Below are 57,671 nucleotides of genomic sequence, written 5' to 3'. Positions count from 1 at the left end.
GGAACCGACCAACCGCAGGCGCCGCTGATCGGGGATCTCCGAGAACCAGGGCGCGCCGGGCGAGACCACCGGGTAGACGAAGAAATAGAACTCGTCGACGAGACCCGCCGCCACGACCGAGCGTGCCAGGGAAGATCCGCCGGACAGATGAATGTCTTTGCCCGGCTCCGCCTTCAGCTTCTCGAGGTAGGTCACCAGGTCGCTGTCCGCGGCCACGACGACCTGTTCGGTGTTGGCCCATTCGGTCAGCGGAGTGTTGCCGGAACGCGAGAACACCAGTTTCCGGTAGGTGTTCATTCGCTCGGCCATGACCTGATTGGTCTCGGTCCCTTCGTGTTCGGCCAGTGCGCGGGGCCAGTACGCGGCCATCTCCTCGTAGGTGGTGCGCCCGACCAGCACCGTGTCGTAGGTCGAGTAGATTCGATCGATCTCGCGGTACTGGTCGTCGACGACGTCGTGGACCCACGCTGCGGGGTCGTCGAGGCGGCCGTTGAGGGTCGTCATCATCTGCAGGACGATCTTGCGCATGTCCGGCCCTCCTCGGTTACGCCTGTCGCTCGGCGAGTTCGGCGAGTTGCTCCGTGACGGTGCCCCAGCCGTCGTAGAAGCCCATTTCTTCGTGGGTATTCCGGTCGGCGTTGTTCTTGTGCATCACGTGGGCGACGTATTCGGTGCCCGTCGGATGGTCGGTCAACGTGATGATCGCGGTCATGAACGGCTGTTCGGCGGGTCGCCAGCCACCGACGAGGGAGTTGGTGAACACGATGCGTTCGAGTTCGTCGACGGCGAGGAAGCAGCCATTCATGTGGGGCACGAATTCGCCGCCGTCTTCGCTGATCTGGGTGGTGAGCGCGCCGCCCGGGCGTAATTCCATGTCGACGACCCGGCACCGGGAAGGCGCGGGAACCCACCATTGTTCGAAGCTGGCAGGGTCGGTCCAGGCGCGCCACACGACGGCCCGGGGCGCCCGGATGATGCGCGAAATCGTGAGGTCGAGATCGGGTCTCGCAGTGTCGGTCATTGCGGTGTGTCCTTCGCGTGAGTGGTGACTGTGTGTTCGGTGACGAATTGTTCGAGCCTGTCGGTGCGGCCCTCCCAGAGTTCCTGTTGCTCCGCGAGCCAAACTCCGACCGCCGTGAACGGCGCCTTCTCGATCGCGCACGTCCGTACCCGGCCTTCCTTGCGTGTCCGGATCCACCCGCTGTCCTCCAGGAAGTGGATGTGCTTCATGAAGGAGGGCAGGGCCATGTCGAACGGTTTCGCCAGTTCGCTGACCGTCGCCGGGCCGCGGCTCAGGCGGCCCAGCACGGCCCGCCGGGTGGGGTCGGCGAGCGCTTGGAAGATACCGTTGAGCTGCTCCGGATACTGAGCCACAAGGCAAAGTATTTACCGCAACGATGGTTAGCGCAAGGGCTAACTGTTTGGCTGGTGTCAGCCGAGCTTGCCGTGACCGGGGACGAGCGGGACATCCAGGGCGTCGTAGAGCCCCGGCGCGGCCGTCCGCAGCCACGGAATCGCGTTGACCAGGCGCCCCACCGCGGTGGCATTGCCACCGGCCGCTCGATTGCCGCCCTCGTCGGTGGCCTCCACATTGACCTCGATCCGCGGACGGCCCTCGATGATCACCTTGTGGGCGCCGTCCCCGCCGTCCGGTGGCACGGGCCAGTCCGGGGCGCACGACGGGTGGATCCGCGTGACGTGCTCGATGACGATGCGGGGTTCGCCGCCCACGATGCCCTGAACTTCGAAACGCAGTGCCCCCTGGGTTCCCGCCTCGAACTCGCCCATGAGTTCGGTGGCGATCGTCTCCTCGAGCGGCCGGCGTAGCAGCGTCTCCCGGATCTCGTCGAGTTCCACCCCGAGAGCGCGGGCGATGAGCCGGATCTGGCCGCCCCACACCATCGTCGGCACCGTCGCCGCGACCATCGGCGGTTCGTAGTCCATCGGCTGGCCCATGCCGACGAGGTACCGCACCGAATCGTGTTGGTCGTACGTGGTGTAGTCGAAGATCTCCTGGCACCGGATCCGGTCGATCGTGCCCGCCAGGCCCGTCATCAGGATCGGCAGGATGTCGTTGCCCCATCCCGGATCGACACCCGACACGAACAGCGCGCCGCCACCGGACTTCGCGGCCGCCTCGATCGGGTCGCGCAATTCGGCCGGCGCATTACGGTGGTCGTAGAGCGCATAGATCGACGGGGTCACGACGACCGCCCCGGCATTCAACGCGCGGGTGATGTCGGCCGCGGCATCGTCCGGGCGGATGTCACCCGACGCGGCGTAGACGACGGCGCCGGGAGAGTTCGCGAGCACTGCGTCGGCATCGTCGGTTGCCGCCACCCCGAGCGAGCGGCCGAGGCGCGCGAGGTTGCCGGCGTCGCGTCCGACCTTCTCCGGGTTCGCCACGAGCACCGCGGACAGCTCGAGTCCGGGGTGGGCGTCGACGGCGCGGATCGCGGCCCGCCCCACATTCCCGGTTCCCCATACCACGGTCCGGATCTTCCCCTGGTCAGCCATGGAATCGGACCCTACCCAGTTTGCGGGCCGGTCATAGCCCGAATCGGGCAACACCGGTCCCATTCGTCGACTGTTCCCGGCAGCGCTAGACCGTGTCCAGGTGGACCGTGTTCAGGTGGACCGTGTTCAGGTGGACAATGGGTAGATGCACCCGCACGGGACGCTGCCCGGCTCGGAAAAGGGACTGAGCAGAGCCGAACTGCTGGCCTCGGTATCGCTGGCGATCGACCTCGGTCTGGGTCAACCGATGGAACACATGCTTCGATCGTCGTTGATCGCGACACGGATCGCCGAGCGGATGGGGCTCGACCCCCGGCAGCGAGAGACCGTCTACTACGCCAATCTGATCGGGTGGATCGGTTGTCACGCCGACTCCCACGAACTCTCGGCGCTCTTCGGCGACGACATCGCCTTCCGCGCCGACACCTACGCGGTGGACATGACAGGCCTGCCGTTTCTGCGGCTGACGATGAGTCATGTGGGACGCGGATTGCCGGGCTGGGAGCGCGGTATCCGTGCGGCAGCATTCCTGGTCGCCGCGCGCGGTCAGGTCGCGACGCTGATCCATTCGCATTGCAGTTCCGCCGGGGTTCTTTCCGATCGGATGGGTTTGGACGGGCAGGTCGGAAAGGCGCTGGCCTACGCCTTCGAACGCTGGGACGGCCGCGGATTGCCGAACGGTTTTCGCGGGGAGGGTATCCCGGTCGAGATCCACATCGCTCACGTAGCAGACGTCGTCGAGGTGCACCTGCGGACGGGTGGGCTCGCGCACGCGAAGGACGTTCTGCGTTCCCGGCGCGGCAGCCAGTTCAGCCCGGCCGTGGCGGAGGTGTTCGAACGTGACGCGGCGGCGATCGTCGACGGGGTGCTGGAAACAGACGTGTGGATCGCGGCGTTGGCCCAAGCGCCGGATCGTGACCGAACCCTGACGGCCGACGAGAGCGACGAGTTGCTCAGGGCCATGGCTGATTTCGTCGATCTCAAATCGCCGTTCACCCTGGGGCATTCGCGTGGCGTCGCGAATCTGGTCGCCGGGGCGGCCCGACACCTGGGCATGTCACCACCGGACGTCACGAATCTCTACCGTGCCGGTCTCGTGCACAGTCTCGGCAAAATGGGGGTGTCCAACCAGATCTGGGAGAAGAAGAGGCCTCTCACCACGGCCGAATGGGAACGGGTACGGATGTATCCGGATCTGACCGGCCGGATACTGAGCCGCGTCAATGGCTTGGAATCGGTGGTGTCCGTCGCGATGAAGCACCGGGAACGGATCGACGGGTCCGGCTTTCCCCGGGGGATCGCCGGCGCGGAGTTGACCGCGCAGGACCGGCTGCTTGCCACGGCGGACGCATATCAGCGACTGCTCGAACCGCGTCCACACCGGCCGGCGCTCGATCCTCGCGGCGCTGCGGATCGGCTGCGCGAGGAGGCGCGTGCCGGACGCCTCGACGCCGAGTCGGTGGCGGCCGTGCTGGCGGCGGCCGGGCAACGGCTGTCGAGGCGCACGCCCTGGCCGGCCGGGCTGACCGACCGCGAAGTCGAGATCCTGCGACTCGTCGCGCAGGGCCGGTCCAACCGGGAAATCGCCGCCGAACTGTTCATTGCAGAGAAGACGGCACGCAACCACGTCGAACGTGTCTACGCCAAGCTCGGTGTCAACAACCGCACGCAGGCCAGTCTCGCCGCGATCGACCGGGGTCTGGTGGGATTCCCGGTCAATGCAGTCGTGGGGAAGTGACGCGTCCGCCGTCCGGCGGGACCGACCGTGCCGGGCCGTCATCGCCGGGATGCGCCGGGCCGGGACCGCCGGTCCAGTACCCACACCGTGGCGAGTGTGAGGCCCACGGCAAACGAGGCGAGCGCGAGGAGACTGCCGCCGGTGCCACCCCGGAAGGTGTCGCCGTAGGCGGACATGGCCGGCACCGTGGCGCTGTACCGGTCGAGATCCAGGTCGCGACCCAATGCTTCGAATGCGTGGCGGTTGGACAGGCCGAGGCTCATCAGGCGTCCCGGGACGGCCATCTCGTCAACGGGAACTATGGCGCCACCGAACAGAACCTGAGGGAAGCAGAGCATCGGCAGGGCGAGGGCGGCCTGCGCGGCGTTCGAGACCGCGGCCGAGGCGAGCAAACCGAGGACCAGCGCGGACGTCGCTTCGATCACAATCGTCACGAACAGGAAGGCGTACACGTGCCATCCGACCGCGGGGAGCCGACCGAGCGCCCGCAGAACACCGAGCAGCAGCCCGCTCACTCCCGCCAGCACCGGAAGCAGCGCTGTCACCTTGGATGCCACGTAGGCGCTCACGCTGAGCCCGGCCAGGCGCTCCTGCCGGAAGACGGCCATCTCCCCGACGATCTGGAGCAGTCCGTACGTGAGGCCGAAGAAGAAGCCCGCGAAGGCGATCCAGAACACGATCTGGGCGGGGCCGAGGTCGGCCGCACTGCGCGGATCGAACGCGCCGCGCTGGAACAGCGTCGCCATCATCGCCGTGACCAGCACCGGTGAGCCGAGCAAGACCGCCAGGGTCAGCCGGTTGCGAAGGAGAACGTCGACATTGCGTCGTGTGAGGAGCCACCATTGCTGCACCATGCCCGTGCGTTTTACGTCCGAACGGGTGGCCGGGAGGGGCGGTGGTGCCGAGCCGGGCCGGGCGTCCGAATTCTCACTGCTGTCCGCGAATCGCTCCGCCCAGATCTGAGGGGTGTGCTCGCGTGCCAGCCGGTCGTACACCTCGGCCAGATCCTCCACACCGAAGTAGCGTCGAGCCTCGGTCGGGCTGCCGGTGAAGGCCAGGTGGCCGTCGCGAGCCAGGAACACCACCCGGTCGCACCGGTCGATGCCGGCCGGCTCATGTGTCGTGAGGACGACTGTGACCCCGCGCCGGCTGAGTCGGTGCAGCAGGCGCATCACGTCGGCTGCGGTCGACGGATCGAGCCCGGAGGTGGGTTCGTCGAGGAAGAAGAGGCGTGGCCGGGTGAGTAGCTCCACGGCGATACTGGCCCGCTTGCGTTGGCCGCCGGACAGCGCACGGACCGGCACCTCGGCCCGATCGGCCAGGTCGAGGTCCTGCATGGTCTCGTCGACGATCCGGTCCGCTTCGGCCGCCGACGTGCCCGCGGGCAGCCGGAGCCGCGCCGCGTACCGCAGCGTGCGGCGCAGGGGCATCTCGAGGTGGATGATGTCGTCCTGGGGTACGTAGCCGATACGCGAATCGGCGACGACCCGGGCCCCGCGAACGACGCCGTCGTGCCGAACCTCCCCGGCCGACGGTGGTTGCAGTCCGGCGAGGATCTCCAGCAACGTGCTCTTTCCTGCTCCACTGCCGCCGGCAATGGCGACCAACTCGCCCGGTTCGACCGATAGCGACAGCTCCTGGAGGATCTGCCGCCCCCCGACACTCCTGCTCACGTCGACCGCATCGACCCGCCCGTCCGCCGCTTCAGGTGCGTGATCCGACAGGCAAATACCGACCCGCCCGACGGTCGGTGGTTCGAATGCCGATTCGGTCGTGACCGGTGATTTCCGTGATTCCTGAACTCGCTTTGTCATGCCCTGATCATCGGTCCGCCGGTTCCGTCGTCGCATGAGGCGTTTGCCTCAAATCGCGAGGTCCGTCCGGGGCGCGGGTGCTGGGAACCGAGTGGACGGCGCTCACCGCCGCGGAGTCGCTTGGTGTGCCTTCGCCGGTCCGTTTCCGTCATACCACCCCACACGCCATAGGGTTCACCCACCGTGAGCGCGTGATCGCGGCACTGTTCGAGCACGGGGCAGGGCAGGCAAATCTGCCGGGCCTGCGCTTCGCGCCGGGCGCGGGCGTTTCCGCGTTCGGCATCGGGGGCGAAGAACACTGCCAGATCGTTACCGCGGCACGCGGCACGCGCCTGCCAGTCACCGGGATCGTGTGTGACGTTGCCGCTGGGCGTGAAGGGGTCCGCGGTGGACAGTAGCTGTGCACGTGCTTCCTCCGGAGGGTTCCGTCCGGCTGCAGCGGAGGTGTCAGGTGGCACGGAGAGTCCTTTCGCTGTGTCGGCGGTCCAGGCGACCTGGGCGACCACTTCAGGGTCGTCGGCGAGACGAGCAGAGAACACCGACATTCACCTAGTCGTTCCCAGGCGTGCGGGCGGCGAGATTCGAGAATCGCGACGCCCGAATCGGTAGCAGTAGTTGGTGTGATGGTCTGCGGCGACGGACGTTCCATCGATATGGTCGACGAGGTGGATTGTGGGACGTTTGTGGGTTGACAGGCCTGTGGGTCACGGCGAGCGGCATGAAGTGCGCACGCCGGACCCACACTTCGACGGAGGTGGGTATGACGGTCGCTGACACGGTGGCTCCGCTGGTTCGCGCGGTGCTCGGTACACAGGTCCCGGTGGGGATCAGGTGCTGGGACGGTAGTCGCAGTGGGCCTCCGGACGCGCCGTGGCAGGTGCACCTCGTCAATCGGCGGGGTCTGCGGCGGTTGCTGTGGGCGCCGAACGATCTCGGTTTCGCCCGGGCCTACGTGTCCGGCGACATCGACATCGAGGGTGACCTGCTCGCCGGACTGGACGCGCTGGAGGAGGTGGCGGACCCGAGCCGGGGCCCCGGTGTGCGGATCGACGGGCAGACGAAGAAGGCACTGGTGACGGCGGCGCTGCGCCTGGGGATCGTCGGGCTGCCACCGAAGCCGCCGGCGGAGGAGATGAAATTGGCGCGCGGGCGCCGGCACGACAAGGCCCGGGACGCCGCCGCGATCAGCCACCACTACGACGTCGGCAACGATTTCTATCGACTCGTGCTCGGTGAGTCGATGACCTACTCGTGTGCGTACTGGGCGGAGCCGGGCGGGGATCTGGACGCGGCCCAGTACGCCAAATGCGATCTGGTGGCCCGCAAGCTCGGACTGACCGCGGGGATGCGGGTACTCGACGTCGGCTGCGGGTGGGGGACTTTCGCGCTGCACGCGGCACGTCATTACGGTGTGCACGTCGTCGGTGTCACCCTGTCCCACGAGCAGGCGGACTACGCCGCCAAACGGATGGTCGACGCCGGGGTGGGGGAGTTGGTGCAGATCAGGGTCCAGGACTACCGCGACGTCGCGGACGGCCCCTACGACGCGATCTCGAGCATCGGCATGGCCGAACACGTCGGCGAAACGATGCTGGCGACCTACGCTGCGGACCTGTTCGCACTGTTACGTCCGGAGGGCCGGTTGCTCAACCACGCGATCTCGCGGCGACCACGCAAGACCGCGGACAGTTTCTCCACGACGTCGTTCATCGATCGCTATGTGTTCCCCGACGGTGAAATCGAACCGATGGCACCGATGATCGACGCGCTCGAAGGTGCCGGCTTCGAGGTGCGCGACGTCGAGTCGCTGCGCGAGCACTACGCGCTGACCCTGCGGGCCTGGGTGGCGAACCTGGAGGCGAACTGGGACGAGGCGGTGGCCTCCAGCAGCGCCGGGCGGGCACGGGTGTGGCGGCTGTACATGGCCGGAGCGGCCTTGGCCTTCTCGGCGAACCGGCTCGGGATCAACCAGATTCTGGCAGTCAAAAGCACCGATCGGGGCAGCAGCGGCATGCCCGGCACCCGCGACGAACTGTTGCGGGCGCACACCTGAGGGGCGGCGTGCCGAACCCGGGTGGCGCTGAACCGCACAGGGGTGGAGGCCCGCTCAGGTCGTCGCGGGCCTCCACACCACCCGGTCAGCGGGCGTAGCGCGGGTCGATCGGAGGCAGGGCGGTGGGGCCGAAGTTGTTCGCGATCGGCATCATCGCCGTGAACCAGGTGCGGGCCGGCTCGGTGCCGCCGAACAGGTTTCCGTCCCCGCACGCGCGCAGCGGGCTGGTACAGATCTGGCCGGGGGTCGGAGTGTCCCCGAACACGTAGACGCTGCCGGCCAGGTTGTTCGTGTACCCGACGAAAGCCGACGACATGTGCGATTCGGTGGTCCCGGTCTTGCCGGACATCGGCAGTTTCCACCCGGCGGCGCCGGCCGCGGCCGACGCCGTGCCACCGGGCAGGTCGTCCTTGCTGAGCGCGTTGGACAGGGTGTCGGCCAGGCCGGGATCGATGACCTGCTCACACGCCTGCTGGGTGAGCGGGACCGGCCGGCCCTGCCGGTCGACGATGGAGTCGATCGGGCTCGGCGGGCACCACTTGCCGTGTGAGGCCAGGGTCGCGGCGACATTCGACAGCTCCAGCGGATTGATCCACACCGGGCCGAGGGTGAACGACCCCAGATTCTGGTCTTTCTGCATGTCGGCCAGGCTCTGGTCCCCGAACCCGGACGTGCCCGGTTCGTTGTAGGACCGCATGCCGAGGCGTACCGCCATGTCCACCGTCGCATCGACCCCGGTGGCCTGGAGAAGTTTCACGAACGCGGTGTTCGGTGACTGGGCGAGGGCGTCGGTGAGCGACAGTGCCCGCGGATACGGGGCGGCGTTCTGCACGCAGTAGGCGCCGCCGGGACACCCGGGCGCGCCGCCGTCGCCCATGCCGTAGGCATCGAACCGGCCCGGTACGTCGAGGATCGCGTTCAGACGCAGCCCCTTCTCCATGGCCGCTGCCGTGGTGAAGATCTTGAACACCGATCCGGCGCCGTGCCCGGACAGGGAATAGGGCAGCTCCTGCACCGTCTCGGCGGCGGCTGCGTCCAGGCCGTAGTTGCGGCTGCCCGCCATCGCCAGGACCCGGTGTTGGTCCTGCCCGGGTTGCACGACGTTCATCACGCTCGCGATGTCCGGGAGTTTCGGGTCGGCGTAGGTGGACACCGCCGACTTCACCGATCCCTGTACGGCCGGATCGAGGGTGGTGCGGATCAGGTAGCCGCCCCTTTCGAGTTGCTCTTGCGACAGTCCGGCGTTCTGGAGGTACTGCAACGCGTAGTCGCAGAAGAACCCGCGGTCGCCGGCGGCGATGCATCCGCGGGGCAGGTTGTTCGGTTTCGGGAGCACCCCGAGCGGCGTCTCCTTCAGGGCGCGGATCTCGGCGGCCCGGTCCGGAACATTCACGACCAGGGTGTCCAGGACGACGTTGCGGCGCTCGAACACCCCCTCCGGGTTGGTGTAGGGGTTGAGTGCGGAGCTGGACTGCACCATGCCCGCGAGCATCGCCGACTGCTCCAGGTTCAGGTCCTTGGCGTCGATGCCGAAGTACGTGCGGGCGGCGTCCTGCACACCGAAGGAACCGTTGCCGAACGGCACCAGATTCAGATACCGGGTGAGAATTTCCTCTTTGGAGAGTTCCTGGTCGAGGGTCATCGCCATCCGGATCTCGCGGATCTTGCGGACCGGCGTGGTCTCGATCGCGGCCCGGCGTTCGCCGTCGGTCTTGGCGACCACGTGGAGCAGGTAGTTCTTCACGTACTGCTGATTGATCGTCGAGGCACCCTGTTCGATCTGACCGCTGGTGGTGTTGGTGAAGAACGCCCGCATCGTGCCCTGCCAGTCCACCCCCTGGTGTTCGCCGAACCGTCGGTCCTCGATGGAGAGAATCGCCAGTTTCATGTCGTTGGAGATCTGGTCGCTCGGGACCTCGAATCGGCGCTGGTCGTACAGCCAGGCGATCGGGTTGCCGGTGACGTCGGTCATGGTCGTCACCGCAGGCACCACCCCGTCGGCCAGTTCGGCCGAGGAGTTACCGACGCTGTCGGCGGCGCGGTTGGATGCGTACCCCAGCCCGGCGGCGATCGGGAACATCACCCCGGCCAGCAGCACTCCCGCGGCCACCGTGGCGCCGGTGAGTTTGAGAACGGTCCTGGATTGCAATTCGGCACCTCCTGCGACGATGCACCGGCAACGACGCAACCGGTGCTCGCCCGATTATCGGGCCACTCGGCGCGGTTGGGGCGCGAATGACACGCATCCGCCACAACGTGACGGGTGACCAACCGGCCGCGCGGCCTCTCATGGGCGATGCCTCACCCCGCGCATTCATCGCATGTGTGTCCTCCTCCGGCCAACCCGGATGGTCAGGACGGTGACGCCGGAGAAGGGCGGGGCGGAGGCCGTCGACCTCGATCGGAATCTGTCGATCCGCGGCCGCGACCGAGTTCGTCGAGTCCGGATCGTTGGGAAACCTGATGAAGCCGAGGTTGTTTCGGCAGAGAACACAGGGAGGTGACCCCTCGAGAGCCGCCCACATCGGTTCGGTGTGAGCCCTCGGGTAGGCCGGTGATCAACCCGCGCAGGGAGTTACGGGTTGACGTGGTGGCGTGCCGCATCGAGTTCGTCGGGGGTTCCGAGAGCGATGAGGATCGTTTCGGGTTCGAGTTGGATAGTGGGCGCCGGATTGGCGACGAACTGACCGGAGACGGTGCGAATCGCAAGCAGCAGTGCGCCGCTTACGTGAAGTCCCATCTGCGCGAGCGTGTATCCCACCCAGGGTGAAGCGGAACCGACGGTGATCTCTTCCATTCGGTAGTCGAGGGTTTCGTCGTGCATCACCACATCGAAGAATTCGGCCACGTGGGGTTGCAGTGCAAAGGAACCCATTCGGCGGCCGCCGATCAGTTGCGGGTTTACAACCCGGTTGGCGCCGGCGCGTACCAGTTTGGACATCGACCCCTCGTTCCGGGCGCGGGCGATGATGATGAGATCCGGGCGCAATGCCCGGCTCGACAGCGTGACGTACACGTTGTCGGCGTCGGTGTCGAGCGCGGAGATCAAGGCGTGTGCATGCGCGATCCCGGCTGCTTCGAGGGTCCGGTCGTCGGTGACGTCGCCGATGACGGTGGGATGCTCGATATCCCGGAGTCTGTCCGGTTCGCGGTCGATGACGACGATCTCGCGGCCGAGTGAGGTGAGGTATTGCGCGCTCGCAGTACCCACCCGGCCCCATCCGCAGATGATGATGTGGCCGGTCATCCGGCTGATGCGTCGATCCATTCGCCGTCTCTCCATGTGGTGGCGTAGGTGGCCCTCGATGAGCGCCTCGAGGAGGACGCCGAACATGTACAGCGCGGTGCCCACCCCCGCAAGGATGAGTATGATCGTGAATATTTCTCCGACGCGGCTGAGCGGATGTACTTCGCGGAATCCGACGGTCGTGATCGTGGTGACGGTCTGGTAGAGCGCGTCCAGGAGCCCGAAGCCGAGGACGATGTATCCGACCGTGCCGATGACAACGACCAGCGCGAACGCGAGGAGCGCTCGACCGATTCGTCCCAGGGGGCTCACCGCGACAATTGTTCACCCAATGTCGTCGAAGAGTGGGTACTTCCGGTGGACCACCGGTAGGCGGGGAGGCGGACGTGGGCTCGTCGGCGTGGTGCCGCCTCCCCGGACGGTCAGTCGCCGATGACGGCGTCGGCCTCGATCTCGATGAGCAGGCCGGGGGCGATCAGCGCGCTGACCTCGAGGATTGTCGTGGCGGGACGGATCTCGCCGAAGACCTCGCCGTGTGCGATGCCCGCTTCTTCCCACCGGCTCATGTCGGTGAGGTACATGCGGGTGCGGATCACGTCGGTCGTGCTCGCGCCGGCCTCCGCGAGCGCCGCCTCGATTCGGCGCAGCGCCTCGCGGGTCTGCTCTGCGAGATCATCTCCGCCGACGGGGCCGTCGGGACCCGACGCGGTGGTGCCCGACACGGACACGAGCTGCCCGATACGCACGGCACGGGAATAGCCGATCTTGCCTTCCCACTCGGAACCGGACGAGACGTTGTTTCTGTTCGACATGAGCGACATTGTCGCAAGCCCCGATCCGGCGCTCACCAGCGCGGTCGACGGTGACGATCTCGTGTCCACCCGGTGCGAAGTCTTGACACCGGTTAGAACAAATGTTCGCATGTACTCATGAGGTGGGATGGGCAAGCGGTCGACGCCGACGACGGTGCATTGCCGGGGCTGGAACGCGCCGGACTCGTGCGCAGCGTGCAGACACCCGAGTTCGACGGCATCACCTTTCACGAAGTGCTCTGCAAGAGCGCGCTGAACAAGATGCCCGAGGAGTCGCAACTACCATTCCGGTTCACCGTCAATGCCTTTCGCGGGTGCTCGCACTCGTGCCGCTACTGTTTCGCCCGGCCCACCCACGAATACCTCGACCTCGACGCGGGCCGCGACTTCGACAGCCAGATCGTCGTGAAGACCAACGTCGCGGCGGTGCTGCGCAAGGAGTTGGGGCGCAGGTCGTGGAAGCGTGAACACGTGGCGCTCGGCACCAACACCGATCCGTATCAGCGCGCCGAGGGCCGGTACCGTCTGATGCCCGGCATCATTCGCGCGCTTGCCGAATCCGCGACCCCGTTCTCGATTCTGACCAAGGGGACGCTGCTGCGGCGCGACCTCCCGCTACTGACTCTCGCCGCCCGGCAGGTCCCGGTGAGCATCGGCGTCTCGCTGGCGATCCACGATCCCGACCTCCAGAAGTCGATCGAGCCGGGAACACCCACCCCGAAGGCGCGCCTCGATCTGATCCGGGCGATCACCGACGCCGGGCTGCCGTGCAATGTGATGGTGGCCCCCGTCATTCCGTTCCTCACCGATTCGGTGCGGCACCTGGACGGCCTGCTCGAATCGATCGCCGATGCCGGCGCCTCGGGCGTGACCGTCTTTCCGATGCATCTACGCGGCAGCACGAAGGGCTGGTTCATGAACTGGCTGTCGACGGAGCATCCCGCGCTGGTCCGTCAGTACCGGCAGTTGTACGGGCGGGCGGCCTACGTTCCGCCCGAATACAAGTCGTGGCTGAGGCAGCGAGTCGACCCACTCGTCGACCGATACGGTCTCGGCGGCGGTGCGAAACACCGGGAGGCCGGACAACCCGAACCGGATCGCCGTGAACTGGTCGGGGCGGGTCGTCCCGGACCGGCGCTCACCCTCTTCTGAGGCCCGTTCCACCGGCTGATCGGCCGCGCCGTAGGCCCGGATGGATCGCGCGACGAACGATACGTCGACCCCGGCGGTGCGGACGCGTAACGCGCCCCGCATTCCCGGGAGACACACGGGGGAGGGGTTCGCCCGCCGCACACGACCGAGGAGCGCCATGACCTTGGGAAATCTGGTAGGCCGTTCGGCGGTGGTGGCGTCGCTCGCCGCTGCCGCGCTGATCGGCGCACCCACTGCTGCCGTTGCGGATACGGCGACGCTGACACCCACGTTCACGATCGGGCACGGTCTGAACCCCGGCGACATCAGCGTGTGCGGTGGCCGAATCGACGCCCAGGCGTCGTCCGGCTACCCGGGACCGTACGGGCCGAACTACGTCATGCTGAGGACGCATTTCGTGGGCAGTTCCCGGGTCTGCATGGTCGACGGAACGTTGCGTTGGCGCAACCTCGACACCGGCGCCTCCGGAACGAAGCAATGGGCGTTGAGCGGATGGGACGGTCTGGAGGCTCCGACAGCCGTCTACTTCGATCCGGGGGCGGGTCGCGTCCGTGTCGAGATCACCCCGAGCACGCCGAACATTCCGGGGACAGGCGAATTCACGGCCTCCTGAACTCGGGCACCACGGAGAGTCACGCGAAGACGTCGTCCAGCCACGACGTCCACGCGTCCTGCGACTTCTCCTGGTCGGCGCCCGCGGCGAACAGGTGGTGCGCCGCGTCGACCGTTCCGCCGAATGCGTTGCGACCGTAGAACCGGTACAGCGCGTCGGCGGTCCGGATGCCGATGAAGTGCGGCGTCAGGTAGTCGACGACGCCGTCCACCGTGCCGAATCCGGGGACGTCGACGGTGACGGTGTCGCCGGCGGTCGACGTGTCGGACAAGCCGAGCGCGCCGCGGAGCGTGATCATCGCGCCGGGATCGGCGGAGGCCGCCGGGCCCCCGGTCGCGATGTAGGTGGCTGCGCGGCCCGCGAAGTACCGGACGTACTGGCCGAGGCTGTGCAGGTAGAACGTGGTGTGCTTGTCGGCGCCGTCGTACTGGGCGTCCCAGTCGTCGGTGAAGATGCCGCTGTGCACGTAGCGCAGCACCGCGGTGCCGCCGTCCCGCGCCTCGATGAGGTACTCGAGAGCGTTGAACCAGCCGTCAGGGCCCTCCTGGCGGACCGCGAACTTCTGCGGCGGCTCCCAGGCGATGACGGCGGGGTCGTCCGGTCCCTCGCTGCCGACCCCGGGATCGAGTTCGGTGGGGAACATCCAGCCGCCGGTGCCGGTGGTGACGGCGGCGAACACGTCCTCGGGGGTGGCGTTCAGGACGACTTCGCGACGGATCTCGAAATTCTTCGACATGGCTAGCTCTCCTCGTGGCGGTTGTCGGATGACTTCGCTTGCGCGGGCGGTGTTTTCAGGCTCGGATGCAGTGCGACGACGAGGCGGTGCCTGCGCCCGTTCGGGGCGTTCTCGTCGTGGTAACGGGACACCAGGTTCTTCACGGACTCGCCGAGTTCGTCGGCGAACGCGGCCCGGTCGGCCGCCGACGAGAACCGGATCTCGCTGTCGATCGCAAAGGTGGCCAGCGGCTGACGCGCCGCGGTGGCGCCGGCGATCAACTCGCCGACCTCACGCACCAGTCGCGCGGCCAGTGCCACCAGCCAGCGGGCCGACAGTTGGTCCGGTGCCCGGTCGGGATCGGGCGCGAGGGCGGCGAACGCGGCGGGGGAGATGACGTACGACGCCGCGGTGGCCTGGAACAGCCGCTCGGTGACGTTGCCCTTCTTGCGTTCCTCGACGAGTTCGACGAGGCCGTGCTCCTCGAGCGCCCGGAGGTGGTAGTTGGCCTTCTGCCGTGTCAATCCCACCTGCACGGCGACGGAACTCGCCGAACCGGGTTCGGCGAGCGCCGCCAGCAACCGCGCCCGGACCGGGTCCAGGGAGATCTCGGCGGCGGCCGCTTGATCGATCACTGCTAGGTCCAACATGCGTCCACTGTCGCACCGACAGTAAATTCTGTCAAGACAAAAAAATTTGTCGGTGGATTCCGGTCAGCGGAGCGCGGGCGGGTTGTTCAGATCGCGTGCCGAGTAGGTGTCGCAGGCCTGTACCTGGCCGGTCCGGTATCCGGTGGCGAACCATTTCTGGCGCTGCTGCGAGGAGCCGTGTGTCCAGCCCTCCGGATTCACCCGGGCGCCCGCGGACTGCTGGATCCGGTCGTCGCCGACCGAGGATGCGGCGGAGAGGGCGTCGTCGATGTCGGTGTTGGTGAGGGTGTTCAGGAACGGTGGTCCGCCGTCGGGGCCGGGGAGGGTGTCGGCGTAGTGGGCCCACACGCCCGCGTAGCAGTCGGCCTGCAGTTCGGTTCGCACCGCGGCCGAGTCGGCGCCCCGCGGGTCGGCCTGTGCCCGTCCGATGTCGCCGAGCTGGTTCTGGATGTGGTGGCCGAACTCGTGGGCCACGACGTACTCCTGCGCGAGCGGGCCGCCGCTGGACCCGAAGCGGTCGACGAGGAGCTGGAAGAAGCTGGTGTCGAAGTACGCCGTCGAGTCGGCCGGGCAGTAGAACGGCCCGACCTCGCTGGTGGCGTTGCCACAGCCGGTGCTGACGGAACCGGAGAACAGCACGACTTCCGGCGGCACGTACGCGGTGCCGGTCTGTTGCGCGAGTTCCTGTCCCCACACCGAGTCGAGACTGCCCGCGGTGAACACCACCCGGCAGTTCACGTCGCGGTTGGCGTCCGCGCCGGTCTCGCACCCTTCGAGGCCCGCGCCGGAATTCTGGCCGGACTCGGTGGCACCGCTGAGACCGCCGAGCAGCGAACCGGGATCGCCACCGAGGAGCAGCGCCAGAACCAGCACGATCAGCCCGCCGGCGCCGCCGCCCAACGCGAACTTGCCGCCGAGGCCACCGCCGCCCCCACCTCCGGTCGACACCCGGCCGGAGTCCATTCGGGCGCCCTCGTTGAAGGTCATGTGTCTTCGCTTTCTCGTCAGTTTTCCGGTGCGTGCCGATCGAGCCTCGCACGTGAAGCGGGTATGCGTTTCCGCTCACGCACGGTGTCTCCGTAGGATCTCAGCCAACGAAGTAGCTTGCCCCATGTTTCGAAAGGAATCCCGTGCTGCGCACACATCTCGCCGGTTCATTGCGAGCCGAGCAGGCCCAGCAGACCGTAACCCTCACCGGTTGGGTTGCCAGGCGTCGTGATCACGGCGGGGTGATCTTCATCGATCTACGTGACGCGTCGGGCGTGTCCCAGGTGGTGTTCCGGGAGGGTGCCGCCGCCGAGCAGGCTCACCGTCTGCGCGCGGAGTACTGCGTCAAGGTCACCGGTGTGGTCGAGGTGCGTCCCGAGGGCAACCAGAACTTCGAGATCCCGACCGGGGCCATCGAGGTCAACGTCACCGACCTCGAGGTCCTCAACGAGAGCGCGCCGCTGCCGTTCCAGCTGGACGACCAGGCCGGTGAGGAAGCGCGCCTGAAGTACCGCTACCTGGACCTGCGCCGTGAGGGCCCCGGCCATGCCATCCGGTTGCGGTCCAAGGTCAACGCCGCGGCCCGCGCCGTGCTCGCACACCACGAGTTCGTCGAGGTCGAGACGCCCACGTTGACGCGGTCGACGCCGGAGGGCGCCCGCGACTTCCTGGTTCCCGCGCGTCTGCAGCCGGGCAGCTTCTACGCGTTGCCGCAGAGCCCGCAGCTGTTCAAGCAGCTGCTCATGGTCGGTGGCATCGAACGCTACTACCAGATCGCGCGCTGCTACCGCGACGAGGACTTCCGCGCGGACCGCCAGCCCGAGTTCACTCAGCTCGACATCGAGATGAGCTTCGTCAACCAGGACGACGTCATCCTCCTCGCCGAGGAGGTGCTGGCCTCGCTGTGGAAGCTGGTCGGGCACGAGATCAAGACGCCGATCGCGCGGATGACGTACGCCGAGGCGATGCGCCGCTACGGTTCCGACAAGCCGGACCTGCGCTTCGGTGTCGAACTGGTCGAGTGCGCCGAATTCTTCACCGACACCACGTTCCGGGTCTTCCAGCAGGAATACGTCGGGGCGGTGGTCATGCCCGGCGGTGCGAGCCAGCCGCGGAAGCAGCTCGACGCCTGGCAGGAGTGGGCGAAGCAGCGCGGGGCGAAGGGCCTGGCCTACGTGCTCGTCGGCGAGGACGGCACCCTCGGTGGACCGGTGGCCAAAAACCTCACCGACGCCGAACGTGAGGGCCTCGCCGCGCACGTCGGCGCGAAGCCGGGCGACTGCATCTTCTTCGCCGCCGGCACCACCAAGTCGTCCCGGGCGCTGCTCGGTGCCGCGCGCGGCGAGATCGCCCGCAAGCAGAACCTCATCGACCCGGACGCCTGGGCTTTCGTGTGGGTCGTCGACGCACCGCTGTTCGAGCCGACGGCGGATGCCACCGCGAGCGGCGACGTCGCACTCGGCTACAGCGCCTGGACGGCGGTGCACCACGCGTTCACCTCGCCCAAGCCGGAGTCGATCGACACGTTCGACACCGACCCGGGGTCCGCGCTCGCGTACGCCTACGACATCGTCTGCAACGGCAACGAGATCGGCGGCGGCAGTATTCGTATCCACCGCAAGGACATTCAGGAGCGAGTGTTCAAGGTGATGGGCATCTCCCACGAGGAGGCCGAGGAGAAGTTCGGCTTCCTGCTCGACGCGTTCGCGTTCGGCGCCCCGCCGCACGGCGGCATCGCGTTCGGCTGGGACCGCATCACCGCCCTGCTCGCCGGTGTCGATTCGATCCGTGAGGTCATCGCGTTCCCGAAGTCGGGTGGCGGCGTCGATCCGCTGACGAGTGCTCCGGCTCCGATCACCGCGCAGCAGCGCAAGGAGTCCGGGGTGGACGCCAAGCCGGAGCCGAAGGGCGACGCCGCGGCGGCCAAGCCGGAGCCGAAGGGCGACGCCGCGGCGGCCAAGCCCGACGCACACGCCGACAAGTAGGCGGGTCCTCCGGCACGAACTGCCGGTGGACTCGATTGACCGGACGACGCGGAACAGCCGGGGGACACGATGTTGCACCTGCGAGTGATCTGTCCGGCCGAGCGCACCGAGGACGTCCTCGGTGTGCTCGCCGCGGAACCCGGCGCGACCCATGTGGTGGTGTTGCGCGACGCCGCGATCGACCCCGCCGGTGACGCGATCCAGACCGATGTGGCCCGCGAGTCCGCGAATGACGTGATCGACGCGCTCGAGGCCCTGGGAATCGATCGCACCGGCGCGATCACGGTGGAGCCCGTCGACACGGTGCTCTCGAAGTCCGCACACGAGGCGGAGAAGGCGGCCCCGGGCGATCCCGCGGACAGCGTCGTGTGGGAGGAACTGGTCAGCCGGACGCGCGAGGAGTCGACGCTCAACGGCACCTTCCTCGCGTTCCTCACCATCGCGTGCCTGCTGGCCGCGGTGGGTGTGGTGACCGACTCGCCGATCACCGTCGTCGGGGCCATGGTGGTGGGACCGGAGTTCGGACCGCTCGCCGCGCTCGCCGTCGCCCTGATGCGGCGCAAGCTGGGGCTGGCGCGGCGGTCGCTGATCGCCCTGCTGTTCGGTTTCCCGTTCGCGATGGCGGCGACGCTGGTCGCGACCCTGCTGATGGAGCAGGTCGGCTGGATGGAGTTCGAGAGCATCGAGTCCCTCGACCAGGTCGACTTCATCTACCGGGTCGGACCGCTGTCGCTGATCGTCGCGCTCCTCGCCGGCGCGGCGGGCATGCTCGCGCTCGTGTCCTCGAAGTCGGCGGCGCTCGTCGGCGTCTTCATCTCCGTCACCACCGTTCCGGCCGCCGGATTCGCCGTCGTCGCGGTCACCGTGGGCGAATGGCGCGTCGCGGCACTGGCGGCGCTGCAACTCGGGGTCAACATGGTGGGCATCGTCGTCGCCGGCGTCCTGGTCCTGGCGCTGCGACTCCGCAGCGGCGGCGATCCCCGCCGGCTGCTCGAGCAGGCGCGGAAAGAACGCTCCGTGGCGCAGCGGCGGAGGGCCTGATGAGCGTCTCGCCGCACGACGGCGCGGGCTACGACGAACTGTTCGACCACGACGGCGGCCTCCGGGAACCGTGGGCGGAGTTGGCCCAGGACTTCACGGACGGCGGGCCGGACTCCGTCCGCCGCCTGCAGTCCCGCATCCGGTTGCTCGTCGACAACCACGGGATCACCTACAACCCCCTCGACGGTTCGGACGCGCCGATCGCACCGCCACGATGGGAGATCGACGCCGTCCCGCTGATCGTCGCGGCCGAGGAGTGGGAGCAGCTGGCGGCGGGCTTCGTGCAGCGCTCCCGGCTTCTCGACGCGGTACTCGCGGACCTGTACGGACCGATGACCCTCGTCCGGAGCGGCGCCGTCCCGGCCCGCACGGTGTTCGGGCACCCCGGCTACGTCCGTGCGGCGCACGGCATCACGGTGCCGGGCCGCCACCAGCTGTTCCTGCACGGACTCGACGTCGGCCGCGGGGCGGACGGCACGTTCCACGCGCTGCGCGACCACACGCAGTCCCCGGCGGGCGCCGGCTACGCGATGGCGGACCGCCGCGTCATCGCACGGGCGATGCCCGGTATCTACGAGACGGTCGGACCGCGCCCGCTGTCCTCGTTCGCCCAGTCGATGCGGCTCGCGGCGATCGACGCCGCTCCCGCGGGCACCGAGGACCCGCTCGTCGTCGTCCTCAGCCCCCGCACCCGGTCCGAGGCCGCATTCGATCAGGCGTATCTGGCGACGGTCCTCGGCTTCCCGCTCGTGGAGAGTGCCGACCTGGTGGTCCGCGACGGCCACGTGTGGATGCGGTCCCTCGGCAGTCTGGAACGCGTCGACGTCATCGTCCGGCGGGTGGACGCCGACCTCGCCGACCCCCTCGACCTGCGCCCCGGCTCCCGGTCCGGGGTGGTCGGCCTCGTCGAGGTGCTGCGGCGGGGCGCGGTGACCGTCGTCAACACCCTCGGCAGCGGAATCCTCGAGAACCCCGCCCTCACCCGGCTGCTTCCGGACCTGTGCCGACGGCTGCTCGACGAGGACCTGCTGCTGCCGTCGGTTCCGAGCTTCTGGGGCGGCGACCGGTCGGAGCTGTCGCACATCCTCGCGAACGCCTCGTCGATGGTGCTGCGCGCGGTGCACGGGGGTGCGCCGATCGTGCCCGCCGACCTCGATGCCGCCGACCGGGACACCCTGCTGGACCGGGTGCGGGCCGAACCCGGGCGGTGGGTCGGGCAGATCGTCCCGGACCCCTCGTACGCACCCGCCGCCGGTGGATCAGGGGACGTCGTGCTCGCACCGGTCGGGATGCGGCTGTTCAGCGTTGCGCAGCAGGTGGGATTCACGCCGATGGCCGGCGGTCTCGGCACGTCCCTCGTTCCCGGGGCCGAGCGCGGGGACCGCCGCCACGCCGGGGCGAAGGACGTGTGGATCCGGCTGGCGCAGCGCACGGCGTCCACCGACCCGGGCGACGGCGCCGAGCGGGACGGGGAGACCCTGCCCACGTATGCGGCGACGACGTCCGACCTGATGACGTCGCCGCGCGCGCTGACCGAACTGTTCTGGATGGGCCGGTTCGCCGAGCGCGCCGAGGGTGCGGCCCGGCTGATGATCGCCGTGGGGGAGAAGTACCGCGACTACCGCCTGCGACCGTGGCTGGCGGGCGGCGGAAGCCTCCCGATCCTGCTGAACACGGTCCTGCGGGTCGCCGACGCCGGGAACCGCGCCGTGGCCGACTCGGGTTCCGATGCGGTCACCGACCAGCGGCGGGTGCGCTCCGAGTTCCGCTCGCTGACGGCGGACCCGGACCGGGACGGGTCGCTCGCCCACGCGGTGCGCGGCGTCGAGCAGGCCGCGCGGGCCGTGCGCGGGCAACTGTCGAACGACATCTGGGCCGTCCTCAGCTCCGTCGAACGCGCGCTCGGACAGGTCGCGGCCGACACCGTCGACGACGGGTCCGCGCTGTTCGAGGCGCAGTCCGCGGTGCTCGGCGGCATGCTCGCGCTGTCCGGGGTCGCCGCGGAGTCGCTGGTTCGCGACACCGGTTGGCACGTCATGGACATCGGCAAACGGATCGAGAGGGCATCCACCTTGATCGCGCTGGTGGACTCCACCCTCGGGCGGAGGACGGATCCCGCGACCGAACGGGCGGTGATCGAATCGCTTCTCGTCGCCACCGAGAGTTCCGTGGTCTACCGCCGCCGCAACCGCAGTATCCGCCCGGCGGCCGTCGCCGAGTTGCTGCTGTTCGACGTGAAGAACCCGCGGTCGCTGGCGTTCCAACTGGAGGCGCTGCGCACGAATCTGGCCGCACTGCCGGACGCCTCGGGTGCGTCCCGTGCGGAGCGGCTCGCCGAGGACATGGTCAACACCGTGCGGCGCGTCGACCCCGTCCGACTCGAATCGGTCGACGCGGGCGGGTCCCGGAAGGAGCTGGGTGAGCTGACGACCACGATGCGCGCACTGCTGAGCGAACTGTCCGACGTGATGCTGAAGGGTCAGCTGTCGCTGCCCGGCGGCACCCAGCCGCTGTGGGGCAGCGGCACCTCGTGGAGCACCTCCCCGGGCGGAGTCTCCGCATGACCGGCACGACGCCCCGCACGGACCCGGCAGCGGAACGTCCGGTTCTGCGCAGATACAAGATCACCCACCGCACGACGTACACGTACTCGGGGCCGGTGACCTCGTCGTACGGCCGGGGTTACCTCCTGCCGCGCGACACCGAGGAACAGCGGTGCGTCGCTTCCGTCGTCGACATCACACCGCCGCCCGCAGACCGCTCCACCGGGTCGGACGTGTACGGCAACCGGGACCTGTACTTCCAGGTGAGCACGCCGCACGAGGAACTGGTGGTGGCGGCCGAATCCGAGATCGAGGTCTACGGACCGGACAAGGCGAGGCTCGCCGCCGCACCGGCGAACGCGCCGTGGGAGCTGTCCCGGCCCGTGGGCACCGAGGGCGCGATGGCGCAGGAGTTCGTGCTCGACCTCGATCCCCCCGAGATCGGCGACGCGGTCCGCGAGTACGCGGCACCGAGTTTCCCGCCGGAACGGCCCCTCGTCGACGCGGTGGTCGATCTCACGACCCGCATCCACCGCGACTTCGAGTACAAGTCGGGGTCGACGTCGGTCTCGACGCGGGTCGCGGAGGTGCTGGAGAAGCGGTCGGGCGTCTGCCAGGACTTCGCCCGGCTCGCCATCGCCTGCCTGCGCTCACGCGGACTCGCGGCCCGGTACGTGTCCGGGTACCTGGCGACGCAGCCGCCGTCCGGCAAGGAACGGATGATCGGAGTCGACGCGACGCACGCCTGGGCCGCGGTGTGGATGCCGGGGGACCGGTGGCTGGCCTTCGACCCCACCAACGACCAGCTCGTCGACGAGCGGTACACGGTGGTCGCGTGGGGCCGGGACTACGCCGACGTGCCGCCGCTGCGCGGTGTCATATACACAGAGGCACGAAACAGCACCATTGCGGTGTCGGTTGACGTGGCGCCGATGGAAGTACTCGCACCGGATCAGCCGAAATGCTGAAATTCATCGGGGCTTCCGGAGGAGGACTCGATGATCCGTGTCACTAGCAGGTAAGTTGGTCCGCGATGACTGCAATACTGGCAGACCCCGTTTCAGAGGTAGTTGCCGCAGCCGAGAAGCTGCTCACCCGTCGCACAGGGGCACCCGTGACACTGGTGGATCCCGTGGATCTCGGCGGTAGTGGCCGCACCATCGTGCTCCGTGTGCGGGTGGCGGAGAATCCGTTCTCCCTCCCCCGGACGTTGGTGATCAAGCAGGTCCGCGAGGAGTCCGGTGTGTCCGGCGCGCGGGCCGTCGATCCCGACGACCTGTCCGGCGACAGCCGCAGCGCCTTCCTCCGCGAGGCCGTCTCGTACCAGTTCGCCACGGCGCTGGCGACGGACAGCCGCCCCGGAGCCGAACTGCTCGCATCCGACCTCGAAGCCCGGCTCCTCGTGCTCAGCGACCTCGGGGACGCCACCCCGATCAGCGCGCTGCTCGAGCACTCCGATTCCGACACCGTCACCAACACCCTGATGGCCATGGCCCAGGCGCTCGGCCGCATGCACGCGGCCACCGTGGGCCGCGAAGAAGACTTCACCGCGCTGCTGCGCCGCGCCGAGGTGGCGCACTGCGACGACACCGTGGCCGAGCAGGTCGAGCGTGCGGTGCCCGCCGTGCCCGGTCTGCTGTCCGACATTCTCCGTGTCGACGTCTCGCCGGAGCTGACCGAGCAGGTGGCGCGGGCCGCGAAGCTGTTCGAGAGCGGGCGGTTCCGGGCGTTCAGCCCGTCGGACCTGTGCCCGGACAACATCATCGTCAACGACGAGGGCGTCCGGTTCCTCGACTACGAGTGGGGCGGGTTCCGCGACGCGATGCTCGACATCGCGTACGCGCTGGTCTCGTTCCCGGGTTGCCTGTGCAGCATCGAACTGTCCGAGGACCGCACCCAGGCGATGATCGAGGCCTGGCGGGCGGAGGTCGTGGGGATGTGGCCCGCGCTCGCCGACGACAACGTGCTCGCCGCCCGCATGGTCGAGGCGCAACTGATCTGGGTGTGGCTCAGCACCTACCTGTTCCTGCCGGACAACCACACCCGGATCGCCGCCGTCCGCGAGCATCACCTGTCGGTGCCGCGGTCCGAGGCGCTGACCCAGCGCTGGGACAAGCTGGCCCGTTCGGCGGATCACGCGGGGAACACGGTGGTCGCCCACGACGCCCGCGTCATCGCCGACAAGATCCGGGGACTGTCCGTCGGCTGACGCGAGGTCCGGCCGGACTGGGTCGGACGGTGCGGGTTCCAGTAGCGTCGAACTTGTGAGCGATCTTTTCGGTTCGGATGTCGGCGAGGACGAGTCGGCGGGCCTGTTCGAGACGGCGCAGCCGGACGAGGCGGCGGCTCCGCGCTCGGTTCCCGGTCCGGTGCCGGTCGACCACCGCGCACCGCTGGCGGTGCGCATGCGTCCCCGCACGCTCGGCGAGGTGGTCGGGCAGCAGCATCTCCTCGGCCCCGGTGCGCCGCTGCGGCGGCTCGTGGAGGGGTCGGGGGCGGCGTCCGTGCTGCTGTACGGTCCGCCCGGCACCGGCAAGACCACGCTGGCGTCGCTGATCTCCGGTGCCACCGGGCGCCGCTTCGAGGCGCTGTCCGCGCTGTCCGCCGGTGTCAAGGAAGTGCGTGGCGTCATCGAACTCGCTCGCCGACGGCTCCTCGCGGGCGAGCAGACGGTGCTGTTCATCGACGAGGTGCACCGCTTCTCCAAGACCCAGCAGGACGCACTGCTGGCGGCGGTGGAGAACCGGATCGTGCTGCTCGTGGCCGCCACCACCGAGAATCCGTCGTTCTCCGTGGTGTCCCCGCTGCTGTCCCGCTCGCTGGTCCTGCAACTGCAGTCGCTGACGGCGGACGACATCGAGAACCTCCTCGAGCGGGCGCGCACCGACGAGCGGGGTCTCGGCGGGGACATCGAGATCGCCGGCGACGCGATGGACCATCTGGTGCGCCTCGCGGCCGGTGACGCCCGGCGGGCGCTCACCGCGCTCGAGGCGGCGGCGGGCGCGGCGCTCGACCAGGCCGGTGACGCGGACCGTCCGGTGCTGCTGAACCTCGCGACGGTGGAGGCCAGCGTCGACAAGGCCGCCGTCCGCTACGACCGCGACGGCGACCAGCACTACGACGTGATCAGTGCGTTCATCAAGTCGATCCGCGGTTCGGACGTCGACGCCGCCCTGCACTATCTGGCGCGGATGCTGACCGCGGGCGAGGACCCCCGCTTCATCGCGCGGCGGCTGGTCGTCCATGCCAGCGAGGACATCGGGATGGCCGACCCCACCGCGTTGCAGACCGCGACCGCCGCCGCGCAGGCGGTGCAGCTGATCGGGATGCCGGAGGCCCGCCTCGCCCTCGCCCAGGCCACCATCCACCTCGCGACCGCGCCGAAGTCGGGGGCCGTCATCGCCGCGCTCGGCGCCGCGATGGCGGACGTCGCGGCGGGAAACGCCGGGCTCGTTCCACCGCACCTGCGCGACGGCCACTACGCGGGGGCGGCCAAGCTCGGCAACGCCGTCGGCTACCGATATCCCCACGACCACCCGGACGGGGTACTGGCGCAGCAGTATCCGCCCGACGAGCTCGTCGGCGTCGACTACTACCAGCCCACCACCCACGGCGGCGAGCGTGACATCGCGGGGCGCGTGGACAAACTGCGGGCCATCGTCCGCGGCACGAACCGTCAGGGTGGCCGGTTAAGCTGAATGTTGCCGAACCGCCGGGTGTGCCCAGCCACCCGGCGACCGTAGTTGCCCTCGAGACAGACAATAAGGATCACTGACGTGCAGACCCACGAGATTCGCCGGCGCTTCCTCGACCATTTCGTCAAGGCGGCCCACACCGAGGTACCCAGCGCCTCGCTGATTCTCGACGATCCGAACCTGCTGTTCGTCAACGCCGGAATGGTGCAGTTCGTGCCGTTCTTCCTCGGCCAGCAGACGCCGCCGTACCCGAGGGCGACCAGTGTCCAGAAGTGTGTGCGCACCCTCGATATCGAGAATGTGGGCATCACCACACGGCACAACACGTTCTTCCAGATGGCCGGCAACTTCTCCTTCGGCGACTACTTCAAGCGCGACGCGATCAAGCACGCGTGGTCGCTGCTGACCTCCGGCGTCGACGACGGCGGCTACGGGTTCGACCCGGAGCGGATCTGGGTGACGGTCTACCTCGACGACGACGAGGCCCGCGACATCTGGCGCGACGAGGTCGGCGTTCCCGAGAGCCGGATCCAGCGCCGCGGCATGGCCGACAACTACTGGTCCATGGGCATCCCCGGGCCCTGCGGCCCGTGCTCGGAGATCTACTTCGACCGCGGCCCCGAATTCGGTGCGGAAGGCGGCCCCGAGGCCGACGAGGACCGCTACATCGAGATCTGGAATCTCGTGTTCATGCAGAACGAGCGCGGTCTCGGCATCAGCAAGGACAACTTCGAGATCCTCGGGCCGCTGCCGAAGCAGAACATCGACACCGGCATGGGCGTCGAGCGCGTCGCATTCCTGCTCCAGGGCGTCGACAACGTGTACGAGACGGATCTCGTGCGCCCGGTCATCGCGAAGGCCGAGGAACTGTCGGGCCGCAAGTACGGCGCCGACCACGACGACGACGTGCGGTTCCGGGTGATCGCCGACCACGCGCGCACCGCCGCGATGCTCATCGCCGACGGCGTGAACCCCGGCAACGACGGCCGCGGCTACGTCCTGCGCCGCCTGCTGCGGCGCATCGTCCGCTCAGCGAAGCTGCTCGGCGCCGACAAGCCCAGCATGCGGGAGTTCATCACCGTCGTCCGCGACACGATGGCGCCGTCGTACCCGGTCCTCGACACCGACTTCGGCCGCATCGAAACGGTCGCAGTGGGGGAGGAGACCGCGTTCCTGAAGACCCTCACGTCCGGTTCCAAGCTGTTCGAAGGCGCCGCCGAATCGGTGAAGGCGTCCGGCAAGTCGACGATCGGCGGCGAACAGGCGTTCGCGCTGCACGACACGTACGGCTTCCCGATCGACCTGACCCTGGAGATGGCGGCCGAGGCCGGTCTGACCGTCGACGAGGAGGGTTTCCGCGCGCTGATGGCCGAACAGCGGCAGCGCGCGAAGGACGACGCCCAGGCGCGCAAGCACGCGCACGCCGACCTCACCGTCTACAAGGAACTCCTCGACCGCGGACCCACCGAGTTCACCGGATTCCACGAATTGGTTTCCGAGGCACACGTTCTCGCGCTGATCTCGCAGGGGCAGCGCGTCCCCGTCGCGACGGTCGGCCAGGACGTCGAGGTCATCCTCGACCGCAGCCCCCTGTACGCGGAGGCGGGCGGCCAGATCGCCGACCTCGGCACCCTGACCGGTCCGGGGCTGCGGGTGAAGGTCAACGACGTCCAGAAGATCGCCAAGAAGCTGTGGGTCCACAAGGTGACCGTGCAGGAGGGGCAGATCACCGAGGGTGACGTCGTGCTCGCGCAGGTCGACGCCGCGTGGCGCAAGGGCGCCACGCAGGGGCACTCCGGCACGCACATGGTGCACGCCGCGCTGCGACAGGTGCTCGGCCCCAACGCCGTTCAGGCCGGCTCGCTGAACAAGCCGGGCTACCTGCGGTTCGACTTCTCCTGGCAGGGTGCGCTGACTGAAGCGCAGAAGCAGGACATCGAGGTCGTCGCGAACGAGGCGGTGGCCGCCGACTACTCCGTGAACACGTTCGTCACCGACCTCGACAAGGCGAAGTCGATGGGCGCGATGGCGTTGTTCGGCGAGAACTACGGCGACGAGGTGCGGGTCGTCGAGATCGGCGGACCGTTCTCGATGGAGCTGTGTGGTGGAACTCACGTGGGCAGCTCCTCGCAGATCGGCAACGTCACGCTGCTCGGTGAGCAGTCAGTCGGCTCCGGCGTGCGTCGCGTCGAGGCCTACGTCGGGCTCGACTCGTACCGCTACCTGGCCAAGGAACGGGCCCTGCTCGCCGGGCTGTCGTCGTCGCTGAAGGTGCCCTCGGAAGAGGTGCCCGCCCGCGTCGAGGCACTGGTGGAGCGACTTCGGGTGGCGGAGAAGGAACTCGAACAGACCCGCGCGCAGGCGGTTCTCGCCTCGGCGGGCACCTTCGTCGACAAGGCCCAGCGGGTCGGGCCGGTGCTGCTGGTCGCGGATTCCGCCCCGGCCGGTGTCGGCGGCAACGACCTGCGCGGGCTCGTCACGGATATCCGCGGCCGATTCGGCACCCAGCCCGCCGTCGTCGTGCTGCTCGGTGACGTCGACGGCAAGGTGCCGTTCGTGGTGGCCGTGAGCAAGGCCGCGCAGGAACTCGGCCTGTCGGCCGGCGACCTCGTGAAGGAATTCGGTCCGAAGATCGGCGGCCGCGGCGGCGGAAAGGCCGACATGGCACAGGGTTCCGGTTCGGACACCAGCGGAATCGCGGCCGCTCTCGACGCGGTCCGGGGACAAGTCGCGGACAAGGTGGGGAGCCAGTAGCGGTGGATCACGCGGAACAGGGTCCGGATCGACCGGGAGTCGACGACCCTGGGCGTGGTCGGCGTATCGGCATCGATGTGGGCAGCGTCCGCATCGGTGTCGCGTCGAGCGACCCCGACGGGATCCTCGCCACCCCGGTGGAGACGGTGCCCCGGTCCAAGGAACGCGGGCCCGACGCGCCGGATATCCGGCGCATTGCCGACATTGTCGAGGAATACGAGGCGGTGGAGGTTATCGTCGGTCTGCCGCAGACCCTGCGGGGTGAACGGGGAAAAGCCGCCTCGATCGCTACTGTGTTCGCGAAGCGATTACGAAGGAAGGTCGACCCGATACCGGTGCGGATGGCGGACGAACGTCTGACGACGGTCACTGCCGCGCGGGCGCTTCGCGAGAGCGGTGTCAGTGCGAGGGGCCAGCGTCCTGTGATCGACCAGGCTGCGGCGGTGGCGATCTTGCAGGGATGGTTGGACGAGCGGAGCAGGTCGGTGAATGCAGGGGATTCAGGTGGGGACGTGCAGCTACCGGAGGCAGGCCAGTGAGCAATCACCGCCGCCCCGCAGGTGAGCGACCCGACTTCCAGTACATCCCCCGCGAACCCCGACGGCACCGCTACCTCGACGGGGACGACGACGAGGTCGACTACACGCCACCCCCCGACGACGACCTCGTCACCACCGGCCGCCACGCCGTCGTGTACGACGAGCCACACTTCGACGAGCCGCACTACGAGGAACCGCACCTCGAGGAACCGCAGCGCCACGAACCGCACCGCCCGCACCGCGAGCACGTGGAGCCGCGATATGAGCAGCGGTACGAGCAGCCCTACGACCCCGAGTCCGTGTACGAGGACGGATACGGTCCCCGCTCCTACGGCGACGCCCTCTCCTACCGGGAGACGCCGGCCGACGACCACCCGTATGTGGACGACCACGTCGACGAGCCGGACGAGGCCCACACGTACCCCGACGACGGCTACGACCGCCCGCACGACGAACCCGACGTCGCGTTCGCGGAGGCCGAGACGCAGATCATCTCGGCGATTTCCGAGGAGATCCCACCCTCGGCGACTCCGGAGGAGTTCCCACCGACCCGCGCCGCTGCTCGCACGCAGGCCCGCAGCCGCAAACAAGCCAGGGGACGCGCACGCCGGGGCAAGGTGTTCGGCGTCCTCGCCGCCGCGGCGGTCCTCATCGTGCTGGTCGGTGTCGTGTTCGTCGGCGGCAAGTTGTTCTTCGGCGGGTCCGACGCGCCCGCGGACTACGCAGGCCCCGGCGGTCCCGAAGTGGTCGTGCAGGTCCATCCGGGCGATACCGCGGAGGAGATCGCCACCACCCTGGCGGACCGCGACGTCGTCGCCAGCGGATCGGCGTTCTTCAACGCCGCAGTCCAGAGCAACGCCATGAACTCGGTGCAACCCGGTTTCTACAGCCTCTCCACCCAGATTCCGGCGGACGACGCCGTGCAGGAACTGGTCGACCCGGCCTCCCGCGTCGGGCAGATGATCATCTCCGAGGGCAGGCAACTCCACGACACGACCGACGTGCAGACCGGCGCCAAGAAGAAGGGGATCTACACGCTGATCTCCGAGGCCAGCTGCCTGGGTGACGCCGGTCAGCAGAAGTGCATCAGCTACGACGACCTCAACGCCGCCGGCGCGGGCGACCTGTCCGCGCTGGGTGTGCCCGACTGGGCGAAGGACTCGGTCGCGGGTGTCCCGGACCGGGATCGCCAGCTCGAGGGACTGATCGCCGCGGGCAGTTGGGATTTCGATCCGACGGCGGGTCCCGCCGCCATTCTGCAGAAGCTCGTGTCCGAGAGTTCCGCGAGCTACGAGAAGACCGGGATCCTCACCGCGGGCAACCAGGTCGGTCTCACCCCGTACAAGATGCTGGTCGCGGCGTCGCTGGTGGAACGCGAGGCGATGCCCGACGACTTCTCGAAGGTCGCGCGCGTCATCCTGAACCGGCTCGCCGTCAACCAGGCGCTGCAATTCGATTCCACGGTCAACTACGCGCTGGACACCACCGAACTGGCCACCACCGACGCCGACCGCGCGCAGGTGACCCCCTGGAACACGTACGCCAGCCCCGGCCTGCCCGCGACGCCGATCTCGTCGCCGAGCATCGGGGCGCTCCAGGCGGTCGAACAACCGGCGCCCGGCGACTGGATCTACTTCGTGACGGTCGATTCGAAGGGCACGACACTCTTCACGAAGAGCTACGACGAACACCTGGCCAACATCGACCAGGCTCTGAACAACGGGATTCTCAACAGTGGACGATGAGTTGGTGACCGCACGCAAAGCTGCGGTGCTGGGCAGCCCGATCGCGCATTCGCGATCACCGCAACTGCACCTCGCGGCGTACCGGGCGCTCGGTCTCACCGGGTGGACGTACGACCGCATCGAGTGCGACGGGGAGCGACTCCCCGGGCTGGTGTCCGGGCTCGGCCCGGAATGGGTCGGTCTGTCCGTCACGATGCCGGGCAAGATCGCCGCGCTCGAGTTCGCGTCCGAGCGCACCGACCGGGCCGTGGCGATCGGCTCCGCGAACACCCTCGTGCGCATCGAGGGCGGCTGGCGTGCCGACTGCACCGACGTGGACGGGGTCAGCGGCGCGCTCACCGCGGGCGGCGTCGGTGCCGTCGCGGGCGCCGAGGCGGTCGTCGTCGGCGCCGGGGGAACGGCCAGGCCTGCGCTCGTCGCGCTCGCCGACCTGGGCGTGAAATCGGTGACCGTGGTGGCCCGCGACGCGGGTCGCGCGGCGGGTGCGCTGGGGTGCGCGGAATCGGTGGGGCTCGAGGTCCGGTTGCTCGGCTTCGACAGCCCCGAACTCGGTGCCCGGTGCGCCGCGGCCGCCGCACTCGTCAGCACCGTTCCGTCCGCCGCGATCACCGACTACGCGGACGTTCTCGGCCGGGCGCCGTTCGTGCTCGACGCGATCTACGACCCGTGGCCGACCCCACTGGCGGCCGCGGTCGAGGTGGCCGGGGGAACGGTCGTCGGCGGTCTGTCGATGCTCCTGCACCAGGCGTTCGGGCAAGTCGAGCAGTTTACCGGCCGCCCGGCGCCGCGCGAGGCGATGGCGGCCGCTCTGGGCTAGTTGTCCACAGGCCCGGCCGCCATCCACAGGGCGATCGTTCCCGCAGGTCGCCGCGAGGGGTCCGGGTGTCCGGTCCCGCACGCTGGTCGGCATGTGGTGGCTGATCGTGACGAGTGTGGTGGCCGGTGCGGCTGTGGGACGGTGTGCGCGCCTCACCGCGGGCCGGTTCGTGGGTCCGGTGCCGCCGGGCTGGTGCGAGGCGGTGTGCGCGGTCGGCGTCGCCGCCGCGGTCTGGGCCGACGCCGGCCGCAACCCGGTGTGGATACTGCCGGGTGCGCTCGCCTTCTGGTGGTGGTGTGTGAGTCTCGCCGCCACCGACCTGTGCGCCCGGAGGCTGCCGAACCTGCTGACGCTGCCTGGGTTCCTGGTGATCGTCGGCATCGGTGTCGCGACCGGCGCCGCGTCCGCCGCCGTGATCGGCGGACTCCTGCTGGCGGCGGCCTATCTCGCCCTCTACCTGGGAGCGCCCGGTGCGATCGGCGCGGGCGACGTGAAACTTGCGCTCGGCGTCGGCGCGGCCGCCGGGCTGGCCGGGGGAGAGGCCTGGGTGTTCGCGGCCGCGCTCGCGCCGGCACTGACCGCAGTGGCGGGCTGCGTCGTCCTCGCCGTCCGGCGCTCGCCGCCGCCGCTCCCACACGGACCCGCCATGTGTGCCGCGACGCTGGTGGCGTTGTTCGCCGGGCACCTCACCTGACCGAGTCCGCACCCCGCGCGCGCCCCGAGAGGACCACCGTCACTGCCGGACGCGGCGACATGGAAGGATATTGGCGTGCTGCGCTGGATAACTGCCGGAGAATCCCATGGTCCCGCCCTCGTCGCGATGCTCGAGGGGATGGTCGCGGGCGTCGAAGTGACGTCCGAGGACATTTCGACCCAACTCGCGCGACGCCGCCTCGGCTACGGCCGCGGTGCGCGGATGAAGTTCGAGGCCGACAAGGTCACCATCGTCGGTGGTGTCCGACACGGCCGGACGCTCGGCGGCCCGATCGCTGTCGAGGTGGGCAACACCGAGTGGCCCAAGTGGGAAACCATCATGTCCGCGGACCCGGTGGACGCAGACCTGCTCGCCGACCAGGCGCGGAACGCGCCGCTCACCCGTCCGCGCCCCGGTCACGCCGACTACTCGGGCATGCTCAAGTACGGGTTCGACGACGCGCGCCCCGTTCTCGAACGCGCGAGTGCGCGTGAGACGGCGGCCCGGGTCGCGGCCGCGACGTTCGCCCGGGGTTTCCTGCGCCAGGTGTTCGGCGTGGAGGTGCTGTCACACGTGATCTCGATCGGCGCGTCCGACCCGTACGTCGGCCCCGAACCCACCGCATCGGACCTGGCGGCGATCGACGCCAGCCCGGTCCGCGCGTTCGACAAGGCCGCCGAGGAATCGATGATCGCCGAGATCGAGGCCGCCAAGCGTGACGGCGACACCCTCGGCGGTGTCGTCGAGGTCGTCATCCACGGTCTCCCCGTGGGTCTCGGATCGTTCATCAGCGGCGCGGACCGCCTCGACGCCCGCCTCGCGTCCGCCCTGATGGGAATCCAGGCCATCAAGGGCGTCGAGGTCGGCGACGGCTTCGAGACCGCGCGCCGCCGCGGCAGCCAGGCGCACGACGAGATGCGGCCCGGCCCGGACGGAATTCTGCGTTCGACCAACCGCGCCGGCGGTCTCGAGGGTGGCATGACCAACGGCGAGGCGCTCCGCGTGCGCGCGGCGATGAAGCCGATCTCGACGGTTCCGCGCGCGCTCGCCACCGTCGACATGTCGACCGGTGAGGAAGCCGTGGCCATCCACCAGCGGTCCGACGTGTGCGCGGTGCCTGCCGCCGGTGTCGTGGCCGAGGCGATGGTGGCGTTGGTCGTCGCCCAGGCCGCGCTCGAGAAGTTCGGCGGCGACTCGGTGGCCGAGACGGCCGCCAACTACGAGCGTTACGCGTCGGGTGTCGCAGCCCGGCTCGCGCGATGACCAGCCCGTCTGCCGTCGCGCCGGGGCGGTGACGGGTGATGGCACCGAAAGCCGTGCTCGTCGGTCCGCCGGGAGCAGGTAAGTCCACGATCGGGCGTCGCCTCGCGCAGGCGCTGGACCTGTCGTTGTTCGACACCGACGTGGCCGTCGAGGAAGAGGCGGGACGCACGATCGCCGAGATCTTCGTCCAGGAGGGTGAACCCGCCTTCCGGGCCCTCGAGGAAGAGATCGTGCGGAAGGCCATCGAGAGTCACGAGGGGATCGTCTCGCTCGGTGGTGGGTCCATCCTCTCCGAGCGCACCCGCGAGTTGTTGAAGGGCCAGACGGTGATCTACCTCGAGATCAGCGTGGCCGAGGGGCTCAAGCGCACGGGAACCAACACGGCGCGCCCGCTCCTCGCCGGTGGCGACCCCCGCCAGAAGTACACCGAGTTGATGCGCAAGCGCCGACCGCTGTACCGGGAGGTGGCGTCCATCCGGATACGCACGGACGGGCGGAGTCCCGCCCGCGTGGTGCAGCAGCTGGTGGCGAAACTCGCCGAGTGATCGGCGACCCCGGCGGAGTCGCGGAGTGATGGGCGACCCGGCGGAACAGAGACATCCGAGAACCTCGGACAAGACGGAGCGGAGCAGCAGACAGTGACCGAACCGGTACGCGTACAGGTCCAGACGGCGAACCCCTACCCGGTCATCATCGGGCGCGGATTGCTCGGCGAGCTGGTGGACGAACTCGCCGGCACGAGGACGGTGGCGATCTTCCACCAGCCGCCGCTGGCGGAGACGGCGGAGGCGGTGCGCGCGGCGCTCGCCGAGAAGGGGATCGATGCGCACCGCATCGAGATTCCGGACGCGGAGGACGGCAAGGATCTGGCCGTCGCCGGGTTCTGCTGGGAGGTCCTCGGCCGGATCGGCCTGACCCGCAGCGACGCGGTCGTCAGTCTGGGCGGCGGCGCGGCCACCGACCTGGCCGGGTTCGTTGCGGCCACGTGGATGCGCGGGGTGCGCGTGATCCACGTGCCCACGACGCTGCTCGCGATGGTGGATGCCGCGGTCGGCGGAAAGACCGGCATCAACACCGAGGCCGGCAAGAACCTGGTGGGCTCGTTCCACGAGCCGTCGGCGGTGCTGATCGACCTGGCGACGCTCGAGACGGTGCCCCGCAACGAGATCGTCGCGGGCATGGCGGAGGTCGTGAAGACCGGATTCATCGCCGACCCCGTGATCCTGGAGCTCATCGAGAAGGACCCCGAGGCCGCGCTGGACCCCACGGGAACCGTTCTGCCCGAACTGATCCGGCGGTCCGTGGAGGTCAAGGCCAAGGTCGTGGCCGCGGACCTGCGCGAGTCGGATCTGCGGGAGATCCTCAACTACGGGCACACGCTCGGGCACGCGATCGAGCGGCGTGAACGCTACCGCTGGCGTCACGGTGCGGCGGTCGCCGTCGGGCTCGTCTTCGCGGCCGAGCTGGGACGGCTGGCGGGACGTCTGGACGATGCGACGGCGGACCGGCACCGCACCATCCTGGAACTGGTGGGGCTGCCCACCACGTACGACGCGGACGCATTCGGCCAGCTGGTCGAGGGAATGCAGACGGACAAGAAGAACCGGGCCGGCGTGCTGCGGTTCGTCGTGCTCGACGGGCTCGCGAAGCCCGGACGGCTCGAGGGCCCGGACCCGTCTCTGCTCGTCGCCGCGTACTCCGCGGTGGCCCGCGAGGCGACGCCGGGCGCCGGCGGCGCCGTTCTCCTGTGACGTAACCTCCTGTGACGTAGCGCGAAGAAGCAAGGACGCGGCGGTGTGAGCGAGTGCGCTCACACCGCCGCGCCGTCTGTCGGTGTGTCGTCGGTCGGGTATCGGAGAGCCGAACGGCTGCTACTCGCCGCGGCGCGGGTCGTCCGTGGTCCGCTTCCCGAGGTCGACCGGGTCCTGCCAGGTGGTGTCCCCGCCCCGCGGCTGATCGAGGTCCGATGTGTCCTCGCGGTAGTTGTGCACCGGTTCGAACACCGCGGTGTCGGCGTCGGAACCGGCGTACCCGGTGTCCGGGGTCTGCTCGTACGCCTGGCCGGGGTAGTTCTGTCCGTACCCGTCGTCGTCGGCGACGGCTGCGGCTGCGGTTCCCCCCGCTGCGGCTCCTGCGGCCACTCCGGCGCCGTGCGCCGCCGGCCGGCGTTCGCCGCGGTCCTTCACCGTCTTCCTGGAGTCCCGGCCGACGAAGAACCGGCCGAGGAACACGGCGAGCATGGCAGGCACGAAGATCAGCAGGACCGTGAATGCGGCCCCGGACGTGATCTCGAAGAAGAACGAGTTCTGGGTGACGTTGAGGTTCGGCACCAGGTTGGCCAGCCAGCTCCCCACACCCGCGACGACTCCGCCGAGCAGGGCCGCCTTCAGCCACAGCATCGTCAGGTCGGCGCCGTCCTCCGGATCGGGGTTCCGGCGACGGTCCCGGATGCCGTCGATGCCGGCCCAGATCAGTGCCACGAACACGACGATCAGCAGTGCGAGCCATCTCAGAGCGGAACCCTGAAGCGGCCACTGTGTGATCGACACACCGAGGATCACACGAACGAAAACATGTATCAGGGCCATGCCGAGGCCGCGTACCACCCACGCATTCATGGGCACAGCGTAACGAGCGTGTTTTCGCCCGTGTGGCCTAACCCACACGGGGGCTGTCTGGAACCTGTTCTCGCCGCTGCACCGGTGCCGTCGATCCGCGCCCTCCCGGCGGCGGATTGCCGGTACGTTTGACGACATGCCTGCTGATCATGGTTCGCGGCGCGCGGCGCTGCGCGCGGCCCTCGCCGCCCGGGATCTCGACGCACTTCTGGTGACGAATCTGGTGAACATCCGGTATCTCACCGGGTTCACCGGCTCCAACGCCGCGCTGCTCGTGCACGCGTCGGACGCGGAGGGCGCCGAGGAGCGCACGGTCATCTGCACCGACGGCCGCTACCTCACGCAGGTCGGAGAACAGGTTCCCGATCTGCGGGCCGAGATCGCCCGCGCCAGCGCCGCCCACCTCATCGAATCGGTGAGGCGGCAGAGCCCCTCGTCGCTGGCGTTCGAGAGTCATGTCGTCACCGTGGACGAGTTCGCCGCCTGGTCGGTGCTCGCGCCGGACGCGCGGCTCGACCCCGTTCCGGGTCTCGTCGAGGAACTGCGGATGGTGAAGGACGACTTCGAGGTCGGACTGCTGCGCGCGGCGTGCGCGGCCGCCGACTCCGCGCTCGCCGAGCTGATCGAGCGCGGTGGTCTCCGCCCAGGGCGCACCGAGAAGGAGGTCGGCCGGGAACTCGAGGCGCTGATGCTCGCGCACGGCGCCGACGGCATCTCGTTCGAGACCATCGTCGCGGCCGGCGCCCACTCGGCGATCCCGCACCACCGCCCGACCGAGGCGGTGCTCGGCAGCGGCGACTTCGTCAAGCTGGACTTCGGGGCGGAGATCGGCGGTTACCACTCGGACATGACCAGAACGTACGTCCTGGGGCAGGCCGCGGACTGGCAACGCGACGTGTATGCGCTGGTCGCGCGGTCGCAGGAGGCCGGGCGGGACGCGCTGCGCCCGGGAGCGGAGGTGTCCGCGGTGGACGCCGCCGCCCGCCGGGTCATCGACGACGCCGGCTACGGGGAGCTGTTCCTGCACGGGCTCGGACACGGCGTCGGCCTGGAGATCCACGAAGCTCCGGGAATCGGCAAGCTGGGCACCGGTACACTTCTGGACGGTGCGGCGGTGACCGTCGAGCCGGGCGTGTACTTCTCCGGGCGCGGAGGCGTGCGGATCGAGGACACGCTCGTGGTTCGTGAGCAGGGACCGGAACTGCTCACACTCACCACCAAAGACCTGACTGTCGTGTAGACGGTTTCGACCTTATCGAGGAGACGCGAAGCAAGTGGCTTCCACCAGTGATTTCAAGAACGGCCTGGTCCTGCAGATCGAAGGCCAGCTGTGGACGATTACCGAGTTCCAGCACGTGAAGCCCGGTAAGGGTCCCGCGTTCGTGCGCACCAAGTTGAAGAACGTGCTCTCGGGCAAGGTCGTCGACAAGACGTTCAACGCCGGCGTCAAGGTGGACACGGCCACGGTCGACCGCCGTGACATGACGTACCTGTACCACGACGGCACCGACTACATCTTCATGGACGGCGACACCTACGACCAGATCTCGATCAGCGAGGCCACCGTCGGCGACGGCGCCCGCTTCATGCTCGAGAACATGGCCGTGCAGGTCGCGACGCACGAGGACGTTCCGCTGTTCGTGGAACTGCCCGTCACCGTCGAACTGGTGGTCCAGCACACCGATCCCGGCCTGCAGGGCGACCGCTCCACCGGCGGCACCAAGCCCGCCACCCTCGAGACCGGAGCCGAGATCAACGTTCCGCTGTTCATCAACACCGGTGACAAGCTGAAGGTCGACTCCCGCGACGGCAACTACCTCGGGCGTGTGAATTCCTGAGTGTCCGGTACGCATAAGAAACTCGGCGCACGGCACAAGGCCCGCAAACGCGCCGTCGATTTCCTCTTCGAGGCCGAGGCGCGAGATCTCGATCCGGTCGATCTCGCGACCGAGCGCGCGGAATTGTCCGGCAAGGACGATGCGGTGGCACCGGTCGCCCCGTACACCGTCACCGTGGTGACGGGTGTCGCGGAGAACCTGGACCGTCTCGACGAGGTGATCTCGTCCCACCTGCAGGACTGGACGCTGGAGCGGCTTCCCGCCGTCGACCGCGCCATCCTGCGGATCGCCGTGTGGGAGCTGTTCCACGCCACCGACGTGCCTCCGGTCGTGGCCGTGGACGAGGCGGTGGAGCTCGCCAAGCAGCTCTCCACCGACGAGTCGCCGGGTTTCGTCAACGGCATCCTCGGTCAGGTCGTGCTGGTGGCCCCGCAGGTGCGGTCGGCTGCGGCCGCGACGTCGCGCCGCGCCGAGACCGCCGACGGCGAGTCGAACGACGCCCGCTCGTAAGTTCGTGTCCCGCTGCGGGCCCGCGTCGGCGGGTCCGCAGGTCAGGGGTCCGGGCCTGGCGCAGTCGACGCGCTGATAAGCTGTCCGCGTCAGGCATCCTTTAACGATCCGTCCAGTGAGGCGGAGAAGGAGGTCGTTGTATGCGCGTGCCCGAAGGGTCTCGCCCCGCCGGGGAACCGGCGGATTCAACACCAGAAGAGTCCCCGTCCGTCGAACCCGCACGAGAGCTGCTGTCCGCAGCCGATGTGGGACGGACCATTGCGCGAATCGCGCACCAGATCATCGAGAAGACCGCGATCGACGCCGCGGACGGTGAAGCGCCGCGTGTCGTTCTGATCGGCATCCCGACCCGGGGCACGACGCTCGCCGCGCGGCTCGCCGGGAAGGTCGAAGAATTCTCCGGGGTGCGCCCACCGGTCGGCTCCCTCGACATCACCCTGTACCGCGACGATCTGCGGACCAAACCGCACCGGCCCCTCGAACGCACCTCGGTGCCCGAGGGCGGCGTCGACAACACCCTGGTCGTCCTCGTCGACGACGTGCTGTTCTCCGGCCGCACCGTCCGCTCGGCGCTCGACGCCCTCCGCGACCTCGGTCGGCCCCGTGCCGTCCAGCTGGCCGTCCTCGTCGACCGCGGGCACCGTGAACTGCCGCTGCGCGCCGACTACGTGGGCAAGAACGTGCCCACCGCCCGCACCGAGGACGTCAAGGTGCTCCTGAGCGAACACGACGGCCGCGACGCGGTCATGATCTCCGGGGGGAAGAGCTAAGTGAAGCACCTGTTGTCGATCGCGGACCTGACACGGGAATCGGCCGTCGAACTTCTCGACGAGGCCGAACGCTTCGAACAGGCCCTCCTCGGGCGTGAGGTGCGGAAGCTCCCGACGCTGCGCGGCCGGACCGTGATGACCGTGTTCTTCGAGAACTCGACCCGCACCCGGGTGTCGTTCGAGGTCGCAGGCAAGTGGATGAGCGCAGACGTCATCAACGTCAGCGCGTCCAGTTCGTCGGTGTCGAAGGGTGAATCGCTCCGGGACACGGCGATGACGTTGCGCGCCGCCGGCGCCGACGCCCTGATCGTGCGGCACCCCGCGTCGGGTGCGGCCCACCAGATCGCGAGCTGGACCGGACGTCAGGACGACGGCGGACCCGCGGTGATCAATGCGGGCGACGGCACGCACGAACACCCCACCCAGGCGCTTCTCGACGCGCTCACACTGCGTCAGCGCCTCGGCGACATCGAGGGCAAGCGCATCGCCATCGTCGGCGACATCCTCCACAGCCGGGTCGCGCGGTCGAACGCGCTGCTGCTGTCGATGCTCGGCGCCGAGGTCGTCCTCGTCGCGCCGCCCACGCTGCTCCCGGTCGGTGTGTCGTCGTGGCCGGTGTCGGTGGCGCATTCCCTCGACGCGGAGCTGCCCGGTCTCGACGCCGTCCTCATGCTGCGGGTGCAGGCGGAACGGATGAACGGCGGGTTCTTCCCGTCCCAGCGGGAGTACTCGATCAATTACGGCCTGTCGGAGAAGCGGCTCGCGCTGCTTCCCGAGCACGCGGTGGTGCTGCACCCCGGTCCGATGCTGCGCGGCATGGAAATCGCCTCGGCGGTGGCTGATTCGTCGAGAACCGCCGTGCTGCAGCAGGTGACCAACGGTGTGCACATGCGGATGGCGGTGCTGTTCCGGCTGCTGGTCGGGGCGGAGGAAGTTGCGGGATGAGTGACAGTGCAGTGACAGGAGAGACAGTGCTCATCAAGAACGTGTTGCTGTACGGCGAGGGCGAGCCCACCGACGTTCTGCTCGGTGACGGCGTCATCGCCGCGATCGGAGCGGACGCGGGCAAGGACGCCACGCCCGACGCCGAGGTGATCGACGCGGCGGGGCAGATCCTGCTCCCCGGTTTCGTCGATCTGCACACGCACCTGCGGGAACCCGGCCGCGAGGACACCGAGACCATCGATTCCGGTTCGGCCGCCGCCGCGCTCGGCGGGTACACCGCGGTGTTCGCGATGGCCAACACCAGCCCGGTGGCCGACTCGGTGGTCGTCACCGACCACGTGTGGCGCCGCGGCCGGGAGGTCGGGCTCGTCGACGTGCACCCCGTCGGCGCCGTCACCGTGGGGCTCGAGGGCAAGCAGCTCGCCGAGATGGCCACGATGGCGTCGGGGGCCGGCCGGGTGCGGATGTTCTCGGACGACGGCCACTGCGTCTACGACCCGCTGATCATGCGCCGGGCCCTTGAGTACTCGAGCTCGCTCGGAGTGCTCATCGCGCAGCACGCGGAGGAGCCGCGACTGACCGTCGGGGCGATCGCGCACGAAGGACCCACCGCCGCCCGGCTCGGGCTGGCGGGGTGGCCGCGCGCCGCCGAGGAGTCGATCGTCGCCCGTGACGCACTGCTCGCCCGCGACGCCGGGGCGCGGGTGCACATCTGCCACGCCTCCACCGCCGGCACCGTCGAACTGATGAAGTGGGCACGCGGGCAAGGTATTTCGATCACCGCCGAGGTCACCCCGCATCACCTGCTGCTCGACGACTCGCGGCTCGAGACGTACGACGCCGTCAACAAGGTGAACCCGCCCCTGCGGGAGGCGAGCGACGTCGCCGCGCTCCGGGCCGGACTGGCCGAGGGGACCATCGACTGCGTCGCGACCGACCACGCGCCGCACGCCGAGCAGGACAAGTGCTGCGAGTTCGCGGCCGCCCGCCCCGGAATGCTGGGGCTCGAGACCGCGCTGTCGATCGTCGTGCAGACGATGGTCCGCACGGGGCTGCTCGACTGGCGCGGCGTTGCCAAGGTGATGAGTGAGCGCCCGGCCGAGATCGTCGGACTCGACGACCAGGGTCGCCCGCTCGAGGTGGGCGAGCCCGCCAACCTCGTGCTGATCGATCCGGACGCCGAATGGACGGTCCACGGCCCCGATCTCGCCAGCGTCGCCCACAACACGCCCTACGAGTCGATGACCCTTCCGGCCCGGGTGACGACGACGATCCTGCGCGGCCGGATCACCGCGAGCGACGGCCAGGCCCGCGTCCGGGTGCGAAACGGCAGGGGATGACGGTGGAGAGAATTCTGTGGGTAGTCGGCCTCGTCGCGTTCTGGGCGCTGGCCATCTTCCTCATGTACGTCGGCTGGCGCGGTCGCGCCCGGCGGCAGGCCGACCGGGTCGGGCAGCTTCCCGGCGTGCCCGCGCACCTCGGCGCGCAGACGATCGCCCCGGCCACCGGACTGTACGTGGGCAGCACCCTCGCCCCCAGCTGGCAGGACCGGATCGCGGTCGGTGACCTCGGCTTCCGGGCGACGGGTGAGATCTCCCGCTACGAAACCGGGATCCTGCTCGAACGGGACGGGGCGTCGGCGATCTGGATACCGCAGGACGCGGTCCGCGCCGTGCGCACCGAACGCGGCCTCGCGGGCAAGGTCATGAGCAAGGACGGCGTCCTGGTGATCCGGTGGGAGCTGCCGACCGGCACCGAGATCGACACCGGATTCCGCAGCGACGACAAGTCCGTGTACCCCGCCTGGGTGGGCGCAGGGAAGCCGGACGGCAAGACAGACAGTGAAGATTCAGCGAATGCGGCGAGCTCTGGTGAGGTCGAGCAGAACGGAGAGAACGCATGAGCGGCTACGACACCGACTCTGCAGTACTGGTCCTCGAGGACGGACGGGTATTCCGGGGCACCACTTTCGGTGCCGTCGGTCAGACGCTCGGTGAGGCCGTCTTCAGCACCGGCATGACCGGGTACCAGGAGACGCTCACCGACCCCAGCTACCACCGCCAGATCGTCGTGGCCACCGCGCCGCAGATCGGCAACACCGGGTGGAACGACGAGGACGACGAGTCCGTCGGGCCGACCGGCAGCAGCGCCGAGGCGAAGATCTGGGTCGCCGGGTACGTCGTCCGCGACCCCGCCCGCCGCACCTCCAGCTGGCGCGCCACCGGATCCCTGCAGGACGAGCTCGTCAAGCAGGGAGTCGTCGGGATCGCCGGCATCGACACCCGGGCCCTGGTCCGCCACCTGCGCACCCGGGGCTCCATGCGCGCCGGCGTGTTCTCCGGCGACGCCCTCGCCGACACCGACGTGCTGCTCGAGCGGGTGAAGGGCCAGCCGTCGATGCTCGGCGCGGACCTGGCCGGCGAGGTCAGCACCACCAGCGGGTACGTCGTCGAGCCGACCGGGGGAGACGCGCGCTTCACGGTCGCGGCCATCGACCTCGGCATCAAGACCAACACCCCGCGCATGTTCGCCGAGCGCGGCATCCGGGTGCACGTGCTCCCGTCCGACGCCACGCTCGCGCAGATCCTGGACCTGAAGGCCGACGGCGTCTTCCTCTCCAACGGTCCCGGCGACCCGGCGACCGCCGACGGCGCCGTGCACCTGACGAAGGAAGTCATCGGGCAGGGTCTGCCCCTGTTCGGCATCTGTTTCGGCAACCAGATTCTCGGGCGCGCACTCGGTCTCGGCACGTACAAGATGAAGTTCGGTCACCGGGGCATCAACATCCCGGTCGTCGAACACGAGACGGGACGCATCGCGATCACCGCACAGAACCACGGGTTCGCGCTGGAGGGGGAGGCCGGACAGGAGTTCGACACCCCGTTCGGCAAGGCCGTCGTCAGCCACACCTGCGCCAACGACGGCGCCGTCGAGGGAGTCCGCCTGCTCGACGGATCGGCCTTCTCGGTGCAGTACCACCCCGAGGCCGCGGCGGGCCCGCACGACGCCGCGTACCTGTTCGACCGCTTCACCAGCCTGCTCGAGGGAGTCAAGAACTAATGCCACGCCGTACAGATCTCTCCCACATCCTGGTGATCGGCTCCGGGCCGATCGTCATCGGCCAGGCCTGTGAGTTCGATTACTCCGGAACCCAGGCCTGCCGGGTGCTGCGCGAGGAGGGCCTGCGGGTCAGCCTCGTCAACTCCAACCCGGCCACGATCATGACCGACCCCGAATTCGCGGACGCTACGTATGTGGAGCCGATCACCGCCGAGTTCGTCGAGAAGGTGATCGCCCTCGAGGCCGAGAAGGGGCACCCGATCGACGCCGTCCTCGCGACGCTCGGCGGCCAGACGGCCCTGAACACCGCGGTGGCGCTGCACGAGCAGGGCATCCTCGAGAAGTACGACGTCGAGCTGATCGGCGCCGACTTCGACGCCATCCAGCGCGGCGAGGACCGGCAGAAGTTCAAAGACATCGTCGCCAAGGTCGGCGGCGAATCGGCGCGCTCCCGCGTCTGCTACACGATGGACGAGGTCCGCGACACGGTCGCCGAACTGGGCTTCCCCGTCGTCGTGCGGCCGTCGTTCACGATGGGCGGACTCGGCTCCGGCATGGCCTACGACGACGAGGACCTCACGCGGATCGCCGGCGGCGGCCTCGCGGCGTCCCCCACCGCCAACGTGCTGATCGAGGAGTCGATCCTCGGGTGGAAGGAATACGAGCTCGAGCTGATGCGCGACGGCCGCGACAACGTGGTGATCGTGTGCTCGATCGAGAACGTCGACCCGGTCGGTGTGCACACCGGTGACTCGATCACCGTCGCCCCCGCCATGACCCTCACCGACCGCGAGTACCAGGCGATGCGCGATCTCTCGATCGACATCCTCCGCGAGGTCGGCGTCGACACCGGCGGCTGCAACATCCAGTTCGCGATGGACCCTGCCGACGGGCGTCTCGTCGTCATCGAGATGAACCCGCGCGTGTCCCGGTCCAGCGCGCTCGCGTCCAAGGCGACCGGCTTCCCGATCGCGAAGATCGCCGCGAAGCTCGCCATCGGCTACACGCTGGACGAGATCGTCAACGACATCACCAAGGAAACCCCGGCGTGCTTCGAGCCGACCCTCGACTATGTCGTGGTCAAGGCGCCCCGGTTCGCGTTCGAGAAGTTCCCCGGCGCCGACGACACCCTCACCACCACGATGAAGTCGGTCGGTGAGGCCATGTCGATCGGCCGCAACTTCACCGAGGCGTTCGGCAAGGTGCTGCGCTCCCTCGAGACCAAGCGGGCCGGGTACTGGACGGGTCCCGACGTGGAGGCCGACGACCTCGACAGCCTCCTCGCGGAACTGAGCATCCCCCGCGACGGACGCGTGTACGGCCTGGAGAAGGCGTTCGCGCTCGGCGCCACCGTCGAGCAGCTGTTCGACGCCACGAAGATCGACCCCTGGTTCCTCGACCAGATCCTGCAGATCCACGAACTCGGGGACGCGCTGCGCGAGGCGCCCGAGGTGACCGAGCGGGTCCTGCGCCGCGCCAAGCACCATGGCCTGTCGGACCGGCAGATCGCGGCCCTGCGCCCCGAGATCGGCGGCGAGGACGCGGTCCGCGCGCTGCGTGAGCAGTGGGACGTCCACCCCGTTTACAAGACGGTCGACACCTGCGCCGCCGAGTTCGAGGCGAAGACGCCGTACCACTACTCCACGTACGAACTGGACCCGGCGGCCGAGTCCGAGGTGGCCCCGCAGACCGAGCGTCCGAAGGTCCTGATCCTCGGTTCCGGACCGAACCGCATCGGTCAGGGCATCGAGTTCGACTACTCCTGCGTCCACGCCGCCCTGACGCTGTCGGAGGCCGGCTACGAGACCGTGATGGTCAACTGCAACCCGGAGACCGTCTCTACCGACTACGACACGGCCGACCGGCTGTACTTCGAACCGCTCACGTTCGAGGACGTGCTCGAGGTGTACCGGGCGGAGTCGATCTCGGGCACCGTCGCCGGTGTGATCGTGCAGCTCGGCGGTCAGACCCCGCTGGGTCTGGCGAAGCGGCTGAAGGCGGCGGGGGTGCCGATCGTCGGCACCAGCCCCGAGGCGATCGACCTCGCGGAGGACCGCGGCGAGTTCGGGAAGGTGCTGGTCGACGCCGGCCTGCCCGCCCCCAAGTTCGGCACCGCCACCACGTTCGCCGGGGCCCGCGACATCGCGGCCGGCATCGGATACCCGGTGCTGGTGCGGCCGTCGTACGTCCTCGGTGGCCGCGGCATGGAGATCGTGTACGACGAGGCGTCCCTCGAAAGCTACATCTCCCGCGCCACCGAGATCTCCGACGACCGGCCGGTGCTGGTCGACCGCTTCCTGGAAGACGCCATCGAGATCGACGTCGACGCACTCTGCGACGGCACCGAGGTGTACCTCGGCGGCGTGATGGAGCACATCGAGGAGGCCGGTATCCACTCGGGCGACTCGGCCTGTGCGCTGCCGCCGATCACCCTCGGCCGCGCCGACCTCGAGAACGTCCGCCGCTCGACGGAGGCGCTCGCGAAGGGCATCGGCGTGAAGGGCCTGCTCAACGTCCAGTACGCACTCAAGGACGACATCCTGTACGTCCTCGAGGCCAACCCCCGCGCCAGCCGCACCGTGCCGTTCGTGTCGAAGGCGACGGCCGTGCAGCTTGCCAAGGCGTGCGCCCGCGTCATGCTCGGCGAGTCCATCGCCGATCTGCGCGCGAGCGGCGTGCTCCCGGCCACCGGCGACGGCGGCTGGACCCCGGCGGACGCGCCCGTCGCCGTCAAGGAGGCGGTGCTGCCGTTCAACCGGTTCCGCCGCGCCGACGGCACCGGGGTCGACACCCTGCTGAGCCCGGAGATGAAGTCGACCGGCGAGGTCATGGGCATCGACGCCGACTTCGGCACCGCGTTCGCCAAGAGCCAGACGGCCGCGTACGGTTCGCTGCCCACCTCGGGCTCGGTGTTCGTCTCGGTCGCCAACAAGGACAAGCGGTCGCTGATCTTCCCGGTCAAGCGGCTCGCCGACCTCGGCTTCCGGATTCTGGCCACCGAGGGCACCGCGGCGGTCCTCCGCCGCAACGGGATCACCTGCCAGGAGGTGCACAAGCACTCCGGCGAGAAGCTGGAGGCGGGGGAGCGCACCATCGTCGAGACGATCCGCGACGGCGAGGTCGACATGGTGATCAACACGCCGTACGGCAACTCCGGACCGCGTGTCGACGGCTACGAGATCCGCAGCGCGGCCGTCGCCACGAACATCCCGTGCGTCACCACCGTGCAGGGCGCGTCCGCCGCGGTGCAGGGCATCGAGGCCGCGATCCGCGGCGACATCGGCGTTCAGTCGCTCCAGGCGCTGCACGCGCGGCTGCGCTCGCCCGCCGTCGTCGTGGCCCCCGCGAGCGGGGCCGTCTCGTCGTGAGCGGACACCATCACCACCACCACTCCTGGGTGCATCGGCTGACGTCGGCGGTCGAGCACCGGGGGCGGTTGTGTGTCGGCATCGACCCGCATCCCGGGCTGCTCGAGGCGTGGGGCCTTCCCGTCTCCGCCGAGGGGCTGGAGACGTTCGCGGAGATCTGCGTGGAGGCCTTCGTCGGTGAGGTGGCCGTCGTGAAGCCTCAGGTGGCGTTCTTCGAAGCGTACGGCTCCGCCGGGTACGCGGTGCTCGAACGCACCATTTCGGTCCTCAGAGAGGCAGGGACGCTCGTCGTCGCCGACGCCAAGCGTGGGGACATCGGGTCGACGATGGCGGCGTACGCGCAGTCCTGGCTGGGCGCGGAGTCCCCTCTGTCGTCCGATGCCGTGACGGTGTCGCCGTACCTGGGATTCGGTGCCCTGGATCCGGCGCTGTCGCTGGCGGCGGAGCAGGGCCGCGGGCTCTTCGTGCTGGCGCGGACGTCCAATCCCGAGGGCGGCGATCTGCAGGCGGCAGGGACGGCCGCAGGGGTGTCCGTGGCCCAGTCCGTGGTGGACGCGGCAGTCCGGCACAACGACGCGCAACCGGGTCTCGTGGGTCTGGTGGTGGGCGCGACACGCGGACACGGCCTGGATTTGTCGAATTTTTCCGGGCCGATTCTCGCGCCCGGTCTCGGCGCCCAGGGGGCGACTCCCGGTGATCTCGCCGACATTTTTCCCGATTCCCGTAAACTGTTGTTGCCGAACAGTTCTCGTGGTGTTCTTCGGGCGGGACCGTCGGCGGCGGCACTGCGTGAGGCGGCCGTGAAGGTGCGTGACGAGATCGAGTCCGCACTCTCATAGCCCACCTGAATCCGGCTCTGACCTCGGGGGGTGGGTTCGCAATCGGCGCCTGGCGTGAGTACGGTCGCTATCGCTGCTGGTTATCCAGTGGTTTGGACTATTTGCCAACGACGAGACGGAGGAACCGTGGCCCTTCCCCAGTTGACTGATGAGCAGCGCGCTGCTGCTTTGGAGAAGGCAGCTGCTGCCCGCAAGGCCAGGGCTGAGCTCAAGGAGCGCCTGAAGCGTGGTGGCACCGACCTCAAGCAGGTTCTCAAGGACGCCGAGGACGACGAGATCCTGGGCAAGATGAAGGTGTCGGCACTGCTCGAGGCGCTGCCCAAGGTGGGCAAGGTCAAGGCGCAGGAGATCATGACCGAGCTGGAGATCGCTCCGACCCGTCGCCTCCGTGGCCTCGGCGATCGGCAGCGGAAGGCCCTGCTCGCGAAGTTCGACTTCGAGGCCTGAGCACGACAGTGGTAGCTGACGCACAAGTGTCAGAGAGCAAGACCGCAGTGCGGAGGGGTCGGCTGGTAGTACTGGCCGGCCCCTCGGCCGTCGGTAAGTCCAGCGTGGTGCGACTCCTGCGTGAGCGGATGCCGGAGCTCGTCTTCAGCGTGTCCGCGACGACGCGTGATCCACGCCCGGGCGAGGTGGACGGCAAGGACTACCGGTTCACCTCTCGTGGCGAGTTCCAGCGGATGATCGATTCCGGTGAGCTGCTCGAATGGGCCGAGATCCACGGCGGACTCCAGCTGTCGGGAACCCCGGCCGCACCCGTCCGCGCGGCGATCGAACAGGGCAGACCGGTGCTGGTCGAGGTCGATCTCGCCGGTGCGCGGGCCGTCCGTGCCGCGATGCCGGAGGCGTTGCTCGTCTTCATGGCGCCCCCGAGCTGGGACGTGCTGGTCGAGAGATTGACCGGCCGGGGCACCGAATCCGCGGAGGTCGTGGAGCGGCGTCTCGCGACCGCCCGGGTCGAGCTGGAGGCGCAGGACGAGTTCGACGTGGTCGTCGTGAACGAGGATGTCAGCCAAACGTGCGACGAGTTGGTATCCTTGTTGGTTGGACGACCGGAACAGTCCGAGTCGACCCACTAGATCTCACATCAACTAGCCAGAACAATTTCAGGAGATACCGAGTGAGCAGCACCCCCGCAGCAGCGTCCGCAACACCCAGCCACGGCGCCCTGCCGGCTTACGACACCCCGCTCGGCATCACCAACCCTCCGATCGACGAGCTTCTCGCTCGCACGTCGTCGAAGTACGCGCTGGTGATCTACGCGGCCAAGCGTGCGCGTCAGATCAACGACTACTACAACCAGCTCGGCGACGGCATCCTCGAGTACGTCGGCCCCCTCGTGGAGCCGGGCCTGCAGGAGAAGCCGCTGTCGATCGCGCTGCGTGAGATCCACTCCGATCTTCTCGAGCACACCGAAGGCGAGTGAGCGGAGGACCTGCAGTGCCTGACCAGGCAGCGGGCCCGGACTCCGGGCGCGTGACGGATTCACCGGAACCGGGGCCCTCGGGGGCGCGCAAGCGGATCGTCGTCGGTGTCGGCGGCGGCATCGCCGCGTACAAGAGCTGCGCCGTCATCCGCGCCTTCACCGAGGCCGGACACCACGTGCGGGTCATCCCGACGGAGTCCGCGCTCGAGTTCGTCGGCAAGGCGACGTTCGAGGCGCTGTCGAGCAACCCCGTGCACACGGGTGTGTTCACCGACGTTCCGCAGGTCCCGCATGTGCGTCTCGGGCAGGAAGCGGACCTCGTCGTCATCGCGCCCGCCACCGCCGACCTCATGGCGCGGGCCGTGGCGGGACGCGCGGACGACCTGCTCACCGCGACGCTGCTCACCGCGCGATGTCCCGTCGTGTTCGCACCGGCGATGCACACGGAGATGTGGGAGCACCCGGCCACCGTCGCCAACGTCGCCACGCTGCGCGACCGCGGCGTGACCGTCATCGAACCCGCATCCGGCCGCCTCACCGGCAAGGACACCGGCGCAGGCAGGCTGCCCGAACCCGACGAGATCGTCGGATTGGCGTCCTTGCTGGTCGAGCGTCCCGACGCGCTGCCCCGTGACCTCGAGGGCCGGCGGGTCCTCGTGTCCGCGGGCGGCACCCGGGAACCGCTCGACCCGGTGCGGTTCCTCGGGAACCGCAGTTCGGGCAAGCAGGGGTACGCCATCGCGCGGCTCGCCGTGCAGCGCGGGGCCGAGGTCACCCTCGTCTCCGGGTACACCGCTGGCCTCGCCGACCCGGCCGCCGTCGACATGGTGCACGTGCGCACCGCGGAAGACATGCGGGTCGCCGTCGCCAAGCACGCGCCCGGGTTCGACGCGGTGATCATGGCCGCGGCCGTCGCCGACTTCCGGCCGACGACGACGGTGGCGAGCAAGATCAAGAAGGGCGCGGGTGAGCCCGACTCGATCGCACTCACCAAGAACGAGGACATCCTCGCCGGCCTGGTGCAGTCCCGGAGGGACGGCGAGATCCCGGCGAAGACCGTGATCGTCGGATTCGCGGCCGAGACCGGCGACGCCGACGGCGACGTCCTCACGTATGCACGGGCCAAGCTCGCCCGGAAGGGCTGCGACCTCCTCGTCGTCAACGCGGTCGGTGAGGGCAAGGCGTTCGAGGTCGACCACAACGACGGCTGGCTGCTCGGAGCCGACGGCTCCGAGTCCGCGCTCGAGCACGGATCGAAGGCGTTGATGGCGAGCCGGGTGCTCGACGCCGTCGGCCAGCTTTGCCGGACACTCTGACGGAATATCCGGCAGAGTTTCGGTGATTCGAAGGGTGGTCACTCCCGCCGGGGTGGCGCTAGGGTCGTTCGTTGTATTACGCAGCTAAGCTGTTTTCACGTGCTGTTCAGGACAACTGTCGAGAGGGAATTCTGTGAGCCAGTCCGGTAGTCGGCTATTCACCAGTGAGTCTGTGACCGAGGGGCACCCGGACAAGATTTGTGATGCGATCAGCGACTCCATCCTCGACGCGCTCCTCACCGACGACCCGCGTGCCCGCGTCGCCGTCGAGACGCTGGTGACCACCGGACAGGTCCACGTCGCCGGTGAGGTGACGACCACCGCCTACGCCGACATCCCCAAGATTGTGCGCGACACCGTGCTCGAGATCGGGTACGACTCCTCGGCCAAGGGCTTCGACGGCAACTCCTGCGGCGTCAATGTGGCGATCGGGGCGCAGTCCCCGGAGATCGCCCAGGGCGTCGACCACTCGCACGAGGTCCGCACCGGAGAACTGAGTGACGACGAGATCGACCGTCAGGGCGCGGGCGACCAGGGACTGATGTTCGGGTTCGCCACCACCGACACCCCGGAACTGATGCCGCTGCCGATCGCGCTGGCGCACCGGCTGTCGCGTCGACTCACCGAGGTCCGCAAGTCGGGGGTCCTGCCGTACCTGCGCCCGGACGGCAAGACCCAGGTCACCATCGAATACGACGGTGACAAGGCGGTGCGCCTCGACACCGTGGTCATCTCGACGCAGCACGCCGCCGACATCGACCTCGACAACCTGCTCACCCCGGATTTGCGGGAGAAGGTGCTCGGTTCGGTTCTCGCGGAGATCGACATGCCCGAACTCGACGTCTCGGACATCCGCCTGCTCGTCAACCCGACCGGCAAGTTCGTGCTCGGCGGCCCGATGGGCGACGCCGGGTTGACCGGCCGCAAGATCATCGTCGACACCTACGGCGGCATGGCCCGCCACGGCGGCGGCGCGTTCTCCGGCAAGGACCCGTCGAAGGTCGACCGGTCGGCGGCCTACGCCATGCGCTGGGTGGCCAAGAACGCGGTCGCGGCGGGTCTCGCGGACCGGATCGAGGTCCAGGTGGCGTACGCGATCGGCAAGGCGGCGCCCGTCGGCCTGTTCGTCGAGACGTTCGGAACCGAGAAGACGGATCCGGTTCGGATCCAGCAGGCCATCACCGAGACGTTCGATCTGCGTCCGGGCGCCATCATCCGCGACCTCGACCTGCTGCGCCCGATCTACGCGCAGACCGCGGCGTACGGTCACTTCGGTCGCACCGACATCGACCTCCCGTGGGAGAGCATCGACCGGGCGGAGAAGCTGCGGGCAGCCGCAGGCCTCTGATCGGTAGTCACGGCGCGGCGGGCGCCGCTGCGGTAGGGGCCGCCGCGTGAGCGCGGACAAGGTCGCGGCGGAAGTCGACCCGGTTGCCCGGGTGCTGCCGCTGCTTCCGCTCGCGCACCTCGACCGCGAGTTCGACTACCTCGTGCCGAAGGACCTCGACGAGCAGGCGCAGCCCGGGGTCCGGGTCCGCATCCGGTTCGCCGGGCGCCTCGTCGACGGATTCGTCGTGGCCCGCACCGCGACGAGCGACCATCAGGGCCGGTTCGGCTGGCTCGAACGGGTGATCTCACCGGAGCGGGTGCTGACCGAGGAGATCACCCGGGTCGTCGACCTCGTCGCCGGCCGCTACGCCGGAACCCGTGCCGACGTCCTGCGGCTCGCGATTCCGCCGAGGCACGCGCGGGCGGAGTCCGAGGCCGCGTCCGAACCGCCCGAGGCGTCCGGCACCGCGATCGCCACCGACGCGTGGGACCGGTACGTCCACGGCGCCGCTTTCCTGACGGCGCTGTCCGAGGGGCGCGCCCCCCGCGCGGTGTGGCAGGCACTCCCCGGCGAGGACTGGCCGGCGCGTCTCGCCGAACTGTCCGGGCTCGTCGCCGCCACCGGGGCGAGCACCGTCGTCGTGGTCCCCGACCAGCGCGACCTCGACCGGGTGGTCGCTGCCGTGGAGACGCTGCTGGGCAAGGACGCCGTCGTCGGACTCGCCGCCGGTCTCGGGCCCGCCCTGCGGTACCGGCGTTGGCTGGCGGCGCTCCGCGGAACCGCCAGGGTCGTCGTCGGGACCCGGAGTTCGGTGTTCGCGCCGACGCCGCGCACCGGACTGATCGTGGTGTGGGACGACGGGGACGACAACCATTCCGAACCGCGCGCACCGTACCCGCACGCCCGCGAGGTGGCGCTGCTCCGCGCGTACGCCAGTGGGTGTGCGGTGGTGCTGGCCGGGCACGCGCGCACCGCGGAGGCCCAGGCCCTGGTCGACTCGGGCTGGGCGCACGACCTCGTGGCCTCCCGGGACTCCGTGCGGGCGGCCGCCCCGAAGATCACCGCACTCGCGGACAGCGACCACGCCCTGGCCCGCGACCCCGGAGCGCGGGCCGCCCGGTTGCCCGCCATCGCCTTCGCCGCCGCCCGGGAGGCTCTCGGCGCCGGCCGGGGAGTGCTGGTCCAGGTCCCCCGGCGCGGCTACGTCCCCAGCCTCGCGTGCGGCAAGTGCCGGGCGCCCGCGCGGTGCCGGCGATGCAACGGACCGCTCGCGTTGCCGTCCGCGGCCGGTCCGGACGGGGCGGGAACACCCGCGTGCCGGTGGTGCGGCGTCGCCGACGCCGCACATCGCTGCCACGCGTGCGGAACGCGGGCGCTGCGGGCCGTCGTGGTCGGCGCGGGACGCACCGCCGAGGAACTCGGTCGTGCCTTCCCCGGGGTCGCCGTGCGGATGTCCGGAGGGTCGGACGTCGTCGACGAAGTGAAGCAGGGCCCGACCCTCGTGGTGTCGACGGTCGGGGCGGAACCGGTGATGCCGGGCGGTTACGGCGCGGCATTGCTGCTCGACGGCTGGGCGCTCCTGGGCCGCCCCGATCTGCGTGCCGCCGAGGAGACGATGCGGCGGTGGATGACGGCGTCGTCGCTCGTGCGCTCGTTCGCCGACGGCGGTCAGGTGGTCGTGGTCGCCGATTCGGGCATTCCGACGGTGCAGGCGCTGGTCCGCTGGGATCCGGTCGGTCACGCGCGTGCGCAGTACGAGGAGCGGGCCGAGGTCGGATTTCCGCCCGCTATCCATCTCGCGGCGATCGACGGCAGCGCGAAGGCGATCGCCGACCTCCTGGACCTCGCCGATCTGCCGGCGAACGCCGAATTGCTCGGCCCGGTCGAGCTGCCTGCCGGGGAGCGGCTGCCGTTCTCCGGTGACGCGCCGGAGCCGGCGGAGGTGGAGCGCATGCTGATCCGGGTGCCCCGCGGGGAGGGGAAACCGCTGGCCAAGGCGCTGGGCGAGGCGCAGTCGGTGCGCAGTGCGCGGAAGGATTCGCAGCCCGCGCGGGTACAGATCGACCCCATTCGCATCGGGTAGTTGACCGCCGTCACAGAAAAGGGGCCTTGTCGCGTCGCAATTGACGATATATCGTTGATGCATCAGCGATACAGAAGGAGGCTGATGATGGAAGACTTCCATTTCGAACACAGAGGTTCCCGACGGGAACGATTCGGACGCGAACGGATGGCACGGCCCGACGGGCCGCACCGTCACGGACACCGCCGAGGCGGCTTCGGCCCCGAGGGCGGTCCGGGCTTCGGGCCCGGAATGCACTTCGGCCGCGGACGCGGGCGGGGTGGCAGGGGACGGCGCGGCGATGTCCGCTCCGCGATCCTGCTGCTGCTCACCGAGCAGCCGATGCACGGCTACGAGCTGATCCAGCAGATCGTCGAACGCAGCGACGGGGTGTGGAAGCCCAGTCCCGGTTCGATCTATCCTGCGCTGTCGCAGCTCGAGGACGAAGGTCTGGTGCTCATCGAAAAGGTGGCGGGCCGCAAGACCGCGCGCCTCACGGACGAGGGCAAGGCCTTCGTCGAAGCGAACAAGACCGAACTCGGCACCCCGTGGGACGACGTGCGGGAGAGTGTCGGCAGGCCGGCCGAGGACTTGCGGGGCCTGATCGGGCTGCTGATGGGCGCTGCGGGGCAGGTCGCCGCCGTCGGTGACGACGAACAGGTCCGGCGGGCAGGCGAGATTCTCACCGAAGCGCGGCGTTCGTTGTATCGCCTTCTCGCAGAAGACGATCAGAGCGAAGCCGGCAAGGATGCCACCGACTCGTAGGGCGCCGCACCCCGCCGCGGACCCGCCGGCTCGACGCGACAGCGCGTGCACATTCTGGGAAGGTTCACAGCAATGTCTCAGTGAAGTCGGGAGAGGTCATGAGGTTTCGGGGTGCCGGTGCGGTCGTCGCGGGTGTCGTCCTGCTGATGTCCGGCGCAGTGTCCACCGCCCACGCGGACGACGCCTCCCCGCCCTCACTCGTCGTGCCCGCAGGCGCCGGGCTTCCCCAGACCGGTCGTAGTGCCGCCGCTGCGTACGCGCACGACCACCCGGGCAGCGCACCCGCCGGATCGAACGACTTCACGTGTACGCCCTCCGCGGACCACCCCGAGCCGGTCGTGCTCGCACACGGCACCGACGCCAGCGCGTACGCGGACTGGGCCGCCCTGTCGCCGATCCTCGCCGCGGACGGATACTGCGTCTTCGCCCTCAACTACGGCGGCGCGCCGGGTGCCGATTCGTTCGGGACCGAGGACATCGTCGCGAGCGCGGGTGAGTTCGGCCGGTTCGTCGACCGGGTCCGCGATGCGACCGGCGCCGACAAGGTCGACGTCGTCGGTTATTCGCAGGGCGCGAACGTCACCAGGTACTACGTCAACAAGCTCGGCGGTGTTCCGTTCGTCGACCACTGGGTCGGACTGGCGTCGCCCAGCTATGGGGGAGTGATGTACGGCCTCGTTCCGGTCGTGCAGGCGCTGCCCGGCGGCCCGGACTTCGCCCGCACGGTGACGTCGGTCGCCGTCAGCCAGCAGATGCAGGGCTCGCCGTTCATGAACGCCCTCAACGCGGGCGGCGACACCGTGCCCGGCGTCTCGTACACGACGATCGGGTCGCGGTACGACGAGATGATCCAGCCGTACACGAACATGGCGCTCCGCGGCGCCGGGGCGGTCAACATCCTGATCCAGGATCGATGCCCGGAGGACGGCACCGGGCACTTCCGGGCACCCTACGATCCGTTCGCGCTCGACCTGGTCCGTGCGGCACTCGATCCGGATGCGGTTCCGCTCGCTCGCTGCGAGTTCGTGCCGATCGGTGCGGGTATCCCGGAGGTCGTCGTCGACGGCAACCGCTAGCCCTCAGGGACAGAGGCGGGGAGCCGTGCAGTGCACGGCTCCCCGCCTCTCGTGTGTGGCTGCTACTCCGCCAGTTTCGCGACGGCCTGCGCCCACAGGAAGTACTTGTTGGTGCCGAGGTCCTTCACGGTCTTGATGTTGAAGGCGGCCGCCAGGTGTTCGGCGTCGGAATCGCTCACGCCCTGCAGGGCGGCGACGGGGGCGCCTGCCAGTTCTTCGATCGGTTTCGTCTCGTACGCCTTGTCGAACTTGCTCTCGATTCCTGCCATCGTTACCTCCAGAGGTTCGAAAACGGGACACCGGCCCGACCGTTCGCGCCGGCCTCAGAACAGTCAATACCCGTCCGCCGTCGCTGTGGGCGGTTCCGCGGAATCGCTTCGCCGAGTGTCATGGCCCGTGTGCGACTCCCTAGACTGGTCGGCACATCGTCGATCCAAGGGGAGCTTTCTTCGTGAGTACCGTTTCGGCCCGCGCAGCGGTCCACCGTCCGTCGTGTGGGTCGCCGGCGTGCGCATAGTCTTCGCCGGAACCCCCGAGCCCGCCGTTCCCTCACTCGAGCGACTGATCCGTTCGCCGCGCCACGACGTCGTGGCGGTGATCACGCGTCCCGACGCGGTCGCCGGACGTGGACGTAAGGTGGTCCGCTCACCGATCGGCGCGCTCGCCGACTTCCACGGCATCGAGGTGCTCACCCCGGAGCGGCCCACGGAACCGGAGTTCCTGGCGCGCCTCACGGACCTCGCACCAGACTGCGCGCCCGTCGTCGCCTACGGGGCGCTGCTGCCGCAGAAGGTGCTCGACATCCCGGCCCACGGCTGGGTGAACCTGCACTTCTCGCTGTTGCCGGCGTGGCGCGGGGCCGCCCCCGTGCAGGCCGCGATCGGCGCGGGCGACGACATGACGGGTGCGAGCGCGTTCCGGTTGGAGGCGGGGATGGACACCGGCCCGGTCTACGGGGTGGTCACCGAGCGGATCCGCGACACCGACACCGCGGGCGACCTCCTCGGACGCCTCGCCGACAGCGGCGCCGTGCTCCTGGAGTCGGTCCTCGACGGGATCGAGGACGGCGCGATCACCGCGGTCCCGCAACCGGCCGAGGGGGTCTCGCACGCCGCCAAGGTGACGGTCGAGGCGGCTCGGATCCGGTGGGACAGAACGGCTGCGGTGGTGGACCGGCACGTCCGGTCGGTGACTCCCGCGCCCGGCGCCTGGACGACGATCGGTGATCTGCGCGTCAAGGTCGGCCCGGTCACCGTGACGGACGAGCGACTGGAGCCGGGGGAGATCTCCGTGACCAAGTCCGGATTTCTGATCGGGACGTCCACGGTGGCGGTGCGGCTCGACCGCGTCCAGCCGCAGGGCAAGAAACAGATGGCCGCCCTGGACTGGGCGCGAGGCGCACGACTCGACGCGGAGGTACGGGCACAATGAGCGAATCCAGAAGGCCCGCACGCCGCGGCCAGTCCGGCTCGGGGGGCCGCAACAACCGCCCCCGTCAGGCGCGCCGCCCCGACGCGTCCCAGTCCGGACTCGACCAGCCACGGCTCGCCGCGAGGGACGTGCTGCGCGCCGTCCGGGAACGCGACGCCTACGCCAACCTCGTCCTGCCCGGGCTGTTGCGTGAGCGGCGCCTGGACGGACGCGACGCCGCCCTCGCCACCGAACTGGCCTACGGCGCCGCCCGTGCCCGCGGGCTCCTCGACGCCGTGATCGCCGACTGCGCGGGCAGGCCGATCGCCGAGATCGACGGACCGCTCCTCGACGTTCTCCAATTGGGCGCCTACCAGCTGCTGCGCACCCGCGTCGCCCCGCACGCCGCCGTCGCCACCTCCGTCGACCTGGTCCGTGCGGAGGCCGGTCCGGGGAAGGCGGGGTTCGTCAACGCCGTGCTGCGCCGGGTGTCGGAGCGGTCGGAGGCGGAGTGGGTGGAGCGTCTCGCCCCGGCCGACCCGGTGGGCCGGCTGGCGTTCGAGCACGCGCACCCCACGTGGATCGCGCAGGTGTTCGCGGACGCGCTCGGCGCCGACGCCGGGGAACTCGAGGACGTGCTCGTCGCCGACGACGCACGGCCCGCGGTGCATCTCGTCGCCCGCCCGGGGGAGATCTCGTCGGAGGAACTCGCGCTCGCCACCGGCGGCGAGGTGGGCCGGTACTCGCCGTATGCCGTCTACCTGGACGGCGGCGACCCGGGTCTGCTCGACGCGGTCCGCGAGGGACTCGCCGGAGTGCAGGACGAGGGCAGCCAGCTCGTCGCCCGGGCACTGTCGCTGGCGCCGCTGGACGGCCCGGACACCGGCCGGTGGCTCGACCTGTGCGCGGGCCCCGGCGGCAAGGCCGCCCTGCTCGGCGCGCTCGCCGGGATCGAGGGCGGGCG

The 57,671-nt window shown here is 69.3% G+C and carries 52 protein-coding genes (2 of these 52 only partly in view); 38 read left to right on the top strand and 14 right to left on the bottom strand.

Annotation, left to right across the window (positions count from 1 at the left end):
- The 4 genes in view from CJ179_RS02685 to CJ179_RS02670 are tightly spaced (at most 57 nt apart) and all read right to left on the bottom strand, a layout consistent with a single transcriptional unit that may run on beyond the window.
- Window positions 1–528 carry the 5' portion of a dihydrofolate reductase family protein gene (locus tag CJ179_RS02685; protein WP_095860645.1) on the bottom strand. The gene continues 96 nt to the left of window position 1, outside the view, so the window shows 528 of its 624 coding nt (coding positions 1–528); its start codon is at window positions 526–528; its stop codon lies off the left edge, out of view.
- A 16-nt stretch (window positions 529–544) separates the two neighbouring features.
- Complete coding sequence (locus CJ179_RS02680) at window positions 545–1,021, bottom strand: SRPBCC family protein (protein WP_095860644.1); 477 nt, start codon at window positions 1,019–1,021, stop codon at window positions 545–547.
- Complete coding sequence (locus tag CJ179_RS02675) at window positions 1,018–1,374, bottom strand: helix-turn-helix transcriptional regulator (protein ID WP_095860643.1); 357 nt, start codon at window positions 1,372–1,374, stop codon at window positions 1,018–1,020. The genes CJ179_RS02680 and CJ179_RS02675 overlap by 4 nt, the downstream gene beginning before the upstream one ends.
- Before the next feature lie 57 nt (window positions 1,375–1,431).
- On the bottom strand, window positions 1,432–2,517 hold the full coding sequence (locus CJ179_RS02670; protein WP_095860642.1) for a dihydrodipicolinate reductase: 1,086 nt from the start codon (window positions 2,515–2,517) through the stop codon (window positions 1,432–1,434).
- Between the two features lie 145 nt (window positions 2,518–2,662).
- Between CJ179_RS02670 and CJ179_RS02665 the strand changes: the two genes are divergently transcribed.
- Complete coding sequence (locus CJ179_RS02665) at window positions 2,663–4,255, top strand: HD domain-containing phosphohydrolase (protein ID WP_095860641.1); 1,593 nt, start codon at window positions 2,663–2,665, stop codon at window positions 4,253–4,255.
- A 38-nt stretch (window positions 4,256–4,293) separates the two neighbouring features.
- Here CJ179_RS02665 and CJ179_RS02660 read toward each other — a convergent pair whose 3' ends face one another.
- Window positions 4,294–6,069 carry an ATP-binding cassette domain-containing protein gene (locus tag CJ179_RS02660; protein ID WP_257015258.1) on the bottom strand — a complete coding sequence of 592 codons (1,776 nt, stop codon included), beginning with the start codon at window positions 6,067–6,069 and terminating at the stop codon, window positions 4,294–4,296.
- Entirely contained in the window at window positions 6,066–6,464 is a 399-nt protein-coding gene (locus CJ179_RS02655; protein ID WP_095861042.1) for a WhiB family transcriptional regulator, read from the bottom strand. The genes CJ179_RS02660 and CJ179_RS02655 overlap by 4 nt, the downstream gene beginning before the upstream one ends.
- A gap of 365 nt (window positions 6,465–6,829) precedes the next feature.
- On the opposite strand from CJ179_RS02655, the gene CJ179_RS02650 reads away from it, so the two are divergent.
- A complete protein-coding gene (locus CJ179_RS02650) occupies window positions 6,830–8,122 on the top strand; it encodes a cyclopropane-fatty-acyl-phospholipid synthase family protein (protein WP_095860639.1) in 1,293 nt (430 codons plus the stop codon).
- Window positions 8,123–8,207: 85 nt separating this feature from the next.
- On the opposite strand, the gene CJ179_RS02645 is transcribed toward CJ179_RS02650, so the two are convergent.
- The 3 genes from CJ179_RS02645 to CJ179_RS02635 form a co-directional block, all read right to left on the bottom strand.
- Window positions 8,208–10,271 carry a transglycosylase domain-containing protein gene (locus tag CJ179_RS02645; protein ID WP_095860638.1) on the bottom strand — a complete coding sequence of 688 codons (2,064 nt, stop codon included), beginning with the start codon at window positions 10,269–10,271 and terminating at the stop codon, window positions 8,208–8,210.
- Between the two features lie 426 nt (window positions 10,272–10,697).
- A complete protein-coding gene (locus CJ179_RS02640) occupies window positions 10,698–11,681 on the bottom strand; it encodes a TrkA family potassium uptake protein (RefSeq protein WP_072942189.1) in 984 nt (327 codons plus the stop codon).
- A 110-nt stretch (window positions 11,682–11,791) separates the two neighbouring features.
- Window positions 11,792–12,190, bottom strand: a complete 399-nt coding sequence (locus CJ179_RS02635) for a RidA family protein (RefSeq protein ID WP_072942187.1) — start codon at window positions 12,188–12,190, stop codon at window positions 11,792–11,794.
- Window positions 12,191–12,298: 108 nt separating this feature from the next.
- Between CJ179_RS02635 and CJ179_RS02630 the strand changes: the two genes are divergently transcribed.
- Window positions 12,299–13,333 (top strand): Rv2578c family radical SAM protein, encoded by a 1,035-nt coding sequence (locus tag CJ179_RS02630; protein ID WP_095860637.1) that lies wholly within the window; start codon window positions 12,299–12,301, stop codon window positions 13,331–13,333.
- A 157-nt stretch (window positions 13,334–13,490) separates the two neighbouring features.
- Complete coding sequence (locus CJ179_RS02625; RefSeq protein ID WP_095860636.1) at window positions 13,491–13,946, top strand: hypothetical protein; 456 nt, start codon at window positions 13,491–13,493, stop codon at window positions 13,944–13,946.
- 19 nt (window positions 13,947–13,965) lie between these two features.
- Here the strand turns inward: CJ179_RS02625 and CJ179_RS02620 are convergent, their stop codons facing one another.
- From CJ179_RS02620 to CJ179_RS02610, 3 genes are all read right to left on the bottom strand, one after another.
- On the bottom strand, window positions 13,966–14,682 hold the full coding sequence (locus CJ179_RS02620; RefSeq protein WP_072942183.1) for an SRPBCC domain-containing protein: 717 nt from the start codon (window positions 14,680–14,682) through the stop codon (window positions 13,966–13,968).
- A gap of 2 nt (window positions 14,683–14,684) precedes the next feature.
- Complete coding sequence (locus tag CJ179_RS02615; RefSeq protein ID WP_095860635.1) at window positions 14,685–15,311, bottom strand: helix-turn-helix domain-containing protein; 627 nt, start codon at window positions 15,309–15,311, stop codon at window positions 14,685–14,687.
- A 63-nt stretch (window positions 15,312–15,374) separates the two neighbouring features.
- Window positions 15,375–16,298: a neutral zinc metallopeptidase gene (locus CJ179_RS02610; RefSeq protein WP_095860634.1), complete on the bottom strand. Its 924-nt coding sequence runs from the start codon at window positions 16,296–16,298 to the stop codon at window positions 15,375–15,377.
- 143 nt (window positions 16,299–16,441) lie between these two features.
- Between CJ179_RS02610 and aspS the strand changes: the two genes are divergently transcribed.
- From aspS to aroB, 14 genes are all read left to right on the top strand, one after another.
- Window positions 16,442–18,283 (top strand): aspartate--tRNA ligase, encoded by a 1,842-nt coding sequence (gene aspS / locus CJ179_RS02605; protein ID WP_095860633.1) that lies wholly within the window; start codon window positions 16,442–16,444, stop codon window positions 18,281–18,283.
- Window positions 18,284–18,352: 69 nt separating this feature from the next.
- Entirely contained in the window at window positions 18,353–19,324 is a 972-nt protein-coding gene (locus CJ179_RS02600; RefSeq protein ID WP_095860632.1) for a DUF389 domain-containing protein, read from the top strand.
- On the top strand, window positions 19,324–21,888 hold the full coding sequence (locus CJ179_RS02595) for a circularly permuted type 2 ATP-grasp protein (RefSeq protein WP_095860631.1): 2,565 nt from the start codon (window positions 19,324–19,326) through the stop codon (window positions 21,886–21,888). Before CJ179_RS02600 ends, CJ179_RS02595 begins: the two co-directional genes overlap by 1 nt.
- On the top strand, window positions 21,885–22,835 hold the full coding sequence (locus CJ179_RS02590; protein WP_095860630.1) for a transglutaminase family protein: 951 nt from the start codon (window positions 21,885–21,887) through the stop codon (window positions 22,833–22,835). Before CJ179_RS02595 ends, CJ179_RS02590 begins: the two co-directional genes overlap by 4 nt.
- 65 nt (window positions 22,836–22,900) lie before the next feature.
- Window positions 22,901–24,076, top strand: coding sequence for a phosphotransferase family protein (locus CJ179_RS02585; RefSeq protein WP_072942170.1), 1,176 nt, complete (start codon window positions 22,901–22,903; stop codon window positions 24,074–24,076).
- A gap of 55 nt (window positions 24,077–24,131) precedes the next feature.
- Window positions 24,132–25,565 carry a replication-associated recombination protein A gene (locus tag CJ179_RS02580; RefSeq protein ID WP_095860629.1) on the top strand — a complete coding sequence of 478 codons (1,434 nt, stop codon included), beginning with the start codon at window positions 24,132–24,134 and terminating at the stop codon, window positions 25,563–25,565.
- A 78-nt stretch (window positions 25,566–25,643) separates the two neighbouring features.
- The gene (gene alaS, locus CJ179_RS02575) at window positions 25,644–28,316 is read left to right on the top strand and encodes an alanine--tRNA ligase (protein WP_072942166.1); all 2,673 of its coding nucleotides are present in this window, start codon (window positions 25,644–25,646) and stop codon (window positions 28,314–28,316) included.
- Window positions 28,317–28,318: 2 nt separating this feature from the next.
- On the top strand, window positions 28,319–28,855 hold the full coding sequence (ruvX, locus tag CJ179_RS02570; RefSeq protein ID WP_072942164.1) for a Holliday junction resolvase RuvX: 537 nt from the start codon (window positions 28,319–28,321) through the stop codon (window positions 28,853–28,855).
- Window positions 28,852–30,600: an endolytic transglycosylase MltG gene (mltG, locus tag CJ179_RS02565; protein WP_095860628.1), complete on the top strand. Its 1,749-nt coding sequence runs from the start codon at window positions 28,852–28,854 to the stop codon at window positions 30,598–30,600. The genes ruvX and mltG overlap by 4 nt, the downstream gene beginning before the upstream one ends.
- Window positions 30,590–31,417 (top strand): shikimate dehydrogenase, encoded by an 828-nt coding sequence (locus CJ179_RS02560; protein ID WP_072942161.1) that lies wholly within the window; start codon window positions 30,590–30,592, stop codon window positions 31,415–31,417. Before mltG ends, CJ179_RS02560 begins: the two co-directional genes overlap by 11 nt.
- 91 nt (window positions 31,418–31,508) lie before the next feature.
- On the top strand, window positions 31,509–32,111 hold the full coding sequence (locus CJ179_RS02555) for an A24 family peptidase (protein WP_095860627.1): 603 nt from the start codon (window positions 31,509–31,511) through the stop codon (window positions 32,109–32,111).
- Between the two features lie 75 nt (window positions 32,112–32,186).
- Window positions 32,187–33,374, top strand: a complete 1,188-nt coding sequence (aroC, locus tag CJ179_RS02550) for a chorismate synthase (protein ID WP_072942156.1) — start codon at window positions 32,187–32,189, stop codon at window positions 33,372–33,374.
- Between the two features lie 38 nt (window positions 33,375–33,412).
- The gene (locus tag CJ179_RS51250) at window positions 33,413–33,919 is read left to right on the top strand and encodes a shikimate kinase (RefSeq protein WP_072942154.1); all 507 of its coding nucleotides are present in this window, start codon (window positions 33,413–33,415) and stop codon (window positions 33,917–33,919) included.
- A 93-nt stretch (window positions 33,920–34,012) separates the two neighbouring features.
- Entirely contained in the window at window positions 34,013–35,125 is a 1,113-nt protein-coding gene (gene aroB / locus CJ179_RS51245) for a 3-dehydroquinate synthase (protein WP_072942152.1), read from the top strand.
- A gap of 120 nt (window positions 35,126–35,245) precedes the next feature.
- Here aroB and CJ179_RS02540 read toward each other — a convergent pair whose 3' ends face one another.
- Window positions 35,246–35,992 (bottom strand): B-4DMT family transporter, encoded by a 747-nt coding sequence (locus CJ179_RS02540; protein ID WP_095860626.1) that lies wholly within the window; start codon window positions 35,990–35,992, stop codon window positions 35,246–35,248.
- A 136-nt stretch (window positions 35,993–36,128) separates the two neighbouring features.
- On the opposite strand from CJ179_RS02540, the gene CJ179_RS02535 reads away from it, so the two are divergent.
- The 18 genes from CJ179_RS02535 to CJ179_RS02450 all read left to right on the top strand — a co-directional run bounded on the left by CJ179_RS02535 (window position 36,129) and on the right by CJ179_RS02450 (window position 55,297).
- The gene (locus CJ179_RS02535; RefSeq protein WP_072942149.1) at window positions 36,129–37,232 is read left to right on the top strand and encodes an aminopeptidase P family protein; all 1,104 of its coding nucleotides are present in this window, start codon (window positions 36,129–36,131) and stop codon (window positions 37,230–37,232) included.
- A 34-nt stretch (window positions 37,233–37,266) separates the two neighbouring features.
- Complete coding sequence (efp, locus tag CJ179_RS02530; protein WP_005241702.1) at window positions 37,267–37,830, top strand: elongation factor P; 564 nt, start codon at window positions 37,267–37,269, stop codon at window positions 37,828–37,830.
- On the top strand, window positions 37,831–38,340 hold the full coding sequence (gene nusB, locus CJ179_RS02525; protein WP_072942147.1) for a transcription antitermination factor NusB: 510 nt from the start codon (window positions 37,831–37,833) through the stop codon (window positions 38,338–38,340).
- A gap of 140 nt (window positions 38,341–38,480) precedes the next feature.
- Window positions 38,481–39,110, top strand: coding sequence for a bifunctional pyr operon transcriptional regulator/uracil phosphoribosyltransferase PyrR (pyrR, locus tag CJ179_RS02520; RefSeq protein ID WP_015890604.1), 630 nt, complete (start codon window positions 38,481–38,483; stop codon window positions 39,108–39,110).
- Window positions 39,111–40,055: an aspartate carbamoyltransferase catalytic subunit gene (locus CJ179_RS02515; protein WP_072942146.1), complete on the top strand. Its 945-nt coding sequence runs from the start codon at window positions 39,111–39,113 to the stop codon at window positions 40,053–40,055.
- The gene (locus tag CJ179_RS02510) at window positions 40,052–41,395 is read left to right on the top strand and encodes a dihydroorotase (protein ID WP_095860625.1); all 1,344 of its coding nucleotides are present in this window, start codon (window positions 40,052–40,054) and stop codon (window positions 41,393–41,395) included. The genes CJ179_RS02515 and CJ179_RS02510 overlap by 4 nt, the downstream gene beginning before the upstream one ends.
- Window positions 41,392–41,958: a transporter gene (locus CJ179_RS02505; protein ID WP_072942142.1), complete on the top strand. Its 567-nt coding sequence runs from the start codon at window positions 41,392–41,394 to the stop codon at window positions 41,956–41,958. The genes CJ179_RS02510 and CJ179_RS02505 overlap by 4 nt, the downstream gene beginning before the upstream one ends.
- Window positions 41,955–43,115, top strand: a complete 1,161-nt coding sequence (carA, locus tag CJ179_RS02500; protein WP_072942140.1) for a glutamine-hydrolyzing carbamoyl-phosphate synthase small subunit — start codon at window positions 41,955–41,957, stop codon at window positions 43,113–43,115. Before CJ179_RS02505 ends, carA begins: the two co-directional genes overlap by 4 nt.
- Window positions 43,115–46,483 (top strand): carbamoyl-phosphate synthase large subunit, encoded by a 3,369-nt coding sequence (carB, locus tag CJ179_RS02495; protein ID WP_072942138.1) that lies wholly within the window; start codon window positions 43,115–43,117, stop codon window positions 46,481–46,483. The genes carA and carB overlap by 1 nt, the downstream gene beginning before the upstream one ends.
- Before the next feature lie 29 nt (window positions 46,484–46,512).
- Window positions 46,513–47,322 carry an orotidine-5'-phosphate decarboxylase gene (gene pyrF / locus CJ179_RS02490; RefSeq protein WP_095861041.1) on the top strand — a complete coding sequence of 270 codons (810 nt, stop codon included), beginning with the start codon at window positions 46,513–46,515 and terminating at the stop codon, window positions 47,320–47,322.
- A 126-nt stretch (window positions 47,323–47,448) separates the two neighbouring features.
- Window positions 47,449–47,769, top strand: coding sequence for an integration host factor, actinobacterial type (gene mihF, locus CJ179_RS02485; RefSeq protein WP_072942134.1), 321 nt, complete (start codon window positions 47,449–47,451; stop codon window positions 47,767–47,769).
- Window positions 47,770–47,777: 8 nt separating this feature from the next.
- Window positions 47,778–48,401 carry a guanylate kinase gene (gene gmk, locus CJ179_RS02480; RefSeq protein WP_095860624.1) on the top strand — a complete coding sequence of 208 codons (624 nt, stop codon included), beginning with the start codon at window positions 47,778–47,780 and terminating at the stop codon, window positions 48,399–48,401.
- Between the two features lie 41 nt (window positions 48,402–48,442).
- Entirely contained in the window at window positions 48,443–48,748 is a 306-nt protein-coding gene (rpoZ, locus tag CJ179_RS02475) for a DNA-directed RNA polymerase subunit omega (RefSeq protein ID WP_009480427.1), read from the top strand.
- Between the two features lie 14 nt (window positions 48,749–48,762).
- Window positions 48,763–50,064 carry a bifunctional phosphopantothenoylcysteine decarboxylase/phosphopantothenate--cysteine ligase CoaBC gene (gene coaBC / locus CJ179_RS02470; RefSeq protein ID WP_095860623.1) on the top strand — a complete coding sequence of 434 codons (1,302 nt, stop codon included), beginning with the start codon at window positions 48,763–48,765 and terminating at the stop codon, window positions 50,062–50,064.
- A gap of 133 nt (window positions 50,065–50,197) precedes the next feature.
- Entirely contained in the window at window positions 50,198–51,412 is a 1,215-nt protein-coding gene (gene metK / locus CJ179_RS02465) for a methionine adenosyltransferase (RefSeq protein WP_072942128.1), read from the top strand.
- A 46-nt stretch (window positions 51,413–51,458) separates the two neighbouring features.
- Window positions 51,459–53,477, top strand: coding sequence for a primosomal protein N' (locus tag CJ179_RS02460; RefSeq protein ID WP_179377513.1), 2,019 nt, complete (start codon window positions 51,459–51,461; stop codon window positions 53,475–53,477).
- Window positions 53,478–53,564: 87 nt separating this feature from the next.
- Window positions 53,565–54,221 (top strand): PadR family transcriptional regulator, encoded by a 657-nt coding sequence (locus tag CJ179_RS02455; protein ID WP_072942126.1) that lies wholly within the window; start codon window positions 53,565–53,567, stop codon window positions 54,219–54,221.
- Window positions 54,222–54,319: 98 nt separating this feature from the next.
- The gene (locus tag CJ179_RS02450) at window positions 54,320–55,297 is read left to right on the top strand and encodes a triacylglycerol lipase (protein WP_095861039.1); all 978 of its coding nucleotides are present in this window, start codon (window positions 54,320–54,322) and stop codon (window positions 55,295–55,297) included.
- A 62-nt stretch (window positions 55,298–55,359) separates the two neighbouring features.
- Here the strand turns inward: CJ179_RS02450 and CJ179_RS02445 are convergent, their stop codons facing one another.
- Window positions 55,360–55,566 (bottom strand): hypothetical protein, encoded by a 207-nt coding sequence (locus tag CJ179_RS02445; RefSeq protein WP_072942124.1) that lies wholly within the window; start codon window positions 55,564–55,566, stop codon window positions 55,360–55,362.
- 238 nt (window positions 55,567–55,804) lie between these two features.
- On the opposite strand from CJ179_RS02445, the gene fmt reads away from it, so the two are divergent.
- Both fmt and CJ179_RS02435 read left to right on the top strand, forming a co-directional pair.
- Window positions 55,805–56,728, top strand: coding sequence for a methionyl-tRNA formyltransferase (gene fmt, locus CJ179_RS02440; RefSeq protein WP_095861038.1), 924 nt, complete (start codon window positions 55,805–55,807; stop codon window positions 56,726–56,728).
- On the top strand, window positions 56,725–57,671 hold the 5' portion of the coding sequence (locus CJ179_RS02435) for an RsmB/NOP family class I SAM-dependent RNA methyltransferase (protein ID WP_072942449.1). The gene runs 481 nt beyond the window's last position; only the first 947 of its 1,428 coding nucleotides appear in the window; it begins with the start codon at window positions 56,725–56,727; the stop codon falls past the right edge of the window. Before fmt ends, CJ179_RS02435 begins: the two co-directional genes overlap by 4 nt.

This window comes from Rhodococcus sp. ACS1, from assembly GCF_002300155.1.
GTDB classification, from domain to species: domain Bacteria; phylum Actinomycetota; class Actinomycetes; order Mycobacteriales; family Mycobacteriaceae; genus Rhodococcus_F; species Rhodococcus_F koreensis.
Note: the sequence above shows the minus strand (reverse complement) of the source record. Positions and strands in the feature narration are given on the sequence as shown.

Excerpts from the sequence above, each read along its gene's own strand:
- CJ179_RS02610 (WP_095860634.1), bottom strand. The coding sequence starts at position 16,298 with ATGACCTTCAACGAGGGCGCCCGAATGGACTCCGGCCGGGTGTCGACC.
- CJ179_RS02540 (WP_095860626.1), bottom strand. The coding sequence starts at position 35,992 with ATGAATGCGTGGGTGGTACGCGGCCTCGGCATGGCCCTGATACATGTT.
- CJ179_RS02670 (WP_095860642.1), bottom strand. The coding sequence starts at position 2,517 with ATGGCTGACCAGGGGAAGATCCGGACCGTGGTATGGGGAACCGGGAAT.
- CJ179_RS02630 (WP_095860637.1), top strand. The coding sequence starts at position 12,299 with ATGAGGTGGGATGGGCAAGCGGTCGACGCCGACGACGGTGCATTGCCG.
- CJ179_RS02680 (WP_095860644.1), bottom strand. The coding sequence starts at position 1,021 with ATGACCGACACTGCGAGACCCGATCTCGACCTCACGATTTCGCGCATC.
- pyrR (WP_015890604.1), top strand. The coding sequence starts at position 38,481 with ATGCGCGTGCCCGAAGGGTCTCGCCCCGCCGGGGAACCGGCGGATTCA.
- CJ179_RS02600 (WP_095860632.1), top strand. The coding sequence starts at position 18,353 with ATGTTGCACCTGCGAGTGATCTGTCCGGCCGAGCGCACCGAGGACGTC.
- CJ179_RS02665 (WP_095860641.1), top strand. The coding sequence starts at position 2,663 with ATGCACCCGCACGGGACGCTGCCCGGCTCGGAAAAGGGACTGAGCAGA.
- carA (WP_072942140.1), top strand. The coding sequence starts at position 41,955 with ATGAGCGGCTACGACACCGACTCTGCAGTACTGGTCCTCGAGGACGGA.
- CJ179_RS02445 (WP_072942124.1), bottom strand. The coding sequence starts at position 55,566 with ATGGCAGGAATCGAGAGCAAGTTCGACAAGGCGTACGAGACGAAACCG.
- CJ179_RS02615 (WP_095860635.1), bottom strand. The coding sequence starts at position 15,311 with ATGTTGGACCTAGCAGTGATCGATCAAGCGGCCGCCGCCGAGATCTCC.
- CJ179_RS02660 (WP_257015258.1), bottom strand. The coding sequence starts at position 6,069 with ATGACAAAGCGAGTTCAGGAATCACGGAAATCACCGGTCACGACCGAA.
- CJ179_RS02450 (WP_095861039.1), top strand. The coding sequence starts at position 54,320 with ATGAGGTTTCGGGGTGCCGGTGCGGTCGTCGCGGGTGTCGTCCTGCTG.
- CJ179_RS02635 (WP_072942187.1), bottom strand. The coding sequence starts at position 12,190 with ATGTCGCTCATGTCGAACAGAAACAACGTCTCGTCCGGTTCCGAGTGG.
- CJ179_RS02650 (WP_095860639.1), top strand. The coding sequence starts at position 6,830 with ATGACGGTCGCTGACACGGTGGCTCCGCTGGTTCGCGCGGTGCTCGGT.
- CJ179_RS02625 (WP_095860636.1), top strand. The coding sequence starts at position 13,491 with ATGACCTTGGGAAATCTGGTAGGCCGTTCGGCGGTGGTGGCGTCGCTC.
- CJ179_RS02620 (WP_072942183.1), bottom strand. The coding sequence starts at position 14,682 with ATGTCGAAGAATTTCGAGATCCGTCGCGAAGTCGTCCTGAACGCCACC.
- CJ179_RS02510 (WP_095860625.1), top strand. The coding sequence starts at position 40,052 with ATGAGTGACAGTGCAGTGACAGGAGAGACAGTGCTCATCAAGAACGTG.
- CJ179_RS02555 (WP_095860627.1), top strand. The coding sequence starts at position 31,509 with ATGTGGTGGCTGATCGTGACGAGTGTGGTGGCCGGTGCGGCTGTGGGA.
- CJ179_RS02590 (WP_095860630.1), top strand. The coding sequence starts at position 21,885 with ATGACCGGCACGACGCCCCGCACGGACCCGGCAGCGGAACGTCCGGTT.
- CJ179_RS02595 (WP_095860631.1), top strand. The coding sequence starts at position 19,324 with ATGAGCGTCTCGCCGCACGACGGCGCGGGCTACGACGAACTGTTCGAC.
- CJ179_RS02535 (WP_072942149.1), top strand. The coding sequence starts at position 36,129 with ATGCCTGCTGATCATGGTTCGCGGCGCGCGGCGCTGCGCGCGGCCCTC.
- CJ179_RS51250 (WP_072942154.1), top strand. The coding sequence starts at position 33,413 with ATGGCACCGAAAGCCGTGCTCGTCGGTCCGCCGGGAGCAGGTAAGTCC.
- carB (WP_072942138.1), top strand. The coding sequence starts at position 43,115 with ATGCCACGCCGTACAGATCTCTCCCACATCCTGGTGATCGGCTCCGGG.
- CJ179_RS02455 (WP_072942126.1), top strand. The coding sequence starts at position 53,565 with ATGGAAGACTTCCATTTCGAACACAGAGGTTCCCGACGGGAACGATTC.
- CJ179_RS02585 (WP_072942170.1), top strand. The coding sequence starts at position 22,901 with ATGACTGCAATACTGGCAGACCCCGTTTCAGAGGTAGTTGCCGCAGCC.
- CJ179_RS02505 (WP_072942142.1), top strand. The coding sequence starts at position 41,392 with ATGACGGTGGAGAGAATTCTGTGGGTAGTCGGCCTCGTCGCGTTCTGG.